The 57,671-nt window shown below is 71.0% G+C and carries 45 protein-coding genes and 2 tRNA genes (1 of these 47 only partly in view); 10 read left to right on the forward strand and 37 right to left on the reverse strand.

Annotated features, from left to right (window positions below; translation table 11 throughout):
• Positions 1–152 precede the first annotated feature (152 nt).
• On the reverse strand, positions 153–1,289 hold the full coding sequence (gene dnaJ / locus ACFZBT_RS01010; RefSeq protein WP_382493548.1) for a molecular chaperone DnaJ: 1,137 nt from the start codon (positions 1,287–1,289) through the stop codon (positions 153–155).
• Complete coding sequence (hrcA, locus tag ACFZBT_RS01015; RefSeq protein ID WP_215121475.1) at positions 1,289–2,305, reverse strand: heat-inducible transcriptional repressor HrcA; 1,017 nt, start codon at positions 2,303–2,305, stop codon at positions 1,289–1,291. Before hrcA ends, dnaJ begins: the two co-directional genes overlap by 1 nt.
• 171 nt (positions 2,306–2,476) lie before the next feature.
• On the opposite strand from hrcA, the gene ACFZBT_RS01020 reads away from it, so the two are divergent.
• Together ACFZBT_RS01020 and ACFZBT_RS01025 are read left to right on the forward strand one after the other, a co-directional pair.
• Positions 2,477–3,208, forward strand: coding sequence for an MBL fold metallo-hydrolase (locus ACFZBT_RS01020; RefSeq protein WP_391097465.1), 732 nt, complete (start codon positions 2,477–2,479; stop codon positions 3,206–3,208).
• 31 nt (positions 3,209–3,239) lie between these two features.
• Positions 3,240–4,037 (forward strand): DUF3097 family protein, encoded by a 798-nt coding sequence (locus ACFZBT_RS01025; RefSeq protein ID WP_391097466.1) that lies wholly within the window; start codon positions 3,240–3,242, stop codon positions 4,035–4,037.
• Between the two features lie 201 nt (positions 4,038–4,238).
• Here the strand turns inward: ACFZBT_RS01025 and hemW are convergent, their stop codons facing one another.
• On the reverse strand, positions 4,239–5,471 hold the full coding sequence (hemW, locus tag ACFZBT_RS01030; protein WP_391097467.1) for a radical SAM family heme chaperone HemW: 1,233 nt from the start codon (positions 5,469–5,471) through the stop codon (positions 4,239–4,241).
• Between the two features lie 51 nt (positions 5,472–5,522).
• Positions 5,523–7,754: a SpoIIE family protein phosphatase gene (locus ACFZBT_RS01035; protein WP_391097468.1), complete on the reverse strand. Its 2,232-nt coding sequence runs from the start codon at positions 7,752–7,754 to the stop codon at positions 5,523–5,525.
• Between the two features lie 102 nt (positions 7,755–7,856).
• On the opposite strand from ACFZBT_RS01035, the gene ACFZBT_RS01040 reads away from it, so the two are divergent.
• Together ACFZBT_RS01040 and ACFZBT_RS01045 are read left to right on the forward strand one after the other, a co-directional pair.
• The gene (locus ACFZBT_RS01040; RefSeq protein ID WP_391097469.1) at positions 7,857–11,969 is read left to right on the forward strand and encodes a HAMP domain-containing protein; all 4,113 of its coding nucleotides are present in this window, start codon (positions 7,857–7,859) and stop codon (positions 11,967–11,969) included.
• Positions 11,966–12,421 carry a response regulator gene (locus ACFZBT_RS01045; RefSeq protein WP_391097470.1) on the forward strand — a complete coding sequence of 152 codons (456 nt, stop codon included), beginning with the start codon at positions 11,966–11,968 and terminating at the stop codon, positions 12,419–12,421. Before ACFZBT_RS01040 ends, ACFZBT_RS01045 begins: the two co-directional genes overlap by 4 nt.
• A gap of 65 nt (positions 12,422–12,486) precedes the next feature.
• Here ACFZBT_RS01045 and ACFZBT_RS01050 read toward each other — a convergent pair whose 3' ends face one another.
• Together ACFZBT_RS01050 and lepA are read right to left on the reverse strand one after the other, a co-directional pair.
• Positions 12,487–14,370 (reverse strand): AMP-binding protein, encoded by a 1,884-nt coding sequence (locus tag ACFZBT_RS01050; RefSeq protein WP_391097471.1) that lies wholly within the window; start codon positions 14,368–14,370, stop codon positions 12,487–12,489.
• A gap of 279 nt (positions 14,371–14,649) precedes the next feature.
• Positions 14,650–16,518, reverse strand: a complete 1,869-nt coding sequence (gene lepA, locus ACFZBT_RS01055; RefSeq protein ID WP_391097472.1) for a translation elongation factor 4 — start codon at positions 16,516–16,518, stop codon at positions 14,650–14,652.
• Between the two features lie 230 nt (positions 16,519–16,748).
• Here lepA and rpsT point away from each other — a divergent pair, with 230 nt between their 5' ends.
• Positions 16,749–17,015 carry a 30S ribosomal protein S20 gene (rpsT, locus tag ACFZBT_RS01060; RefSeq protein WP_391097473.1) on the forward strand — a complete coding sequence of 89 codons (267 nt, stop codon included), beginning with the start codon at positions 16,749–16,751 and terminating at the stop codon, positions 17,013–17,015.
• Positions 17,016–17,192: 177 nt separating this feature from the next.
• On the opposite strand, the gene ACFZBT_RS01065 is transcribed toward rpsT, so the two are convergent.
• On the reverse strand, positions 17,193–17,588 hold the full coding sequence (locus ACFZBT_RS01065) for a nuclear transport factor 2 family protein (RefSeq protein WP_391097474.1): 396 nt from the start codon (positions 17,586–17,588) through the stop codon (positions 17,193–17,195).
• Between the two features lie 87 nt (positions 17,589–17,675).
• Here ACFZBT_RS01065 and ACFZBT_RS01070 point away from each other — a divergent pair, with 87 nt between their 5' ends.
• Positions 17,676–18,101 (forward strand): VOC family protein, encoded by a 426-nt coding sequence (locus ACFZBT_RS01070; protein WP_391097475.1) that lies wholly within the window; start codon positions 17,676–17,678, stop codon positions 18,099–18,101.
• Positions 18,102–18,119: 18 nt separating this feature from the next.
• Here ACFZBT_RS01070 and holA read toward each other — a convergent pair whose 3' ends face one another.
• From holA to leuS, 9 genes are all read right to left on the reverse strand, one after another.
• Entirely contained in the window at positions 18,120–19,109 is a 990-nt protein-coding gene (gene holA, locus ACFZBT_RS01075; RefSeq protein WP_391097476.1) for a DNA polymerase III subunit delta, read from the reverse strand.
• 63 nt (positions 19,110–19,172) lie between these two features.
• A complete protein-coding gene (locus ACFZBT_RS01080; protein ID WP_391097477.1) occupies positions 19,173–19,418 on the reverse strand; it encodes a hypothetical protein in 246 nt (81 codons plus the stop codon).
• A 53-nt stretch (positions 19,419–19,471) separates the two neighbouring features.
• Positions 19,472–20,353 (reverse strand): YceI family protein, encoded by an 882-nt coding sequence (locus ACFZBT_RS01085; protein ID WP_391097478.1) that lies wholly within the window; start codon positions 20,351–20,353, stop codon positions 19,472–19,474.
• Positions 20,354–20,611: 258 nt separating this feature from the next.
• A complete protein-coding gene (locus ACFZBT_RS01090; protein WP_391097479.1) occupies positions 20,612–21,451 on the reverse strand; it encodes an arylamine N-acetyltransferase in 840 nt (279 codons plus the stop codon).
• A gap of 4 nt (positions 21,452–21,455) precedes the next feature.
• Positions 21,456–24,095: a ComEC/Rec2 family competence protein gene (locus ACFZBT_RS01095; RefSeq protein WP_391097480.1), complete on the reverse strand. Its 2,640-nt coding sequence runs from the start codon at positions 24,093–24,095 to the stop codon at positions 21,456–21,458.
• A complete protein-coding gene (locus tag ACFZBT_RS01100; protein WP_391097481.1) occupies positions 24,092–25,273 on the reverse strand; it encodes a helix-hairpin-helix domain-containing protein in 1,182 nt (393 codons plus the stop codon). The genes ACFZBT_RS01095 and ACFZBT_RS01100 overlap by 4 nt, the downstream gene beginning before the upstream one ends.
• A 132-nt stretch (positions 25,274–25,405) precedes the next feature.
• Positions 25,406–26,251 (reverse strand): DegV family protein, encoded by an 846-nt coding sequence (locus ACFZBT_RS01105; protein ID WP_391097482.1) that lies wholly within the window; start codon positions 26,249–26,251, stop codon positions 25,406–25,408.
• A gap of 72 nt (positions 26,252–26,323) precedes the next feature.
• Positions 26,324–27,058 (reverse strand): hypothetical protein, encoded by a 735-nt coding sequence (locus tag ACFZBT_RS01110; protein ID WP_391097483.1) that lies wholly within the window; start codon positions 27,056–27,058, stop codon positions 26,324–26,326.
• Between the two features lie 161 nt (positions 27,059–27,219).
• The gene (gene leuS, locus ACFZBT_RS01115; protein ID WP_391097484.1) at positions 27,220–30,099 is read right to left on the reverse strand and encodes a leucine--tRNA ligase; all 2,880 of its coding nucleotides are present in this window, start codon (positions 30,097–30,099) and stop codon (positions 27,220–27,222) included.
• Positions 30,100–30,564: 465 nt separating this feature from the next.
• On the opposite strand from leuS, the gene ACFZBT_RS01120 reads away from it, so the two are divergent.
• Positions 30,565–31,830 (forward strand): cytochrome b/b6 domain-containing protein, encoded by a 1,266-nt coding sequence (locus tag ACFZBT_RS01120; RefSeq protein WP_391097485.1) that lies wholly within the window; start codon positions 30,565–30,567, stop codon positions 31,828–31,830.
• Positions 31,827–33,443: an NADH-quinone oxidoreductase subunit NuoF family protein gene (locus tag ACFZBT_RS01125; protein ID WP_189723533.1), complete on the forward strand. Its 1,617-nt coding sequence runs from the start codon at positions 31,827–31,829 to the stop codon at positions 33,441–33,443. The genes ACFZBT_RS01120 and ACFZBT_RS01125 overlap by 4 nt, the downstream gene beginning before the upstream one ends.
• A 111-nt stretch (positions 33,444–33,554) precedes the next feature.
• Here the strand turns inward: ACFZBT_RS01125 and ACFZBT_RS01130 are convergent.
• The 10 genes from ACFZBT_RS01130 to ACFZBT_RS01175 all read right to left on the reverse strand — a co-directional run bounded on the left by ACFZBT_RS01130 (position 33,555) and on the right by ACFZBT_RS01175 (position 38,772).
• Positions 33,555–33,627: transfer RNA gene (locus ACFZBT_RS01130), tRNA-Ala, on the reverse strand.
• 109 nt (positions 33,628–33,736) lie between these two features.
• Positions 33,737–33,970, reverse strand: coding sequence for a hypothetical protein (locus ACFZBT_RS01135; protein ID WP_006136074.1), 234 nt, complete (start codon positions 33,968–33,970; stop codon positions 33,737–33,739).
• Between the two features lie 3 nt (positions 33,971–33,973).
• Complete coding sequence (locus tag ACFZBT_RS01140; RefSeq protein WP_382493611.1) at positions 33,974–34,147, reverse strand: hypothetical protein; 174 nt, start codon at positions 34,145–34,147, stop codon at positions 33,974–33,976.
• A gap of 200 nt (positions 34,148–34,347) precedes the next feature.
• Positions 34,348–34,420: transfer RNA gene (locus ACFZBT_RS01145), tRNA-Ala, on the reverse strand.
• Between the two features lie 74 nt (positions 34,421–34,494).
• Positions 34,495–35,166: a histidine phosphatase family protein gene (locus ACFZBT_RS01150; protein WP_391097860.1), complete on the reverse strand. Its 672-nt coding sequence runs from the start codon at positions 35,164–35,166 to the stop codon at positions 34,495–34,497.
• Positions 35,157–35,603 (reverse strand): ribosome silencing factor, encoded by a 447-nt coding sequence (gene rsfS, locus ACFZBT_RS01155; protein ID WP_391097486.1) that lies wholly within the window; start codon positions 35,601–35,603, stop codon positions 35,157–35,159. The genes ACFZBT_RS01150 and rsfS overlap by 10 nt, the downstream gene beginning before the upstream one ends.
• Before the next feature lie 112 nt (positions 35,604–35,715).
• Complete coding sequence (locus ACFZBT_RS01160) at positions 35,716–37,419, reverse strand: LytR C-terminal domain-containing protein (RefSeq protein WP_391097487.1); 1,704 nt, start codon at positions 37,417–37,419, stop codon at positions 35,716–35,718.
• A 16-nt stretch (positions 37,420–37,435) separates the two neighbouring features.
• Positions 37,436–38,200: a nicotinate-nucleotide adenylyltransferase gene (gene nadD, locus ACFZBT_RS01165; protein ID WP_391097488.1), complete on the reverse strand. Its 765-nt coding sequence runs from the start codon at positions 38,198–38,200 to the stop codon at positions 37,436–37,438.
• Between the two features lie 84 nt (positions 38,201–38,284).
• A complete protein-coding gene (locus ACFZBT_RS01170; protein WP_175432503.1) occupies positions 38,285–38,449 on the reverse strand; it encodes a hypothetical protein in 165 nt (54 codons plus the stop codon).
• A 164-nt stretch (positions 38,450–38,613) separates the two neighbouring features.
• Complete coding sequence (locus ACFZBT_RS01175) at positions 38,614–38,772, reverse strand: hypothetical protein (protein WP_391097489.1); 159 nt, start codon at positions 38,770–38,772, stop codon at positions 38,614–38,616.
• Between the two features lie 123 nt (positions 38,773–38,895).
• Between ACFZBT_RS01175 and ACFZBT_RS01180 the strand changes: the two genes are divergently transcribed.
• Positions 38,896–40,017 carry a M48 family metalloprotease gene (locus ACFZBT_RS01180; protein ID WP_391097490.1) on the forward strand — a complete coding sequence of 374 codons (1,122 nt, stop codon included), beginning with the start codon at positions 38,896–38,898 and terminating at the stop codon, positions 40,015–40,017.
• Between the two features lie 16 nt (positions 40,018–40,033).
• On the opposite strand, the gene ACFZBT_RS01185 is transcribed toward ACFZBT_RS01180, so the two are convergent.
• The 5 genes from ACFZBT_RS01185 to proB all read right to left on the reverse strand — a co-directional run bounded on the left by ACFZBT_RS01185 (position 40,034) and on the right by proB (position 45,021).
• Entirely contained in the window at positions 40,034–41,104 is a 1,071-nt protein-coding gene (locus tag ACFZBT_RS01185; RefSeq protein ID WP_391097491.1) for a hypothetical protein, read from the reverse strand.
• A gap of 89 nt (positions 41,105–41,193) precedes the next feature.
• Positions 41,194–41,796 (reverse strand): hypothetical protein, encoded by a 603-nt coding sequence (locus ACFZBT_RS01190; RefSeq protein WP_391097492.1) that lies wholly within the window; start codon positions 41,794–41,796, stop codon positions 41,194–41,196.
• Positions 41,797–41,927: 131 nt separating this feature from the next.
• The gene (locus ACFZBT_RS01195) at positions 41,928–43,214 is read right to left on the reverse strand and encodes a glutamate-5-semialdehyde dehydrogenase (protein ID WP_391097493.1); all 1,287 of its coding nucleotides are present in this window, start codon (positions 43,212–43,214) and stop codon (positions 41,928–41,930) included.
• 107 nt (positions 43,215–43,321) lie between these two features.
• Positions 43,322–43,780: a hypothetical protein gene (locus ACFZBT_RS01200; protein WP_391097861.1), complete on the reverse strand. Its 459-nt coding sequence runs from the start codon at positions 43,778–43,780 to the stop codon at positions 43,322–43,324.
• Between the two features lie 134 nt (positions 43,781–43,914).
• Complete coding sequence (proB, locus tag ACFZBT_RS01205; protein WP_391097862.1) at positions 43,915–45,021, reverse strand: glutamate 5-kinase; 1,107 nt, start codon at positions 45,019–45,021, stop codon at positions 43,915–43,917.
• A 318-nt stretch (positions 45,022–45,339) separates the two neighbouring features.
• Between proB and ACFZBT_RS01210 the strand changes: the two genes are divergently transcribed.
• Entirely contained in the window at positions 45,340–47,376 is a 2,037-nt protein-coding gene (locus ACFZBT_RS01210; RefSeq protein ID WP_391097863.1) for a hypothetical protein, read from the forward strand.
• A gap of 82 nt (positions 47,377–47,458) precedes the next feature.
• On the opposite strand, the gene ACFZBT_RS01215 is transcribed toward ACFZBT_RS01210, so the two are convergent.
• The 6 genes from ACFZBT_RS01215 to obgE all read right to left on the reverse strand — a co-directional run.
• Entirely contained in the window at positions 47,459–48,667 is a 1,209-nt protein-coding gene (locus tag ACFZBT_RS01215; protein ID WP_391097494.1) for a glycosyltransferase, read from the reverse strand.
• Between the two features lie 204 nt (positions 48,668–48,871).
• The gene (locus tag ACFZBT_RS01220; RefSeq protein WP_391097864.1) at positions 48,872–50,974 is read right to left on the reverse strand and encodes a hypothetical protein; all 2,103 of its coding nucleotides are present in this window, start codon (positions 50,972–50,974) and stop codon (positions 48,872–48,874) included.
• A 202-nt stretch (positions 50,975–51,176) separates the two neighbouring features.
• Entirely contained in the window at positions 51,177–52,673 is a 1,497-nt protein-coding gene (locus ACFZBT_RS01225) for a D-ribitol-5-phosphate cytidylyltransferase (protein WP_391097495.1), read from the reverse strand.
• 410 nt (positions 52,674–53,083) lie between these two features.
• On the reverse strand, positions 53,084–54,631 hold the full coding sequence (locus ACFZBT_RS01230; RefSeq protein WP_391097496.1) for an alkaline phosphatase D family protein: 1,548 nt from the start codon (positions 54,629–54,631) through the stop codon (positions 53,084–53,086).
• Positions 54,632–54,799: 168 nt separating this feature from the next.
• Positions 54,800–56,368 (reverse strand): VCBS repeat-containing protein, encoded by a 1,569-nt coding sequence (locus tag ACFZBT_RS01235; protein WP_391097497.1) that lies wholly within the window; start codon positions 56,366–56,368, stop codon positions 54,800–54,802.
• Between the two features lie 76 nt (positions 56,369–56,444).
• Positions 56,445–57,671, reverse strand: partial view of a GTPase ObgE gene (gene obgE / locus ACFZBT_RS01240; protein ID WP_391097498.1) — the 3' portion only. 210 nt of this gene lie beyond the right edge of the window; 1,227 of the gene's 1,437 nt are visible here — the last part of the coding sequence; its start codon lies beyond the right edge, outside the window — the gene reads right to left on this strand; its stop codon occupies positions 56,445–56,447.

Consider the following 57,671-nt stretch of genomic DNA (forward strand, 5'->3'; position numbering starts at 1 on the left):
CGACCCCCGGACCCCCAGCAGCAGCCGGACCACCCAGGTCAGCGCCCGTTGAACGCGTCCTTCAACCGCGAGAACAACCCCTGCTGCCCCGGCTGACTCTGCCTGCCCGGGGGGCGACCCCCGGACCCCCAGCAGCAGCCGGACCACCCAGGTCAGCGCCCGTTGAACGCGTCCTTCAACCGCGAGAACAACCCCTGCTGCCCCGGCTGGAACTGCCCCGTGGGCCGCTCCTCGCCCCGCAGCTTGGCCAGCTCGCGCAGCAGTCGCTCCTGCTCGGGGTCGAGCTTCGTCGGGGTCTGGACCTCGACGTGGACGATGAGGTCGCCGCGTCCGCCGCCCCGCAGGTGCGTGATGCCCCGGCCGTGCAGCGGGATCGACTGGCCGGACTGGGTGCCCGGGCGGATGTCGACCTCCTCCATGCCGTCCAGCGTCTCCAGCGGCACCTTCGTGCCGAGGCACGCCGCGGTCATCGGGATGGTGACCGTGCAGTGCAGGTCGTCGCCGCGCCGCTGGAACGTGGAGTGCGGGAGTTCGTGGATCTCGACGTAGAGGTCACCGGCGGGACCGCCACCCGGCCCGACCTCGCCCTCACCGGCGAGCTGGATGCGCGTGCCGTTGTCGACACCCGCGGGGATCTTCACGGTCAGGGTCCGCCGAGAGCGGACGCGGCCGTCACCGGCGCACTCCGGGCACGGCGTCGGCACCACGGTCCCGAAGCCCTGGCACTGCGGGCAGGGCCGGGAGGTCATGACCTGGCCGAGGAACGACCGGGTGACCTGCGACACCTCGCCGCGGCCGCGGCACATGTCACACGTCTGCGCGCTGGTCCCCGGCGCGGCACCCTCGCCGCTGCAGGTGTTGCAGACGACGGCCGTGTCGACCTGGATGTCCTTGGTCGTACCGAAGGCGGCCTCGTCGAGCTCGACCTCGATCCGGATCATGGCGTCCTGGCCGCGGCGGGTGCGCGAGCGCGGACCGCGCTGCGACGCCGTGCCGAAGAACGCGTCCATGATGTCGGAGAAGTTCCCGAAGCCACCGGCTCCGAAGCCGCCCGCGCCGCCGCCCGCGGCCTGCGAGAGCGGGTCGCCGCCGAGGTCGTAGACCTGCTTCTTCTGCGGGTCCGACAACACCTCGTAAGCGGCGTTGATCTCCTTGAACCGCTCCTGGGTCTTCGGATCGGGGTTGACGTCCGGGTGCAGCTCGCGTGCGAGCCGCCGGAAGGCCTTCTTGATCTCTTCCTGCGACGCGTCGCGGCGCACGCCGAGTACGGCGTAGTAGTCCGTGGCCACTACGACTCCGCCAGGATCTGTCCGACGTACCGTGCCACTGCGCGTACCGCTCCCATCGTTCCCGGGTAGTCCATGCGGGTCGGTCCGACCACGCCGAGCTTGGCGACTGCCTCGCCGCCCGAACCGTAGCCGACCGACACGACGGACGTGGAGTTGAGTCCTTCGTGGGCGTTCTCATGACCGATACGTACGGTCACGCCCGGATCCTTGGCCTCGCCGAGCAGCTTGAGGAGCACGACCTGCTCCTCGAGTGCCTCCAGCACCGGCCGGATCACCAGGGGAAAGTCATGCCCGAAGCGAGTGAGATTGGCGGTGCCGCCGATCATCAGCCGCTCCTCGTTCTCCTCGACGAGCGTCTCCAGAAGCGTGGAGAGCACCATGGAAACCGTACCCCGGTCCTCGTGCTCGAACGCCTCCGGCAGATCCTCCACCAAACTCGGCACATCCGCGAAACGGCGGTTCGCGACACGGCTGTTGAGCCGTGCGCGCAGATCCGCGAGCGAGGCCTCGCCGAAGGGCGCCACGCAGTCGACCACCCGCTGCTCGACCCGCCCGGTGTCCGTGATCAGGACGAGCATCAGACGCGCGGGCGCGAGGGAGAGCAACTCCACATGCCGCACGGTCGACCGGGTCAGCGACGGGTACTGCACGACGGCCACCTGGCGCGTGAGCTGCGCGAGGAGCCGTACCGTACGCGCCACGACGTCGTCGAGGTCGACGGCACCCTCGAGGAAGTTCTGGATCGCGCGCCGCTCGGGCGCGGTCATCGGCTTGACGCCGGCCAGCTTGTCCACGAACAGCCGGTAGCCCTTGTCGGTGGGGATGCGCCCGGCACTGGTGTGCGGCTGGGCGATGTATCCCTCGTCCTCGAGGGCCGCCATGTCGTTGCGGACGGTGGCCGGGGAGACGCCGAGGCTGTGCCGCTCGGTGAGGGCCTTGGAGCCGACGGGCTCCTCGGTGCCGACGTAGTCCTGGACGATGGCGCGGAGCACCTGAAGCCTGCGTTCACTGAGCATCGCGCACACCTCCAGAAGTCTTCCGCTCGCTGCCCTGCCGGTCGTGGCCTGGCACTCTGCGCGTGCGAGTGCCAGCGTTCCCCGGCCCAGTGTACGGCGGTGGGGTGCGCCGCGGGCAAGGCTGGTCATCGCTGTCGTGCTCGCGACGGGTGTCACCGCTAGCGTCGCCGTATGACGGTGACTTGGGAAGAGCTCGGATGGGAGCGGGTGGCCGCCGGGGTGGGGCGGTGCCGGCTTCCGGTGTGGGACTGCACGGCGGGGCTGGTCGCCGGTGAGGGTGCGGTCCTCATGATCGACGCGGGGTCGAGCTTGGCCGAGGGCGCGCGGTTGCGCACGCAGGCGCAGTCGCTCACGGGTCACCGTGTGACGCATCTCGCGCTGACCCACCCCCACTTCGACCATGTCTTCGGCGCGGCGGCGTTCCCGGAGGCGGAGGTGTTCGGCGCGGTGGGCGTGGACGCGGTCCTCACGCGCGTGCGGGACCGCGAGGAGCTGCGCGCGGACGCGGTACGCAACGGCCTGGCGGAGCCTGTCGCGCGGGAGTCGGCGGACCGGCTGGTCCCGCCCCGCCATCTGGTCTCCGGCGAGTGGACGCTCGACCTGGGCGGCGGACGCCAGGTGCTGCTGGCGAACGTGGGCCCGGGGCACACCGCGCACGACCTGGCGGTGCTGGTGCCGGGTGATCCGGAGGTGGTGTTCTGCGGCGACCTGGTCGAGGAGTCCGGCGAGCCCCAGGCGGGCCCCGACGCCGTGCCGTCGCACTGGCCGGCCGCGCTGGACCGGCTGCTCGACCTGGGCGGCGAGGACGCGCTGTACGTGCCCGGTCACGGAGCGGTGGTGGACGCGGCGTTCGTCCGGGCCCAGCGGGACGCGCTGGCGGCGCGTTTCGGCGTGTCGCGGTGATCGCCGTACGCCTTCTCCTATCGTCATTCGAATGCGCCAGTACTCCGCCGACCTGACCCCGCCGTGGAAGAAGCCGAAGCCGGTGCCCGAGGTCCCGGCGGAGCCGGACCTCGTGGTCGAGGAGGCGGGTACGGGATTCTGCGGTGCGGTGATCCGCTGCGAGGCGGGCACGGTGACGCTGGAGGACCGCTTCGGCAAGCACCGCGTGTTCCCCATGGAGCCGCGCGGCTTCCTGCTGGAGGGCAGGGTGGTGACGCTGGTCCGCCCGCCGTCCGGCCCCGCCCGCCCCACGCGCACCGCCTCCGGTTCGGTGGCCGTCCCGGGCGCACGCGCGCGTGTCGCCCGCGCCGGCCGCATCTACGTCGAGGGCCGGCACGACGCCGAGCTGGTCGAGAAGGTGTGGGGTGACGACCTGCGCATCGAGGGCGTGGTCGTGGAGTACCTGGAGGGCGTCGACGACCTGCCCGCGATCGTCTCCGACTTCGCCCCCGGCCCGGACGCGCGCTTGGGCGTCCTCGTGGACCACCTCGTGCCGGGCTCGAAGGAGTGGCGTATCGCGCAGTCGGTGACGAGCGAGCACGCCCTGGTGGTGGGCCACCCGTACATCGACATCTGGGAAGCGGTGAAGCCGGCGTCCCTGGGCATCGGCTCCTGGCCCCGCATCCCCCACGGCCAGGACTGGAAGACGGGCGTATGCCGCTCCCTGGGCTGGCCGCCCAACACGGGCGCGGCCTGGCAGCGAATCCTCTCGGGGGTCCGCTCCTACAAGGACCTGGAGCCAGAGCTGCTGGGCAGAGTGGAAGAACTGATCGACTTCGTAACCGCGTAGCTACATAGCTGCGGGCATGCGCACCGCCCTGGCTGCGGGCATGCGTGCCTCCCCCAGTGCCTAAAGGGCCTGGGAGGTGCCCCCAGGGCGGCACGGGTGGGCGGTGGGGGTCCCCCCGCTCGAGCGAAGCCGAGAGTGGGGGAGGCACCCCGCCACGCCGGGCTGCGCGACGCCCCGCCCCGAGCCCCCACGCCCAGCACCTCAGTCCACCAGATCCCGCACCACCCCATCCGCCAGCAACCGCCCCCGCAGCGTGAGCACGGCCCGTCCTTCGTCGTACGGGCCCTTCTCCAGGAGCCCGTCCGCCAGCGCCGCCCGCGAGGCGGCCATCCCCTCCGCCCTGAGCAACGACAGCGGCACGCCCTCCCTGAGCCGCAGCTCCAGCAGAATCCGCTCGACCCGCCGATCCTCTTCGCTCAGCAGTTCCCGCCCGGCCCCGGGCGACCGCCCCGCCGCCAGCGCACCCACGTATGCCCCCGGATGCTTGACGTTCCACCACCGAACGCCCCCCACATGGCTGTGCGCCCCCGGCCCGGCCCCCCACCAGTCGGCCCCCCGCCAGTACAGCTCGTTGTGCAGACACCGCCCGGCCGCCGAGGTCGCCCAGTTCGACACCTCGTACCACTCGAAGCCCGCGCCCGAGAGAACCTCGTCCGCGATCAGATACCGGTCGGCATGTACGTCATCGTCGGTCATCGGCACCTCGCCCCGGCGAATACGCCGCGCGAGCTGCGTACCCTCCTCGACGATCAACGCGTACGCACTGACGTGATCCGGGCCGGCCTCCAGCACCGCGTCCAGCGACGCCCGCCAGTCGTCGTCGCTCTCCCCCGGCGTGCCGTAGATCAGGTCCAGGTTCACATGGTCGAACCCAGCCGCCCGGGCCTCCGCCACACACGCCTCCGGCCGCCCCGGCGTGTGCGTACGGTCCAGCACCTTCAGCACATGCTGCCGCGCACTCTGCATACCGAACGAGACCCGGTTGAAGCCGCCCTCGCGCAGCGCGGCCAGATACGCCGGATCCACCGACTCCGGATTCGCCTCCGTCGTGACCTCGGCATCCGGCGCCAGCCCGAACTCGTCACGGATCGCGCCCAGCATCCGTACGAGATCACCGGCGGCCAGCAGCGTGGGCGTCCCCCCGCCCACGAACACCGTGCGAACGGGCCGCGGATCATCACCCAGCACCTTGCGCGCCAGGCGGACCTCCTCGACCAGCGTCTCGGCGTAGTTGTCACGGGAGGCCAGCACACCGCCCGTGCCGCGCAGCTCGGTCGCCGTGTAGGTGTTGAAATCGCAGTAGCCGCAGCGGGTCGCGCAGTACGGGACGTGCAGATAGAACCCGAGCGGACGGCCGGCGGCCCCGGCGAGCGCGGAGGCGGGCAGCGCGCCGTCGTCGGGGACGGGCTCGCCGTCGGGAAGTGCGGAAGGCATGCCTTCCATTGTCCAGCACCCGCGGCGACTCCCCCTCCGCACTCCGTCCGCTTACTCCGCCTGCAGCACCAGCAGCGCGAGATCGTCGGCCGGCGGCCTCGCCCCGAACTCGTGCACCAGCCGCTTGATCCGCTCGGCTATCAGCTCGGCGTCCAGTCCCGCGCACCCGGCCAGCGCCGCCGCGAGCCCGTCCTCGTCGTCGAACTGGCGGGAGCCGGAGCGGCGCTCGGTCACGCCGTCGGTGACGCACAGCAGCGTGTCGCCGGGCCGCAGCTCGAAGGTGTCGCTGGTGTACGCGGCGTCCTCGACGACGCCCAGGAGGGTCCCCGGCCGCGCTGTCGTGTGGACCTCGCCGCCCGCGCCGAGCAGCAGCGGGAGGGGGTGCCCGGCGGAGGCGACGGTGCAGCGGACGCCGCCGTCGAAGGGGACCAGTTCGCCGTAGAGCAGGGACAGGAAGCGTGTCTGGGGGCCGTCGCCGGGCGGGGTCGGCCGGGCGCCCGCGGCCACCAGTGCCCGGGCCGCGGCGTCGGCGGCCTCCGTGGCGTCGTCGAGCAGCAGCTGGTTGAGGCGGTCGAGGACGTCGGCGACCCGGTAGCCCTCGCGGGCCAGCAGCCGCAGCCAGGGCCGGGCCAGGCCGATCACGACGGCCGCCTCGGGCCCCTTGCCCTGGACGTCGCCCACGGCGAAGCACCAGCGGCCGTCACCTGCCGGGAACAGGTCGTAGAAGTCGCCGCTGGGCCCGCCCTTGTCGTACGGCTCGTAGACGAGCGCGCTGCGCACCCCGGGGATCTCGGCGACGGCGCCGGGCAGCAGGCCGCGCTGGAGGACGGCGCTGATGGTGGCCTGGCGGGCGTACTGGCGGGCGGCGCCGATGGCGAGGGCGACGCGGCGGCTGAGGTCCTCCACGAGGCCGGTGATCTCGTCGGGGAAGCCGGCGGCCCCGGACCTGCCGATGACCAGGGTGCCCAGCGGGCGTCCCCCGGCGACCAGCCGGTACGCGAGCGCCGACCCCGGCTCGCCGGGCGCGTCACCGAGCGCCTCGCCCGGCCAGGGGTAGTCGACGGGCCCGGACCCGGGCGGGTCGGACGAGTGCGGCGGGTCCTTCTCCAGGGCCCGGCGCAGCTCCTCGATGCGGTTCTCGCTGCCGTGCCAGACCCGGGCCAGGCGCGCCCCGCCCGCTCCGGCGCCGCCGCTCCAGCCGCCGCCGGTGGCCTCGTCCTCCAGCCACACCGCGCACCAGTCGGCCAGCCGCGGCACGATCAGCTGCCCGGCGAGGGCGGCGACCAGGTCCTCGTCGAGCTGCCCGGCGAGCAGGTCGGAGGCCTCGGCGAGGAAGGAGAGGGCGCCACGGCCCAGCCAGGCACCGTCGCGTCCGTCGCCGCCGCCCTCGTGACGGTCCCGCCAGTCCCGTACGTCGTTCCAGTCACGCCAGTCCCGTAAGCCGTGGGAGTCCTGCGGGTCGTGCCGGTCACGCCACCGCCGCCCGGACTGCCCCGGCTCGCCCGGATCCCCCGGCTCCTCGGTCTCCCACCCCTCGCGCGGCTCCGGCGCCAGGATCTCCGCCACGCGCAGCCCGCGCGCCAGCGCCTGCTCCTCGGCGTACGCCTCGATCTGCTCGCCCGCCGCGCACCCCCCGGCGGGCAGCCGCGCCCAGACGGTCTTCCGGCCCGTGCGGTACGTGATGCCCCAGGCCTCGGAGAGCGCGCCGACGAGCCGCAGGCCGCGCCCGTACTCGGGGATGTCGTGCGGGGTTTCCGGTTCGCCGCCGCGCGGGGCGCGTGAGGGGTGGTGGTCGCAGACCTCGACGACGAGCGCGACCGTCTCCCCGTCGTCACCGTCGCCGTCGTCGCCGCCGTGGGCGTTTTCCAACCGGCACTCCAGCTCGACGTCCGTGCCGGCGTGCACGACGGCGTTGGTGACGAGTTCGCTGACCACGAGCGTGGCGTCGTCGGCGAGGCGGTCGGTGAGGTGCCCGGTGCCGGGCAGGCCGAGCCGGGTCCAGTCGGCGAGCGCCGAGCGCACGAGGGCGCGTGCGGTGCCCGGCGCGAGTGAGCTGCCGGACAGGGTCGCGTGCGCCCGCGCGCGCTCCTGTGCGGGCGCCTCGGATATGGGTGCGGGCGCCGCGCAGGCCGACGCGCACGCGTCGGGCGTGAGCGTCTCGGCGGTCGGTGCCGACTCCTCGGAAACGGGCTCGTCCTCAACGGACACAGGCGTCTCCGAGGCGTGTGCAGGTGCCTGCGAGGCACGGAAGGCGGTCTCCCGTTGCGTCGGAATGGCCCCCATGGACAGCTCCCCGGGCAGTTCGTACGAATACGCCACAGTCGATGCCGACAGGGTGACAGACTGACCACGCCCATAAGCGCCGAGTTACCGAAGTGGGCCGCCATGAGTGAGAACAGTGCTACTCCTGTGGTCGAAGATGGGTACGAAGAGGGTCAGATTCGCACATCCGATCTGCGTCCACTGCTCGCCGCGATGACCGCCGCACGTGACGGCGACTTCACCAAGGTGCCGGAATCCGGCCACGGGATGGTGGCCGAACTCACCGCGGTCTTCAACCAGATCATGGACCGCAGCATCCACTTCACCACCGAGACACGGCGCGTGCGACGGGAACTGGTGCGGCACGGCCGGCTCGACGAGCGCCTCTCGGCGAGTCCCGGCCAGGGTCTGTGGACGTCCCGCGTCAATGACGTGAACCAGTTGCTCGACGCCCTGGTCGCCCCGGCGGCGAACGCCACGCGCGTGTTGGACGCGGTGGCCGGAGGCGATCTGACCCAGCGGGTCGATCTGCACGACGGGACCCGGCAGTTACGCGGCGACCTGCGCCGCCTCGGCCGGGCCGTGAACACGATGGTGGACCAGCTGTCCCTGTTCACGGGCGAGGTGACGCGGGTCGCGCGCGAGGTCGGCACCGAAGGCCGGCTCGGCGGCCGGGCCAATGTCCGAGGCCTGTCGGGCAGTTGGCGGGACGTCACCGAGGCCGTCAACACCATGGCCTCCCGGCTGACGGCTCAGGTGCGGGACATCGCGGCCGTGACGACAGCGGTGGCCCGGGGCGACCTGACCCGCACGGTCACGGTGGAGGCGACCGGCGAGCTGCTGGAGCTGAAGCTGACCGTGAACACGATGGTCGACCAGCTCTCCGCCTTCGCCGACGAGGTGACGAGGGTCGCGCGCGAGGTCGGCACCGAGGGCCAGTTGGGCGGCCGGGCGCAGGTGCGGGGCGTGTCGGGGGTCTGGAAGGACCTCACCGACAACGTCAACTTCATGGCGTCGAACCTGACCTCCCAGGTCCGCAACATCGCCCAGGTGACGACGGCCGTGGCCGACGGCGACCTGTCCCAGAAGATCACGGTCGCCGCGCAGGGCGAGATCCTGGAGCTCAAGTCGACCATCAACACGATGGTGGACCAGCTCTCCGCGTTCGCCGACGAGGTCACCCGCGTCGCCCGCGAGGTCGGCACCGAGGGCAATCTCGGCGGCCGGGCTCAGGTCAGGGGCGTCTCCGGCGTCTGGAAGGACCTCACCGACAACGTCAACTTCATGGCGGACAACCTCACCTCCCAGGTGCGGAACATCGCCCTCGTCTCCACCGCCGTCGCCCAGGGCGACCTCGGCAAGAAAATCACGGTGGAGGCCAAGGGCGAGATCCTGGAGCTCAAGTCCACGATCAACACGATGGTGGACCAGCTCTCCGCGTTCGCCGACGAGGTCACCCGCGTCGCCCGCGAGGTCGGCACCGAAGGCAACCTCGGCGGCCAGGCCCAGGTCAGGGGCGTCTCCGGCGTCTGGAAGGACCTCACCGACAACGTCAACTTCATGGCGCTGAACCTGACCTCCCAGGTCCGCAACATCGCCCAGGTCACCACCGCCGTCGCCAACGGCGACCTGTCGAAGAAGATCACGGTCGACGCCCGCGGCGAGATCCTGGAGCTGAAGGACACCGTCAACACGATGGTGGAGCAGCTGCGCGCCTTCGCCGACGAGGTGACCCGCGTGGCCCGCGAGGTCGGCACCGACGGCCGGCTCGGCGGCCGGGCCCAGGTGCTGGGCGTCTCCGGCGTCTGGCGGGACCTGACGGACAACGTCAACTACATGGCCGACAACCTCACCTCCCAGGTGCGCAATATCGCCCAGGTGGCGACGGCCGTGGCGCAGGGCGATCTGTCCCGGAAGATCGACGTGGACGCGCGCGGCGAGATCCTGGAGCTGAAGACCACGATCAACACGATGGTCGACACGCTGTCCTCCTTCGCCTCCGAGGTCACCCGTGTGGCCCGCGAGGTCGGCAGCGAGGGCCAGCTGGGCGGCCAGGCGCGGGTCGAGGGCGTCTACGGCACCTGGAAACGCCTGACGACGAACGTCAACGAGCTCGCGCTCAACCTCACCACCCAGGTCCGCGCGATCGCCGAGGTCGCCTCCGCGGTGGCCCAGGGCGACATGTCCCGCTCGATCACGGTCGAGACCCGCGGCGAGGTCGCCGAGCTGAAGGACAACATCAACCTGATGGTGGCCAACCTCCGTGAGACGACCCGCGCGAAGGACTGGCTGGAGTCCAATCTGGCCCGCCTGGCCGCTCTGATGCAGGGCCACCGCGACCTGATGGAGGTCGCCGACCTGATACTCCGGGAGCTGACCCCGCTGGTGAACGCCCAGTACGGCGCGTTCTACCTGGCGGACCCGGAGCAGGACGGGGCGACGGTTCCCACCAAGGGGCTCGCCTTCATCGCCGGCTACGGCGCCGCCCAGGACGCCACCGTCGAGACCGGCGGCCTGCCCGTGCACGGCCTGGTCGCGCAGGCGGCCCGGGAGAAGAAGCGGATTTTGGTGGAGGGCGCCCCGCCCGACTACATCAAGATCAACAGCGGGCTGGGCGAAGCCGCCCCCACCACGATCGTCATCATCCCGATCCTCTTCGAGGACAAGCTCCTCGGTGTCATCGAGCTCGCCTCGTTCTCCCGCTTCTCCGATGTGCACCTGGCGTTCTTCGACCAGTTCGTCAACACCATCGGCGTCGCCATCAACACCATCATCGCCAACTCCCGCACGGAGTCCCTGCTCGGCGAGTCCCAGCGCCTCGCCATGCAGCTCCAGGAGCGCTCGGACGAACTCCAGAAGCAGCAGGGCGAACTCCAGCGCTCGAACGCCGAACTGGAGGAGAAGGCCGCCCTGCTGGCCACGTCCTCCCAGTACAAGTCCGAGTTCCTGGCCAACATGTCGCACGAGCTGCGCACACCGCTCAACTCCCTGCTGATCCTGGCCCGGCTGCTCTCCGACAACCCCGACGGCCGTCTCTCCGACCAGGAGGTGCAGTTCGCGACGACGATCCACCGCTCGGGCTCGGACCTCCTGCAACTGATCAACGACATCCTGGACCTGTCGAAGATCGAGGCGGGCCGGATGGACGTACGGCCCAAGCGGCTGCCGCTCGTCAAGCTGCTCGACTACGTCCACGCCACGTTCCGCCCCCTCACCATCGACCGGGGGCTCGCCTTCGAGGTCGCCGTCGGCGAGGGCGTGCCGCGCGAGATGTACTCGGACGAGCAGCGGCTGCAGCAGATCCTGCGCAATCTCCTGTCCAACGCGATCAAGTTCACCGCGTCGGGCAAGGTCGAGCTGCGGGTCGACCGGGTGCAGGACGCCGAGCTCCACCATGTCCGGGACACCGACGACGTCATCGCCTTCACCGTGTCCGACACGGGCATCGGCATAGCGCCGGAGAAACTCCCGGTGATCTTCGAGGCATTCCAGCAGGCCGACGGCACCACCAACCGCAAGTACGGCGGCACCGGCCTCGGCCTGTCGATCAGCCGGGAGATCGCGGGTCTGCTCGGCGGCCGGATCATCGCCGAGAGCGAGCCCGGCAAGGGCTCCAGGTTCACCCTGTACGTCCCGGTCGTCAGCCCCGGACACACGGCGCCGGGTCCGGCACCGCTCCCGGAGGAGCGCGCGGCGCCGCCCTTGCCCCTCCAGCCGGCCGCGGCGCCCTTCCCGGCCGCGCACGACACGGACGACGCCTGGCCCGCGCCGACGAAGCTGGAGGCGTGGACGTCCGGCAGGCCGGGCCGGATCCTGGCCGGGCGCCGGGTGCTGATCGTCGACGACGACATCCGCAACGTGTTCGCCCTCACCCATGTCCTGGGCCGGGTCGGCATGACCGTGCTGTACGCGGAGAACGGCCGCGAGGGCATCGAGACCCTGGAGCGCAGCTCGGACGTCGAACTGGTCCTGATGGACATCATGATGCCGGAGATGGACGGCTACGAGACCATCTCCGCCATGCGCCGCGCACCCCGCTGGACGGGCCTGCCGATCGTGGCGCTGACCGCCAAGGCGATGCCGGGCGACCGGGAGAAGTCCATCGCCCGCGGCGCCAACGACTACGTGCCCAAACCGGTGGACATCGACCGGCTGCTGACGGTCGTGTGCGAACTGCTGGCACCGGAGCAGGCAGAGGGCGCAGAGGACCCGGCGGAGGAGACGCGACCGTCATGAGCACGGACCACGCCGGAATCCTCCTGGTCGACGACATGGAGGACAACCTGACCGCCCTGGAGGCCGTCCTCGCCTCCCTCAACGAGCCGCTGGTGCGCGCCCGTTCGGGCGAGGAGGCGATGAAGGCCCTGCTGCGGCAGCCCATCGCCCTCGTCCTGCTCGACATCCGCATGCCCGGCATGGACGGCTTCGAGACAGCCGCCCACATCAAACGCCTCGACCAGACCCGAGACGTCCCGATCATCTTCCTGACGGGCGCCGACGACGACTCGGGCTACGCCTTCCGCGGCTACGCGACCGGCGCCGCCGACTACCTGACCAAGCCCTTCGACCCCTGGGTCCTCAGAGCGAAGGTCAGCGTCTTCCTGGACCTCTACCGCAAGGGCAGAGAGGTGGAACGCCTGCGAAAGGAGATCCAGGACCTGAAACGCCGAGTGGATAGAGGTACTTAGGGGCGCGGGGAACTGCGCGAACAACCCCAGCGGACCCGAGGTCGCCACACCACCCCCGCCACTCCCTACGCCTCGCGAGAGCCCTCGTACATCTCCTCGATCAGATGCTTGTACTCCCGCTCCACCACCGGCCGCTTCAGCTTCAGACTCGGCGTGATCTCACCGTGCTCCACATCGAGATCCCGGGGCAGCAACCGGAACTTCTTGATGGTCTGCCACTTCTGAAGCCCCTCGTTGAGCTGCTTCACATACCCGTCGACCATCTCCACCGTCGCGGGCGCGGCCACGATCTCGGCGTACGACTTCCCCCCGAGACCGTTCTCCTTCGCCCACTCCACGATGGCCAACTCGTCGAGCGCGATCAGCGCCGTGCAGAAGTTCCGGTCGGCCCCGTGCACCAGGATGTTGGACACGTACGGGCACACCGCCTTGAACTGCCCCTCGACCTCCGCCGGCGCGATGTACTTGCCGCCCGAGGTCTTGATGAGGTCCTTCTTGCGATCGGTGATCCGCAGGTACCCGTCGGCAGACAGCTCCCCGATGTCCCCGGTGTGGAACCACCCGTCCGACTCCAGCACCTCGGCGGTCTTCTCGGGCAGCCCGTGGTAGCCCTCCATGATGCCGGGGCCGCGCAGCAGGATCTCCCCGTCGTCGGCGATCCGGACCTCCGTACCGGGCAGCGGCTTGCCGACCGTGCCGGTGCGGTAGGCCTCTCCGGGGTTCACGAACGAGGCAGCCGAGGACTCGGTGAGGCCGTAGCCCTCGAGGATGTGGATGCCGGCGCCGGAGAAGAAGTAGCCGATCTCAGGCGCGAGGGCGGCCGACCCGGAGACACAGGCGCGCAGGTTGCCGCCGAAGGCCTCACGGATCTTGGCGAACACCAGCGCGTCGGCGACCTTGTGCTTCGCGCCCAGCCCGAACGGCACCGACATGGTTCCGGTGCGCCGGAAGTTGTCCTGCGCGACCTTGGCGTACTCGCGAGAGACCTCGGCCGCCCACTGGAAGATCTTGTACTTGGCCCCGCCGCCCGCACGGGCCTTCGCGGCGACGCCGTTGTAGACCTTCTCGAAGATGCGCGGGACGGCCGCCATGTACGTCGGCTGCACGACCGGGAGATTCTCGATGATCTTGTCGACGCGGCCGTCCACGGCGGTGACGTGCCCGACCTCGATCTGGCCGGAGGTGAGCACCTTGCCGAAGACATGCGCGAGGGGCAGCCACAGGTACTGCACGTCCTCGCTGCTGACCAGGCCGGTCGCGGCGATCGCCTTCGCCATGTACGACCAGTTGTCGTGCGGCAGACGCACGCCCTTGGGGCGGCCGGTGGTGCCGGAGGTGTAGATGAGGGTGGCGAGCTGGTCCTTGGTGATCGCGCCGACCCGTTCCTTGATCAGGTCGGGGTCCTTCTCCAGGCGGGCCGCGCCGCGCTTCTCCAGCTCGTCGAGGGTGAGGATCCAGTCGGCGCTCTCCTCGGCCGCCAGACCCGCCGGGTCGACGACCACGACATGGGTCAGCTCGGGCAGCTCGGCGCGCTTCTCCTTCGCCTTGGCCAGCTGGTCCACGTTCTCCGCGATGAGGACCCGGCTCTCGGAGTCCGACAGGATGTAGGCGGACTCCTCGGCGTTGGTCTGCGGGTACACCGTGGTGGTCGCGGCGCCGGCGCACATGATGCCGAGGTCGGCGAGGATCCACTCGATCCGGGTGCTCGAGGCGAGCGCGACGCGCTGCTCGGCCCGCACACCCAGCTCGATGAGTCCCGCCGCGATGGCGTAGACGCGCTCGGCGGCCTGGGCCCAGCTCAGCGACTTCCACTCGTCCGGTCCCTGACCGGAGGACGATGGGACCGGATACCGATAGGCCTCGGCGTCCGGCGTGGCCGCCACGCGCTCCAGGAACAGGCCCGCCACCGACGGCGGACGGTTCTCGATCAGGGTCTGTGTGTCGCTCACGACATCCTCCGGGGCCCGCGTCAGGCGGCTGGCTCAGGTGCGGCTGGTTGGTACTCGCGCGTCGCTGTTCACATGCGTTGATTGTTCACATGCCTTGTTTAACTCGCGAGTAACTATCGAGCAGGGATCAGAGTAAAGGCCGACCGGTCCCCGCGTAAGGGCCCGCGGCCTGTCTCTTCGTACAGACAGCTACCCCACATACGCGCAGGGCCCGCCGCGCTCTCGCACGGCGGGCCCCTGTTCTACCCGGTTTGCGGTGTAACCCACGGTAAGCCGTGACTACTTCTTGCCCTTGCCCGACCCCGCGCTGTCATCGCTGGACAGGACCGCGATGAAGGCCTCCTGCGGAACCTCTACGGAACCCACCATCTTCATCCGCTTCTTGCCCTCCTTCTGCTTCTCCAGCAGCTTCCGCTTACGGGAGATGTCACCGCCGTAGCACTTGGCCAGGACGTCCTTGCGGATGGCGCGGATGGTCTCGCGGGCGATCACCCGGGAGCCGATGGCGGCCTGGACGGGCACCTCGAAGGCCTGGCGCGGGATGAGCTCGCGCAGCTTGGCGACGAGCCGTACGCCGTACGCGTACGCCTGGTCCTTGTGGGTGATCGCCGAGAAGGCGTCCACCTTGTCGCCGTGCAGCAGGATGTCGACCTTGACCAGGCTGGAGGTCTGCTCGCCGGTGGGCTCGTAGTCGAGCGAGGCGTACCCGCGGGTCTTGGACTTCAGCTGGTCGAAGAAGTCGAAGACGATCTCGGCGAGCGGCAGGGTGTAGCGGATCTCGACCCGGTCCTCGGAGAGGTAGTCCATGCCGAGCAGCGTGCCGCGCCGGGTCTGGCACAGCTCCATGATCGAGCCGATGAACTCGCTGGGCGCCAGGATGGTGGCCCGCACCACCGGCTCGTAGACCTCCGAGATCTTGCCCTCGGGGAACTCGCTCGGGTTGGTGACCGTGTGCTCGGTGCCGTCCTCCATGAGGACGCGGTAGACCACGTTCGGGGCGGTGGCGATCAGGTCGAGCCCGAACTCGCGCTCCAGCCGCTCGCGGATGACGTCCAGGTGCAGCAGGCCGAGGAAGCCGACGCGGAATCCGAAGCCGAGAGCGGCGGAGGTCTCCGGCTCGTAGACCAGCGCGGCGTCGTTGAGCTGGAGCTTGTCGAGCGCCTCACGCAGATCGGGATAGTCCGAGCCGTCCAGCGGATACAGCCCGGAGAAGACCATGGGCTTGGGGTCCTTGTAGCCGCCGAGCGCCTCCTCGGCCCCCTTCTGCTGGCTGGTGACGGTGTCACCGACCTTGGACTGGCGGACGTCCTTCACGCCGGTGATCAGGTAGCCCACCTCGCCGACACCGAGGCCGTCGGCCGCCTTCATCTCCGGCGAGTTCGTGCCGATCTCCAGCAGCTCGTGCGTGGCGCCGGTGGACATCATCCGGATCCGCTCGCGCTTGTTGAGCTGGCCGTCGATGACACGGACGTACGTCACGACACCGCGGTAGGAGTCGTAGACGGAGTCGAAGATCATGGCGCGCGCGGGCGCGTCCTTGACCCCGACCGGCGCCGGGACCTCCCTGACGACCCGGTCGAGCAGCGCCTCGACGCCCATGCCCGTCTTGGCGGACACCTTGAGCACGTCGTCCGGGTCACAGCCGATGAGGTTGGCCAGCTCCTCGGAGAACTTCTCGGGCTGCGCGGCCGGCAGGTCGATCTTGTTGAGGACGGGGATGATCTTGAGGTCGTTCTCCATCGCCAGGTAGAGGTTGGCGAGAGTCTGGGCCTCGATGCCCTGGGCGGCGTCGACCAGGAGGATGGTGCCCTCGCAGGCGGCGAGCGACCGCGAGACCTCGTAGGTGAAGTCGACGTGCCCCGGGGTGTCGATCATGTTGAGGATGTGCGTGTTGCCGGGCTCCTCGGTGGGAGCCCACGGCAGACGCACCGCCTGGGACTTGATCGTGATGCCGCGCTCACGCTCGATGTCCATGCGGTCGAGGTACTGAGCGCGCATCTGCCGCTGTTCGACCACTCCGGTCAGCTGGAGCATCCGGTCGGCGAGCGTGGACTTGCCGTGGTCGATGTGCGCGATGATGCAGAAGTTGCGGATCAGAGCCGGGTCGGTACGGCTCGGTTCGGGCACATGGCTAGGGATCGCGGGCACGCAGGGTCCTGATTCTTGAGGCGTCCGCAGTGTCTGCGGTCTCGGGTCGGATCGATACGTAGCCTCCATGGTCCCACGGAAGGGGACCATGGACGGGTTTGGGCCGTGGATGGGCCCGCTGGTACCGTGGGGGGCTGTGCCTCATGCCCTCTCAGCAGGAGGCACTACCTCAAGAAATCATCGGTACGGGTCCCGCGCGGCCCCGTGCCAGAACCTGAAAAGGCTCATTCGTGGCGAACATCAAGTCCCAGATCAAGCGGATCAAGACCAACGAGAAGGCGCGGCTGCGCAACAAGGCCGTCAAGTCCTCCCTCAAGACCGCGATCCGCAAGGCCCGTGAGGCTGCTGCCGCGGGTGACGTCGAGAAGGCCAACGAGTACCAGCGCGTCGCCGCGCGTCAGCTCGACAAGGCCGTTTCGAAGGGCGTCATCCACAAGAACCAGGCCGCCAACAAGAAGTCGGCGCTGGCTCAGCGCGTTGCCGCGCTCAAGGGCTGACATCTGATGTGACGCCGGAGGGAAATCGAGCGGGCCCTCTCTCATCCGCTCCCTTCCGGCACCCCTGGGATCCGCGCGCGGCCTGCGTTCGCCACGCGGGCGCGGATCCAGCAGCTTGGTCCGAAGGCCGGGTGCCTCTCCTGTTCCCCATGGGAGGGCACCCGGCCTTGGGCCTGTTCAGGACCAGAACGCGTTGTTCTTGTCGATGTCCTCGACGCATTCGTCGAGGTCGGTGACCTTGTCGCCGACGATCCGGAAGATGATGCAGCCGGTGTCGTCGAGGTGCTTGCCGTTGCGCTCGGCCGTGAAGCGGGTCATCCCGACGGCATGGCCACGGCCGTCGACGCAGATGCCGATCATCTCGGCGTTCATCGTCCCCTTGGTCTCCATGCCGAGCCGCTCGTACATCTCGATGATCGCGTTCACTCCCTTGAAATCACCCGACAACGGGTGATCTCCGGGTACGTGGTGTGTGGCGTCCGACGCGATCATCCCGCGCAAGGCGTCCATGTCACCGCGGGAGAAGGCTTCGAATCCCTTGCGGACGAGCGCTGCGTGCGGGTGTTCAGCCATGCCCCTCGCCGCCTCTCTGTGTCTTGGCGATGTACGGCTGACACTCCCGATTCTCCCTCCGGCCGTCACTCGCGGCACAGTGGAGGGATGAACGGTGACAACAGGGACGTGCTGGCCCGGGCCCGCGTGGCGACCCGGCTTCCCGCCCAGGACCTGGATCGGGCGCGGCGCTTCTACGCCGAGAAGCTCGGCCTGGAGCCCGCCGACGAACGGCCCGGAGGGCTGCTCTACCGGTGCGGCGGCGGGGAGTTCGTACTGTTCCGGTCGACGGGCGCCTCACCCGGCACCTTCACCCAGATGGCGTTGGAGGTCGACGACATCGACACCGCCGTGGCGGAGCTGAAGCGGCGCGGGGTGGTGTTCGAGGAGGTCGACCTGCCCGGCTTGCGCACGCGGGACGGGATCGCAGAGATCGAGGGGAACTACCCGAGCAAGGGCGCCCGGGGTGAACGCGGAGGCTGGTTCCGCGACAGCGAGGGGAACATGCTGGGCATCGGCGAGCCCGTCCGCTGAGGCGCGGAGCCTACGCCCCTACCCTCGTCCCCTGGACCGGGCCGCCCGGGCGATGGCGACGACCGCCTTCTCCAGGGCGTAGGCCGGGTCGTCCCCGCCGCCCTTCACTCCGGCGTCCGCCTCGGCCACCGCCCGCAGCGCCACCGACACGCCGTCCGGGGTCCACCCGCGCATCTGCTGCCTGACCCGGTCGATCTTCCACGGCGGCATCCCCAGCTCGCGCGCGAGATCAGCCGGACGGCCTCCGCGCGCCGAGGACAGCTTCCCGATCGCGCGGACGCCCTGCGCCAGCGCGCTGGTGATCATCACCGGCGCCACCCCGGTCGCCAGTGACCAGCGCAGCGCCTCCAGCGCCTCCGCCGCCCGCCCCTCGACCGCCCGGTCGGCGACCGTGAAGCTCGACGCCTCGGCCCGGCCCGTGTAGTACCGCCCGACGACCGCCTCGTCGATCGTCCCCTCGACATCCGCGACGAGCTGCGAGACCGCCGACGCCAGCTCCCGCAGATCGCTCCCGATCGCGTCGACGAGCGCCTGGCACGCCTCCGGAGTGGCGGACCTCCCCGTCCCCCGGAACTCGCCCCGTACGAACGCCAGCCGGTCCGCCGGCTTCGTCATCTTCGGGCAGGCCACCTCGCGCGCCCCGGCCTTGCGCGCCGCGTCGAGCAGCCCCTTGCCCTTGGCCCCTCCCGCGTGCAGCAGCACGAGGGTGATCTCCTCGGCGGGCGACCCGAGATAGGCCTTGACGTCCTTGACCGTGTCGGCCGAGAGATCCTGCGCGTTGCGCACGACCACGACCTTGCGCTCCGCGAAGAGCGACGGACTCGTCAGCTCGGCGAGCGTGCCGGGCTGCAACTGGTCCGGGGTCAGGTCCCGTACGTCCGTGTCGGCGTCGGCGGCCTTCGCGGCGGCCACCACCTCCTGCACGGCACGGTCCAGCAGCAGGTCCTCCTGGCCCACGGCGAGCGTCACCGGGGCGAGAGGGTCGTCATTCGCAGTCTTCCTGGCCATCGCGACAAGCATCCCACGCGGCACTGACAACGGGTCCGGACGGACCGGGGCGTACGCGGGGCGCTACGGCTCTTCCCGCCAGCCGTCCCACTCCCCGGCGAACCGGTCCAGCTCCCCGGCGTCCAGCCGCCCGTCCTCGTCCCTCAGAACGACCAGCCACTGCGCGTCCTCGGCATCGTCCTCACCGGCCAGCGCGTCCCGCACCAGCTGCGGCTCCTCGACGACCCCGAACCTCTCCCCGAGCGCCTCGACCACCTCTTCCGCGGCATCACGGTCGGGCAGCACCAGCACATGTCGCACATCACTCACGCCGGACATTGTCCGACACCGCCTCGCGGCCCGGTCCGCCGGATCCGCCCGGCTCAGCCCTTGCGGACGACCTGCACATCGAGGTCGATCCTGATGCTCGGCCCGACCACCGCGATGCCCCGGGCCAGCATCGTCTGCCAGCTCACGGTGAAGTCGTCCCGGTGCAGCTCGGTCGTGGCCCGGCAGGCCGCCCGCACCTCGCCCTCCATGCCGTTGCCCAGCCCCAGGTACTCGGTGTCCAGCGTCACCGTCCGCGTGACGCCGTGCAGCGACAGCGCCCCCGTCACGGCCCACCGGTTCGCGCCCTTGTGCACGAACCGGTCGCTGTAGAACTCAAGAGTCGGGAACTTCGCGACGTCCAGGAAGTCCGCCGACCGCAGATGGTCGTCCCGCATCTTCACGTTGGTGTCGATGGACGCCGCGTCGATCACCACATGCATCGCCGACCGCTCCAGCGGCTCGGTGACCCGTATGACACCCGCGAACGACTTGAACTGCCCGTGGATCCGGGCCAGTCCGATGTGCCGCGCGGTGAAGGCGAGCGAGGAGTGCGCCGACTCGATCTCCCAGTCGCCGGGCTCGGGCAGCTCCGGCGGCTGAGCCACCTGCAGTGTCACGTCCCCGAGCGACGCGAGTGTGTTCTCGGCGACCTGCGTCGTCGCCCGGTACGGCGTGTATCCCTCCGCCGACACCGCGAGCCGGTACTCCCCCGCGGGCACCGTCGTCACGAACGACCCGAACGGATCCGCGCCCCCGCTGACCACCGCACGCCCCATGGCGTCCGTGACCGCGAACTCAGCGTGTCTGACCGGCTCGTTGACCGGATCGAGCACCCGGCAGCTCAGCACCCCCGCACTCGGCGGCGTCGGCACCGCCGCCAGAGGACTCGTCCGGTGCTCCCGGTTGGTTCGGCTTCCCAGCCAGCGGCCGATCATCTGGACACCTCGTGCGACTCGAAGTCAGCGGTTTGATCACTGTTTACCGAGGATGCATTCGACCACCGATGAGGCTTTCGAGGCAACACGCGACCACATCACGGGAATCCAGCACATGTGATGGCACTACTCCCGAGTAGCGCCGACTGGAACCATGTGGCCCATGTGTGGACGGTGTGCGCCTTCTGAACCGAATGAGCCTTCCTGGCGGGTCAGGAACAGCCCACGCGGCGAGTCCGGAACGGCCGCGGGTCCGGATCAGCCTTCCCGTCCGGTGCCCCGGACCTCCGGCACCGCGCCGAGCTCGATCCCGAACCGCTCCCGGTACACCCCGAGCACCTCCTCGTCCGTCTCCAGCGCCCGCTCCTCCCGTGTCCCGTCGGCCGCCGTCACCGTGAACTTGCGTCCGCTGAGCGTGATTCTCCCGCCGTCCTCCGTGACCCGCGAACAGACCAGCGACCGCGTGAAGTGCGACACCGGCGACGTGCTGTGCCACCACGCCCCGGCCACGAAGTCACCGAGCGCTCGCGGCCGCACCTCCAGGCGGTACTGCGGCCTGCCGTCACGGATCACCCGCAGGTCCGCCGCCTCCACCGTGTCGTGTCCACCGCGCACCCCGGCCGCGTCCGGCCCCGCCTCCACGATCCGGAACGTGCCCCCCGGGTCCTCCTGTTCTCCCCGTTCCCGGAACGCCAGCGGAAGGTGGCTGTGCGCCCCGAACCCGACGTCGGCCAGCCAGTCGCCCCCGTCCACCGTCCGCACCCGCAGCGCGAGATGGTCGTACGGGATCCCGAGCCGCTCCTCGTCCCCGTACACCCGCCCCGCGAGCAGCGCCACCTCGTACCCCAGCGCGCCGAGCAACGCCCCGAAGGATCCGTTGAGTTCGTAGCAGAACCCGCCCCGCCCGGCGCCCACCACCTTGTCCAGCAGCCGCTTCTCCTCCAGCACGATCTCCTCGCCGAGATGGATGGAGAGGTTCTCGAACGGCACGGTCTGCAGATGCCGCAGGTGCAACTCGCGCAGCGCGTCGACCGTGGGCCACGCCGGGGGCTCGACCCCGAGGCGGCGGAGATAGGCATCAACCTGTGCTGAATTCATACCCTCAGTCTCGCGCCACCCTCAGCGCTCCGCCCTCTCCTACGACCGCCAGTGCGCCGTCCCGGTCCGTCCGCAGCACCGTCGCACCCCCGGCGCGGAGCGCCGCCACCGTGCCGGGCGCCGGATGCCCGTAGGTGTTGTCGGCACCGCAGCTGATCAGGGCCAGCCGCGGTGCGGCCCGGCGTATGAGTCCGGGATCCTGGTAGGCCGAGCCGTGGTGCGCGACTTTCAGCACGTCCACGCCCTGCAGCGCCTCGGCCGCCGACGACCTGGCCAGCGCTCGCTGGGCCGGGGGTTCGAGGTCCCCGAGGAGGAGCAGCCGCAGCCCCGCCGTCCGGACCAGCATGGCCACACTGGCGTCGTTCGGCCCCTCCGGCACCGGGTGGGCCGGGAGCACCTGCGGAAGCGAACCCGGTGGCGAGGCCGCCGACGGCGGTGGCGGGCTCGGTGGCGGCCACACCACCTGCCAGGACAGCCCGCCCGCGCGGCGCCGCTCCCCGGCGGCGGCGCTCGTCACGGGCACCCGCCGGGCCGCCGCCTGTCTCCGTACGAACGCGGCCTGGTCCGCGGGCTCCTCGAAGCCGGTCGTCTCGATCGCACCCACGGCCCTACCGCGCAGCACCCCGGGCAGCCCTGCCACATGATCGGCGTGGAAGTGGGTGAGCACGACCAGCGGGATGGTGGTGATGCCGAGGGCGCGCAGGCAGTGGTCGACGAGCTGCGGATCGGGCCCCGCGTCCACCACCACTCCGGCGCCCTCACCCGCCGCGAGCACCATGGCGTCCCCCTGCCCCACGTCGCACATCACCAGCCGCCAGCCCGGCGGCGGCCAGCCCGTGATCACCCGGGTCAGCGGCGGCGGCTGCACCACCGCCAGCGCCAGCAGCAGCCCGCAGACCCCGCACCACCACGGATGCCCGAGCAGCCGCCGCCCCACGAGGAGCACGCCCAGGGTCACGGCCGCGAGCAGCGCCGCGCCCGCCCAGCTGCCCGGCCAGTCCACGCCCGCCCCCGGCAACGCCGCCCCCGTCCGGGCGATCTCCGCGATCCATTCGGCGGGCCAATGCGCGCCCCACGCCAGGGCCTTGGCCAGGGGCATCCCCACCGGTGCCGTGGCCAGTGCCGCGAAGCCCAGCACGGTGGCGGGCGCGATCGCGAACTCCGCGAGCAGGTTGCACGGCACCGCGACCAGGCTCACCCGCGCCGACAGCACGGTGACCACGGGTGCGCACAGAGCCTGCGCGGCGGCTGCGGCGGCCAGTGCCTCGGCGAGCCTGGGCGGGACCCCGCGTCGCCGCAGACCGGCGCTCCACCGGGGCGCGAGCGTGAGCAGCGCCCCGGTGGCCACGACGGACAGCAGGAAGCCGTAACTCCTCGCCAGCCAAGGGTCGTACAGCACCAGCAGCAGGACCGCCGTCGCCAGCGCCGGGATCAGTGACCTCCGGCGGCCGGTCGCCAGGGCGAGCAGGGCGACGGCTCCGCAGGCCGCGGCCCGCACCACGCTCGGATCCGGTCTGCACACCACGACGAACCCGAGGGAGAGCGCACCCCCGAGCACCGCAGTCCCCCGCAGGGAGATACCGAGGCGCGGCGCGATCCCCCGCCGTTCGGCATGCTGTGCCAGGCCCGGCGGCCCGAGCAGCAGGGCGAGCAGAATGGTGAAGTTCGCACCTGACACAGCCAGCGTATGGGTGAGGTCGGTTTCCTTGAAGGCCTCCTCCAGTTCCGGGGTGATCCGCGAAGTGTCCCCGACCACCAGCCCCGGCAGCAGGGCCCGGGCATCCGCCGGCAGCCCGCCGGTCGCCTCACGCAGCCCGGCACGCAACCGCCCGGCGAGCCGCTGAGCGCCCGAGGGCTCTCCCACCACCTCCGGTACGCCCTGGCCCCGGACCCGCAGCACGGCCGCGACCCGGTCACCGCCCGTCATCGCCGGTGCCAGCCGTGCGCTGACGCGCAGCCGCGTCGACGGCAGCAGCCCGAGCCACGGCGACCGCACCCGCTCACCGGCCGCCGACCGCGGCGGCGCGCCCCCGGCACCCCCGGCACCCCGGTGGGCCGACCTCACGTCGACGATCATCAGCACCGGCGTCCGCGTCACCGCCGCCCTGCCGCCCGCCTCGTGGACCCGTCGCACCTCCGCATCGATCAGCACGGCGGTGGGAGCCACGTGATCACCCCGGACCTTGGGCCGGGTCAGCCGCGGGTCGGAGGTGAGCTCGACCTCGGCGGTCACCGTCGCGTACTCCCGTGCCAGGCCGGGCACGGGCCCCCGGCGCAGATCCGCCCCGTGCAGCCCGGCCGAGGCGGCGGCAGCGGCGACGCAGAGCAGCACAGCGGCGGCAGACAGGCGGGGCCATGACGCCGATCCGGTTCTCCGGGCCAGCGGCAGCAGCCCGACGGCGAGCAGACAGCCGGCCACGATGCCCGCGGCCCACCCCGGCGATGCGTCCAGCACCAGCGCCGCCGTGCCCCAGGCCGCGAGGGCGGGTGGCACGAGCCGTAGGTCGGTGGGGCCTTCCTGCCGAGGACGGGCGGTGCCGAGCCGCTTCCCGGACGAGGCGTGCACGGACGACCGGGCCTGCTCGGGCGCGGCCCCGCAAGCGCCCTCGTCCCGCCGCACCGGCGGGTCAGGGGCCGTCCTCATGGCCGTACGAGATCGCGCAGGTCGGCGAAGCGGCGGTCGCCGATGCCGTTCACCTCGCGCAGTTCGTCCACGGAACGGAAACCGCCGTGCCGCGTGCGGTAGTCGATGATGTGCTGGGCCAGCACCGGGCCCACGCCCGGCAGGGTGTCGAGCTGGTCGGCGGTGGCCGTGTTGAGGGAGACCGGAGCCGCCGGCATCGCGCCACCCGCCGCCGCACCGGCCGGGGGGCCTCCGACTGCCGTGCCGCCCGCGCCGGTCCCCGCCCCGGGTCCCGTGCCGGGAGCCGGTCCCCCGACGACCACCTGTTCGCCGTCCACGAGGAAGCGGGCCCTGTTGAGTCCGTCGGTGTTCGTCCCGGGCTTCACGCCGCCCGCCGCGCGCAGGGCGTCCGCGACGCGCGAACCGCTCGGCAGCCGATGGATTCCGGGTTCACGGACCTTGCCGCCGACGTCCACGACGATCTCGGGCGACCCCGAGGCACCTGTCGCCTCCGCCGCCCCGGCGGGAACGCCCGGCCCCCGCTCCTCCTCGGTCTGCCCGACCTGCCCCCGCTCCTCGTAGGGCGCCACCGCTCGCACCACCTCGGGCGGCCGCACGGACTGGGTCCGGCCGGTCCAGAAGTGCTGCACGGCGAACGCCGCGGCCACGACGAGCACCGCGCTCAGAGCGAGCACACTCCGCCGCTCCAGACCGCACCTGGCCTGCAACCACAGCGGCATACGCTCCCGCAGCGCCAGCCCGGCCCGCTCCCGCCAGGCCCCTTCCGGGACGCGAGCGGTCCCGCTGTCCGACTCGGCGGGGAGGGCGTCGGGTTCCGGGCCGGGCTCCACGACGGCTTCGTTCCGATCCCGCCCCTGCCGAGCGCGGTCCCCGTCGGCGGCCTCCGCAACAGCCCAGGAAGGCTGCCGCCGTGCCGACGGCCGCTGCCCCGACTCCCGCCGCTTCCCTCCCCGTTCAGCAGGCCCGACCCGCCCCCCGGCCCCGGCCCGTTCGCCAGGCTCTCCGAACAGCACCCCCGCCCGCCGACGCAGCTCCTCAGCCGAGGCGTGCCGGTGCCTGGCCCGGCCACGGGCGACAGGCGGGCGGCGGGGACGGTGCCGGACGCGGCCGTCGGACGTGGGCCCCCGGCCCGGGCCGCTGGTCACAGTCGCTGAACGTGAACGTGATCGAAGTGCCATGCGACGAGGATCGGCCACCTCGGCCCAGGCGCGATGATCTTGGTCCCATTCCGGGGACAACCCCCCGGCTGTGGACAACTCCGCCACTCACACGGGTGATCGGAGCCGACGGCCGGAGCCCCACAGCAACGTTCACCGCGGCGAAACCACAACTCCCAGCAGCCCGGGCCCCGTATGCGCCCCGATCACCGCTCCGACCTCGCTGACATGCAGATCGGCCAGCCCGGTCAACCGCGTCCGCAACCGGTCGGCGAGCGCCGATGCCCGGTCCGGGGCGGCGAGATGATGGACGGCCGCGTCGACCTGCCCGCTGCCCGCCCGCTCGGCCGCGATCTCCTCCAGGCGGGCGATCGCCTTGGAAGCGGTTCGCACCTTCTCCAGTGGTTCGATGCGGCCGTCGGACAGTTGCAGCAGCGGCTTCACCGCGAGGGCCGAACCCAGCAGTGCCTGCGCGGCACCGATACGGCCGCCGCGGCGCAGGTAGTCGAGGGTGTCGACGTAGAAGTAGGCGGACGTGCCCGCGGCCCGCTTCTCCGCGGCCATGACCGCCTCGTCCACCGTGCCGCCCGACTCCGCGGCCTCCGCCGCCGAGAGCGCGCAGAAGCCGAGCGCCATCGCGATCATGCCGGTGTCCACCACCCGCACGGGCACCGGCGCCTGCCGGGCGGCCACGACGGCCGCGTCGTAGGTACCGGAGAGTTCGGCGGAGAGGTGGAGGGAGACGATGCCGGTGGCGCCGGACTCGGCGACCTTGCGGTAGGTCTCCTCGAAGACTGCGGGGCTGGGCCGCGAGGTCGTCACGGGGCGCCGCTTCTGCAAAGCCTGGGCGAGCGCACGGGTCGAGATCTCGGTGCCCTCTTCGAGCGCCCGGTCACCGAGGACCACCGTCAGGGGTACCGCTGTGATGCCGTGGCGCTCCATCGTCCGGGCCGGCAGGTAGGCCGTTGAATCGGTGACGATCGCGACATGGCGGGACATGAGCTGGAGGTTACCTGCCGTAGTGCCCGTGTGGCAGCCCGGCCCCGGTGCCCCGTGGCGCGAGTGGCCGGATCAAGTGGTGCTCTCGGGGCGGGTCTTCTTCTGCCAGGAGTAGGTGGGGCGCGGTCCCGGCGGGGTGATGGCGGGCCTTGCCGGCTCCTGCTCGGGGCTCGGCTGCGGCGCTTCCGGCCAGGTCTGGCCGGCTGTGGTGGCATCGGGGGCGGGCGCTTCGGGCCACGGCTGCGAGGCCGGCTCGGGCTCCGGCGTCGTCCAGTGCCGCAGCGCCCCGGCCTCGACGTCGATCTGGGCGCTGAGCGTGTCCAGGTCGTCCTCGGCGAAGCGGCGGGCCCGGTCGCGGGCCGCCCAGCGCAGTGCGTCCGCGGACTGCGTGACGCGTGCGGTGCGCTCGCGCAGCCCGGGCAGCCGCTGGATCAGCGCGCCACGGTCCGGCTCGGCCTCCAGGCGCTTCAGCTCGTCGTCCAGCTCATGGCCGTGCGCGCTGAGCCGTTGGAAGAGGCCGATGGACTCCTTCAGGGACTCGTCCTCGGCGGCGGCCGCGTTCAGCGCGTCCTGGGTGGCGCGCATCGAGGTGCGCAGTTTCAACCGGAGCTGGGCGATTTCGCCCGCGGCGCCGGGCTGGGCGAAGGACTTGGCCCGCAGGGTGTGGTCCTCGACGGTGCGGCGGGCCTGGGTGAGGCCGCGGTCCACGCCACGCTTGGCGGCACCGACCACCTTCACGGTCGCGTAGACGCCGAGCCCGAGAAACAGCACGAAGAGCAGGGCGAATACTGCGATCACTGCGTCCACCGGCTCCTCCTCCAGACATCGCGGCACAGCTCACGCCGCTCTTCAACGGTAAACGCAACAGGCAGGTCCGGAGTTCCGGAAGAACCCCGAACCTGCCCGTAGAAGAACCCCGAACCTCCCCGTAGGGGAGCACCCCGATGGAAGGCCGTCGGACCCCGCGCCTACGCCGGGACGATGTTCACCAGCTTCGGTGCCCGCACGATCACCTTCCGGATCCCGGCCCCGCCCAGCGCGGCGACGACCTTCTCGTCCGCCAGCGCGACCTTCTCCAGCTCGTCGTCGGAGATGGCCGGCGAGACCTCCAGCCGGGCCTTGACCTTGCCCTTGATCTGCACGACGCACGTCACGGTCTCGTCGACCACGTACTGCGGGTCGGCCACCGGGAAGTCGTGGTGGACCACCGAGTCCGTGTGCCCCAGCCGGCGCCACAGTTCCTCGGCGACGTGCGGGGCCAGCGGCGCGATCATCAGCACCAGGGCCTCGGCGACCGGGCGCGAGACGGCGCCGCCCGCCTTGGTCAGGTGGTTGTTCAGCTCGGTGACCTTGGCGATGGCGGTGTTGAACCGCATGCCCTCCAGGTCACCGCGCACCCCGTCGATCGCCTTGTGCAGGGCGCGCAGCGTGTCCTCGTCGGGCTCGGCGTCGACGACCGTCACCTCACCGGTCGTCTCGTCGACGACGTTTCGCCACAGCCGCTGCAGCAGCCGGAACTGGCCCACCACCGCGCGCGTGTCCCACGGCCGGGAGACGTCCAGCGGGCCCATCGCCATCTCGTACAGGCGCAGCGTGTCGGCGCCGTACTCGGCGCAGATCTCGTCCGGAGTGACGGCGTTCTTCAGGGACTTGCCCATCTTGCCCAGCAGCCGGGAGACCTTCTCGCCCTGGTAGAAGTAGGCGCCGTCGCGCTCCTCCACCTCGGCGGCCGGCACCGCGATGCCACGGCTGTCACGGTAGACGTAGGCCTGGATCATGCCCTGGTTGAACAGCTTGTGGAACGGCTCGGCCGAGGAGACGTGCCCCAGGTCGTACAGCACCTTGGACCAGAAACGCGCGTACAGCAGGTGCAGCACGGCGTGCTCGGCGCCGCCGACGTACAGGTCGACACCGCCGTGCGGCTGCCCCTCGCGCGGCCCCATCCAGTACTGCTCGATCTCGGGGTCGACCAGCTTCTCGCTGTTGTGCGGGTCCAGGTAGCGCAGCTCGTACCAGCAGGAACCGGCCCAGTTGGGCATGGTGTTGGTCTCGCGGCGGAACTTGCGCGGGCCGCGGCCGTCACCCAGGTCCAGCGTGACGTTGACCCAGTCCTCGTTGCGGGACAGCGGCGTCTCGGGCTGGGTGTCGGCGTCGTCCGGGTCGAACGTGCGGGGCGAGTAGTCCTCGACCTCGGGCAGCTCCAGGGGCAGCATCGACTCGGGCAGCGCGTGGGCGATGCCGTCCTCGTCGTAGGCGATCGGGAAGGGCTCGCCCCAGTAGCGCTGGCGGCTGAACAGCCAGTCGCGCAGCCGGAAGTTGACGGTGCCCTCGCCGGTGCCGGAGCGCTCCAGCCACTCGGTGATGCGCGCCTTGGCCTCGGCGACGCCCAGGCCGTCCAGGGAGACTCCCGCACCGGAGGAGTTGATGATCTTCGCGTCGTAGGACGTGAAGGCGTCCTCCCACGTCGAGGTGTCCGTGCCCCGTCCGTCCGTCGGCTCGACGATGCAGTGGATCGGCAGCTCGAAGGCGCGTGCGAACTCGAAGTCGCGCTGGTCGCCGGCCGGGACGGCCATGATCGCGCCGGTGCCGTAGCCCATCAGCACGTAGTCGGCGATGAAGACCGGGACCTGCTCGCCGTTGACCGGATTGGTGGCGTAGGCGCCGATGAAGACGCCGGTCTTGTCCTTGGCCTCGGCCTGCCGCTCCACGTCGGACTTCGAGGCGGCCTGTGCGCGGTAGGCGCTGACGGCCTCACCGGGGGTCGCGTGGCCGCCGGTCCACACCTCGTGGGTGCCCTCCGGCCAGGCGGCCGGGGTGAACTTCTCGACCAGCGGGTGTTCGGGGGCCAGCACCATGTAGGTGGCGCCGAACAGGGTGTCGGGGCGGGTGGTGAAGACGGTGATGTTCTCGCCGTCGATGGGGAAGTCGACGCGGGCGCCCTCGGAGCGGCCGATCCAGTTGCGCTGCTGCAGCTTGATGGCCTCGGGCCAGTCCAGCTCCTCCAAGTCCTCCAGCAGCCGGTCGGCGTAGGCGGTGATGCGCATGTTCCACTGGCGCAGCTTGGCCTTGAAGACCGGGAAGTTGCCGCGCTCGGAGCGGCCCTCGGCGGTGACCTCCTCGTTGGCCAGCACGGTGCCCAGCCCGGGGCACCAGTTGACCGGCGCGTCGGAGGCGTAGGCCAGCCGGAACTCGCCCAGGACGTCGGCCTGCTCGGCGGCGCTCAGCTCGCTCCACGCGCGCGTGTGTCCCGGAACGGGCCGCTCACCGGAGGCGAACTGCTCGATCAGCTCGGCGATCGGGCGGGCCCGCCCGGCGTCGTGGTCGTACCAGGAGTTGAAGATCTGCAGGAAGATCCACTGGGTCCACTTGTAGTAGTCCGGGTCGATCGTGGCGAACGACCGGCGCTTGTCGTGGCCCAGGCCCAGCCGGCGCAGCTGGGACTTCATGTTCTCCATGTTGGCTTCGGTGGACACGCGCGGGTGCGTGCCGGTCTGCACCGCGTACTGCTCGGCGGGCAGGCCGAAGGCGTCGAAGCCCAGGGTGTGCAGGACGTTGTGGCCGGTCATCCGCTGGAAGCGGGCGAACACGTCCGTGGCGATGTAACCCAGGGGGTGGCCGACGTGCAGGCCCGCGCCGGAGGGGTACGGGAACATGTCCATGATGAACTTCTTGGGCTTGGCGACGGTCTCCGGATCGCCCGCCAGGTCACCCTTGGGGTTGGGCGCGCCGTAGGTGTTGTCGGCGTCCCAGAAGTCCTGCCAGCGTGCCTCGATGTCGGCTGCCATGGCGGCCGTGTAGCGGTGCGGCGCCGCCACCTCGGCGGCGGCAGCGGGGTTCGTCTCGCTCATGATCCTCAAAGCTCCATCGATCGTCTCTGCCTGCGGCTGTGGGTTCGAGAAACGAAAAATCCCCTCGCACAGGAGGGGACGCCGCGCCGATTCCGGCCACTCGACTCGTCCGGTGGCCGGGACTGATCAGCGCGGCCCGCTAAGCAGAAGGCGTACGGCACGCATGGCGTTAGGGTACCGCAGGCCCCCAGCGCGCCGCGACGCGCTTCCGGAGGGCCGCTCGGTGCCCGAAAAGCTGAACCAGGGTCAAAGGTTACTTCGCGTAATAGTCACTAAGGGACATCACAACATCCATATTGTCCTTTGATAACAACGCAATAACTCAAACCTCGTACCCATCGGTATGGCTCCGCTTAGAGTGCGGCAGCGGGACCGCTTTCCCGAACCGCTCGGAGTTGCCCCCATGAACCCTCATCGCAGTAACACCTCGCCACCCCCGGTCACCGGGACGCGGGGAGGCCGGCCGTGAACCCCTACGACTCCACGGCGGACGACTCGTTCGCCGAGTTCCTCAACTTCGGCGCCGGCGTGCTGTCCCTCGTGTGCCTGACCTGTTCGGTGATCTGGGGACTCGTCGCCCAGGACCGGGTCCTGCTCGACACCCGCAGGCGCATCCTGGCGCAGGCCGTGCACCGGACCACGGCGGTCGCCTCGATCGTCTTCCTGCTGATCCACATCGGGGTGAAGCTGGCGCTGGGCCACACCTCGTGGGTCGCCGCGGTGATCCCCTTCGGGCTGCTCCTGACCGGGGACGAGGTCGGCTTGGGCAGGTCGGTCCTCATCGGCCTCGGCACCGTGGCCAGCATGCTCATGATCTTCGTGGGCGTCACCGGCGCACTGCGCAACCGCTTCGCGTCCCCCGCCCCCGTCGCCGCCCGCTGGCGGGCCATGCACATGCTGGCCTACCCGGCCTGGTGCGCAGCCCTGGTGCACGGGCTCTACGCGGGTCGCGCGGCCAAGCCGATCTTCGTCATCCTGTACGGCCTGTCCCTGGTCGGGGTGGCCGCCGCCCTCGCCCTGCGCGCCGCCCCGCGCCCGGTCAAGCGCAAGATCGCCGACAAGTTCGCCGACCTCATAGGCCCCGGGGAGTCCTCGGCCCGCAGGGACCTGGAGGAGAGCCGCGCCCGGGCGACCGGCGGCTCCACGCTGCCCGGCTACGAGAGCCGAGACGCGCCCCGGAGGCCCGCGGCGTCCCCTTCGGGGTCGCTGTACGAGACCGCCGAGCGCCCCGCGGCCAGGGAGCCCGCGGGCGGATTCGCGGCCGCCTACCGGGCCGTCTCGGGCCCGCCGACGGGTCAGCAGGCCTTCGCGCCGGGGCCGAGCACCCGCACGGAGCTGCCGCTGGACATGCAGCCCACCCAGAACATGCCGCTCGTCGACGGCCCCTCCAGCACCTCGGGCAACTGGCCGATCCCGTCCCCGCCCCCGGTCGGCGAGGCCCCGCCGTCGGCGTACGACCCCCTCCAGGACACGGGCTTCAACATCCCGCCCTACGACCCCCTGCAGGACACCGGACAAAATATTCCGGCCTATGGCAATCCAGGCGCCGCCGGCTATGGATCGAGTGACGTGTACGACACGGGTGAGTCGAACGCCGCCTTCGACACGTACTACCCGAACGACACGTACAACAGCGGTCCCGCCACTGAAACAACGCCCGGTACGTCCTACGACTTCGACGCACCGGGATCGGGCGAACCTTGGAACACGCCCTCCGGAGGCTTTAAGTGAACGAGGCTCTGCCCGACGTACCCGAAGTCCGCGTGGTCGGGCTTCCTCAGCTCACGTCGGGCTTCGACCTTGTCGATCGGCTCGATCTGCCCATGCACCTCAAGGTGCACGGGCCGCTCGAGCCGATGGGCGGCGAGCAGCTCGCTCAACTCGCCGAACGCATCAATCTGAAGGGCCGCGGCGGCGCGGGCTTCCCCTTCCACAAGAAGCTGCGCTCGGTCGCCGAATCGGCGATCAAGCGCGGCATCCGGCCGGTCGTCGTCGTGAACGGAAGCGAGGACGAGCCGGCCTGCCGCAAGGACACGGTGCTGATCAACCGTGCCCCGCACCTGATCCTGGACGGCGCGCTGCTGTGCGCGGAAGCTCTGGGTGCCCGCACGCTCGTGGTGGGGGTCACCCGTGAGTCGACACAGCGCTCCATGGAGGCGGCACTCGCCGAACGCGGCCTGAACAACGGCCGCCGGTCGGCACTGCGCGCCCGGGTGCAGCGCAATCCGGTCCGTATGGTCACCGGCGCCGCCGCGTCGCTGATCCGTTCGATCGACGGCGGCCCGGCCGTCCCGCCGGGCCGCAAGGTCAGCGCCTCGCAGAACGGCGTCGGCGGCGCCCCCACACTGCTGTCCAACGCCGAGACCTTCGCCCAGCTGGCCATCGCCGCCCGCATCGGCCCGGAGCGCTACGGCAACACCGGCCTGTACGACGAGCCGGGCACCGTCATGCTCACGGTCTCCGGGGCGGTGGCCCGCCCCATGGTGATCGAGGTCCCGACGGGCGTGCCGCTGCGCTACGTCCTGCAGCTCGCCGGGGCGCCGCCGGTGCCGCAGGGCGTGCTCACCGGCGGCTACCACGGGAAGTGGATCGACGCGGCGACGGTCAACGAGGCGATCGTCTCCCGCAACTCGCTGGACGCGGTGGGCGGCGCGCTCGGCGCCGGAGCGATCCTGCCGATCACTCAGGACACCTGTCCGCTGGGCGAGTCGCTGCGGGTCGCCCAGTGGCTGGCCGAGGAGAGCGCGGGCCAGTGCGGGCCCTGCTACCTCGGCCTGCCGGCCGCCGCACGCGGTCTGGAGGACATCCTCAACGGCGGCGGCCCCGCCGCCCTGGAGGCGGTCAAGCAGGTCGCCAAGAACGTGAAGCGGCGCGGCGCGTGCTCGCACCCGGACGGCTCCGCGATGTTCCTCGAGTCGACCATCAAGGCGTTCACGGACGACCTGGCCGCCCATGTCCTCGGCAACGGCTGCGGCAGGCCCGTGGAGGGCGTCCTGCCGCTCTTCGAGGGCGGCAGGGCCCCGACGGGCATCCCGGGCGGCGGCGAGTCCGAGGAGAACGGCCCCAGCCGCCAGAAGATCTACGTCGACTGGACGCTGTGCCGGGGCCACGGCCTGTGCGCGGACATCCTCCCCGAGGTGTTCCAGCTGGGCGCCGACGGCTTCCCCACCGTGGCGCAGGCCCAGGTACCGCGCTACGCCGAGGCGAAGGCTCTACGCGCGGTGCGCCGCTGCCCGGCGCTGGCGCTGCGCCTGGAGGAGGACACGCGCTCCCAGGGAGCGCCGTCGTCCCGCAACCTCCCGGTCCTCTCCCAGGGCCGCGGACGGCGCGCTCTCGGCCGCTGAGCAGACGTACGGCGGGCTTCCCTCCGGGGAGCCCGCCGTATTCATACGCACAACCACAGACAACAAAGAAGGCGGGCCATCCGATCGGATGGCCCGCCTTCTCATCTCTTGTGGAGCTAAGGAGATTTGAACTCCTGACCCCCTGCATGCCATGCAGGTGCTCTACCAACTGAGCTATAGCCCCGTGTTGCGTTTCCGCCGGGTTTCCCTGGCGGCGACGCCAACTTTACTGGCCCATCGGGCCCAACACCAAATCGGTTTCACCTTGCCCGGAATGACCGTTTCGTCGCGCCTCATGCCGTGACGAACGAATAGAACCGCTTGAGCGTGCAGTGCTCCTCCAGAAGCCGGCCGTAGATCGGCTCGCCCTCCAACTCGCGGTACGTCTCGATCGGGTCGCCTTTTATGATCAGCGCCCGCGCGCACTCCTCGCACCAGTACTGGTAGTCGGGATTGATCGGTTCCATGTCACGGACGATCGGCGTCCCGCTGCCGCACCAGTCGCACTTCCGCCTGTGTGCACCCATCGATCAGCTCCAGCTGTGGCCGCAGGCCGTGCACACGTAGGAGATCCCGCCGTTGTCGCCGAGCATCTGGGCCACATGCCCGGAACCGCAGGAGGGGCAGCTGAGGCGGGTGGACATCTGCCGTGTCAACGCTGCTCCGAGGAGGTGGTCGACCTCCTCGAGGATGCTCGCAGGCATCGCTTCTCCTCCCGTCGGGCCGCGCTCCCTTCCGGCCGTTTGATTCTGCCACGGCCGGACCAATACGGTCAGCGACGCCTCAGCACCAGTCCGGACACGGCAGGCGTCGTGACCGTAGAGGTATACGCCTCAGCGGGCCCGAGTGACTCAACCCGGGGCACGAAAAATCCCGCCCCCATGACGGGAACGGGATCTTGACGTGGAGCTAAGGAGATTTGAACTCCTGACCCCCTGCATGCCATGCAGGTGCTCTACCAACTGAGCTATAGCCCCTCGTGTTCCTTCCCCGCTGGCGGGGCGAACAAGAAGAACTTTAGCCTGCGACCTGCCGGAAAGTGAAATCCGGGTCAGTCGTCGTCACCGAGCACCGGTTCCGGCAGGGTGCCGGCGTTGTGCTCCAGCAGGCGCCAGCCGCGAGCACCTTCGCCCAGGACGGACCAGCAGCAGTTGGAGAGCCCGCCGAGGCTCTCCCAGTCGCGGGGGTCCAGGCCGAGGAGGCGGCCGATGGTGGTGCGGATCGTGCCGCCGTGGCTGACCACGACGAGCGTGCCGTCCTCGGGGAGCTTCTCGGCGTTCCGCAGCACCACGGGAGCGGCGCGGTCGGCGACCTCGGTCTCCAGTTCTCCTCCGCCTCGGCGCACCGGCTCACCGCGCTTCCAGGCGGCGTACTCGTCGCCGTAGCGGCTGATGATCTCCTCGTGCGTCAGGCCCTGCCAGACGCCCGCGTAGGTCTCGCGCAGGGCCTCGTCGTGGGTGACGTCGAGGCCGGTGTGCGCGGCGAGCTCGGCGGCCGTGTTCGCGGCCCGCTTCAGGTCGGAGGCGACGATGGTGTCCGGCTTCAGGGCGACCAGCAGCCGGGCGGCGCGGCGGGCCTGGGCGACGCCGGTCTCGGTGAGCTCGACGTCCGTGGTGCCCTGGAAGCGGCGCTCCGTGTTCCACGACGTCTGGCCGTGCCGCCAGAGGATGACGCGGCGGCCCCGGCCCGGCCGGCCGGCCTCGGTGGAGGAGCTCACCGCCAGTCTCCGTCCAGCTCCGCAGCCTCCTCCGCCGCCTGCAGCTTGGCGTGCTCCTCGGCCTTGCCGCGGGTGGCCTTGGCGTCCTCGGGCAGCTCGAGCTCGGGGCAGTCCTTCCACAGCCGCTCCAGGGCGTAGAAGACACGCTCCTCGCTGTGCTGGACGTGGACGACGATGTCGACGTAGTCGAGCAGGACCCAGCGGGCCTCGCGGTCGCCCTCGCGGCGCACCGGCTTGGCGCCCAGTTCCTTCTGGAGCCGTTCCTCGATCTCGTCGACGATCGACTTGACCTGACGGTCGTTGGGAGCCGAGGCCAGCAGGAAGGCGTCCGTGATGGACAGCACGTCACTGACGTCGTAGGCGACGATGTCGTGCGCCAGCTTGTCGGCGGCCGCCTGGGCGGCGGTGATGATGAGCTCGTGAGAGCGGTCGGTCGCGGTCACTACAAGGCTTTCGATCGGCGGACACTTGCCACCAAGGGTCTCACGTACCGCCGTGGGCCCCCCACGTGATTCCGGGGATCACGTGGGGGTCGGACTCCTGCCCCCGGCCGGGCTACGGCTTGTAGTCCTGGCCGAGGACCACGGCGACGTCGGCGTTCGCGGAGATCTTGCCCTTGCCGACGGAGCCCGCGGGCAGGCCCAGGGTCTTGGCGACCTCGGCGGCGTTCGCCTTGTCGCCGGCGTCCGCGTAGACGACCTCGGACGCGGCCTGGGCGGCACCGGCCGTGCCGCCCTCCAGGAAGGTGAAGCCGCCGTTGAGGAGCACGACGCGGGCCTTCTCCGTGTTGTCCTTCACACCGGTGGCGTTCTGGACGGAGACGCTGACGGCGGCGTCCTTGTCCGGGCTCTTGGCGGTGCCGCCGAGGACGTTCCTGACCACACCCGCGCTCGCCTGGGCGCTGAGCGTGCCGTCTGCCTGGACCGGCAGCAGGTCCGTCCTGAAGTCGCCGCCCTTGGCGAGGTCGGAGAGCCCGGCGAGGAAGGAGCCGAGGTCCTTGTCGGTCAGCGACGGGTCCAGGATCTGGGCCAGGGTCTGGATCGTGGTCGTCGCGGCCCCCGGGTCGGAGGACACCTTGCGCAGGACGCCCTGCATGACCTGCCCGAAGCGCTCCAGCTGGGCGTTCTGGGCCTCGCCTGGGGCGCGGTAGGTGGCGTAGGCGACGGCCATCTTGCCGCTGAGGGTCTGGTCCTTGCCCTTGTTGACCAGGGGGGCCGTGCCCTTCTTCTTGGCGGCGGGGTCGGGTACGTCGGTGTCGGTGTCGACGTCGACGTTGCCGACGAGGTCGACGAGGTTCTGCAGGTAGGGGGTGTCCAGGCGCCAGGTGCCCTGGATGTCGGTGCCGAGGGCCGAGTCGAGCGCGGTGCGGGTGCCGTCGGAGCCGTCGTCCTCGACCGACTTGGCGAGGGTCGTCGTGGTGCCGTCGTCGCTGGTCAGGGCCAGGGAGTTGGGCACGAGGACGGAGGTGCCCCGCTTGGTGGTGGTGTTGTCGACGAGGAGGGCCGTGGAGGTGCCGCCGCCCTTGGTGTCGTGCAGGTGGACGACGATCACGTCGCGCTTCTGGGCGCCCGCCGCCGTCGCGCTGCCCGTCGTGGAGTCGTCGGAGGACAGGCCGGGCAGCTTCCCCGCGTACCCGAGGTAGCCGACGCCGCAGGCCGCGGCGAGCGCGAGGACGACGACCAGGGCGACGATCCGGCTGCGGGCGCGGCGCTTGGCCTCCTCGCGGCGCTCGGTGCGGTTCTCGGTGAACTTCAGCCAGTCGATGACGTCTTCGGAGTTGGCGTCGGGTTCCTCGACGAAGGCGAACTGCTCGGTGTGGTACTCCGGTTCCGGCCGGCCGGGGGCTTCCTCGTCGGCCGGGCCCGCCTGCTGCGGGATGTGCGCGGTCTGTTCGGCGAGTCGGGGCTGCCGGTCCGTGCCGGCGCCGGCCGCGTTCTGGCCGTAGGGGTCCTGGGACGCGGGGCCGCCCTGGTGGGTACCGGTGGCGTACGGGTCGTAGGAGCCGTAGGAGGAGGGGCCGGGCTGCTGGTGGCCGGTCCCGTAGTCGTACGACGGGGGCTGCTGCCCGGCCGTCGCGTACGGGTCGTAGCCGTAGCCCTGCTGCTGTCCCTGCTGTCCCGGCTGTGCGTACGGGTCGTAGGTCTGGGTCTGCTGGGCCGGGACCTGGCGGTAGACAGGCTGGCCGTACTCGTCGTAGCCGACGAGCTCGTACTGGTCGGCGCCGTATCCCGCGGCCCCCGCGTCGTATCGGTCGTTCACCGGTGCCCCTCTCGGCTCACTCGCCGCGGTACAGCTCGCGCTTGTCGATATAGCGCACGACTCCGTCCGGCACCAGATACCAGATCGGGTCGCCCTTGGCGACTCTCGCACGGCAGTCGGTGGAGGAGATGGCCAGGGCGGGGACCTCGACGAGGGAGACGCCGCCTTCCGGGAGTCCGGGGTCGTTCAGGTGGTGGCCCGGGCGGGTGACCCCGATGAAGTGCGCGAGGGAGATCAGCTCCTCGCTGTCCCGCCAGGTGAGGATCTGGGCGAGCGCGTCGGCGCCCGTGATGAAGAAGAGGTCCGTGTCCGGGTTGAGCGCGCGCAGGTCACGCAGGGTGTCCACGGTGTAGGTGGCACCGCCGCGGTCGATGTCGATGCGGCTCACGGAGAACTGCGGGTTCTCGGCGGTCGCGATGACCGTCATCAGATAACGGTCCTCGGCCGGGGAGACGCTGCGGTGGCTCTTCTGCCAGGGCTGGCCGGTCGGGACGAAGACCACCTCGTCGAGGTGGAAGGCCGCGGCGACCTCGCTGGCCGCGACCAGGTGCCCGTGGTGGATCGGGTCGAAGGTGCCGCCCATGACACCGAGGCGGCGCTTGCCCGGCCGCGACGGGCCGTTCCCTGGGCCGTCGGCGCCGCCTGGCTCCGATGCCGCATGACGGGGCTCCGTGGCGGCACGGCGGGGCTCCGAGTGTCGCTCGGTGCCGCTCGCCGTGTCCTGTGCCGGGTCGTGCGGCGTCTCGTCCGCCGGACCGGTAGGCATGTCCTGCTCTCCCATGCGTGCAGACCCTACCGGCCCTGCCTGAGGGGTCCTGCCGCCCCGTGATCCCCGGGATGCCCGGCGCGGGGCCCCCGGCCTGGCTCAGCGGTCGCGGTTGAAGCGGGTGGTGATCCACAGCAGGAGCAGCAGGATGAAGAGGGCGCCGCCACCGGTGAGGTAGGGGTTGAGGCTCTCGTGGTTTCCACCGTGCTCCTCGCCCTCGGCGGCGAGGGTGACCAACTGGGCAGCGGTGCTGTGGAAGCTCATCTTCGGCAGGACCTATCGCGTGTGGGCGGCATAAAGACGTCGGCTCATCGTAAGCGGGCGTCCCGAGCGCGATCACCCCGACTCCGCATGTTCGTGGCGCGGAGGCGGCGCGTGCCCCTCGCCCGGCCGGTCCCGGGGGCCCGGCGGGGAACCTTCCCGTGGCCTCAGTCGTCCTTCCGTCTGTAGCCACGCAGCAGGAACCACCCGGTCAGCACACAGCCCAGGATCATCACGACGAGGACGATCCGGAGGATCCCCGGTCCTTGCCGCTCGGCGGCGCTCGCGGCCTCGGCGAGCCAGGCGGAGGCGGGGTGGTGCTCCATGACGGTGGTTCCCTTCGCTGTACTGCCCGACCACCGTAACTCCGCCTAGGCTGGGCTCTGCCTCGGGGAAGCAAAAGGCCGCACAAGGGGCCGCAAAGGTCACACAGACGCATGGGGGAAGACATGTCCGACGGCCACGAGCAGAGCGGGCACGAGCACGTGCCCAGCAGGCAGCGCAGGCGCTTCCCCGGAATCTCCTCGCGTACGTACGAGCATCCGGCCGACCGCTCCGCCCTGGTGGCGCTGCGCAAGCTGAGCGGTTTCGACACGGTGTTCAAGGCGCTCAGCGGTCTGCTGCCCGAGCGCAGTCTGAGGCTGCTGTTCCTTTCCGACTCGGTGCGCGTCTCGGACCAGCAGTTCTCCCATCTGAACGTGATGCTGAGGGACGCCTGCTACATCCTGGACCTGGAGAAGGTCCCGCCGATGTACGTGAACCAGGATCCGGTGCCGAACGCGATGTGCATCGGCCTGGACGAGCCGATCATCGTCGTCACGACGGGGCTCGTCGAACTGCTCGACGAGGAGGAGATGCGGGCGGTCGTGGGCCACGAGGTGGGGCACGCGCTGTCCGGCCACTCGGTCTACCGGACGATCCTGCTGTTCCTGACCAGCCTGGCCGTCCGGGTCGCCTGGATCCCCCTGGGCAACCTCGCGATCATGGCGATCGTGACCGGGCTGCGGGAGTGGTTCCGCAAGTCGGAGCTGTCGGCGGACCGGGCGGGGCTGCTGGTCGGGCAGGACCTGACGGCCTCCATGCGGGGTCTGATGAAGATCGCGGGCGGTAACCACCTGCACGAGATGAACGTGGACGCGTTCCTCGCACAGGCCGAGGAGTACGAGGCCGGGGGCGACCTGCGGGACTCCGTGCTGAAGATCCTGAACGTGCTGCCCCGCTCCCACCCCTTCACCACCGTGCGGGCGGCCGAGCTGAAGAAGTGGGCCGAGTCGCGGGACTACCAGCGGATCATGGACGGCCACTACCCGCGGCGCGACGAGGACAAGGACACCTCGGTCAGGGACTCCTGGCGGGACTCGGCGAACCACTACACGACCCATGTGAAGAGCTCCAAGGACCCGCTGATGAAGCTGGTCACGGACCTGGCCGACGGCGCCGGTGACCTGGGCGACCGCGTCCGCCGGGGCTTCGGCGGATTCACGAGCTCTGCCCCGAAGCCGCCCCAGGGCCCGGACACACCGGATGCGGACTCTCCGGGGGACGACGGGCCGCCGCGCGAAAACGGCTGAGGGCCTGAGACCCTGCTCACACCTTCGGCTGCGCGCTCGTCGCCAGGGACCCGCACAGGGCCGTCGCACTGCCCGTGGCATAGGGGTCCGTACCGGCGGGGCCGCCCTCCTTGGCCGTCTGGCCGGCCAGGAGGGGGCGGAGGTGGTTCGTGGAGTCCTCGGCGCAGGAGAGCGGTCCGGCCTGGACGTAGGAGACGACGAGCTGGCCCTGGTGCAGGCGCAGGTCGTCGCGGTCGAAGCGGAAGTGCAGCTCGCGCCGGACGGTGAACAGCGACACCTCGGCCTTGTCGTCGGCCCCGGCCGGCCGCAGCGCGTACACGAACGTGTGGTCGGCGGTGACCTCGAGCGTGGAGGAGTCCGCCTCGGCCGCCTGCAGCGTGCCCTGGACCCGCACCTTGCGGTCGGCCAGCTCCGCGCGGGTGGGGTCGAAGCGGACGAGCCAGCCGGTGGGCGCGTGGCGTCCGTCCGCGGTGGGGCGGGAGAAGCTCTGGTCGAACTGGCCCAGCTGATCGGGGTCGAGCAGGACGCGGACCGCGCGGACCTCGCCGCCCGTGAGCACGTCCGGGTCGAGGGCGGAGCGGACGATGTAGTCCTTGGCGGTGGACAGGGCGGACACGACCTGGCTGTCCGAGAAGTGCGCGGTGCGCCGCGAGGCGGGCAGCGGGACCCCCTCCGCGCCGCTCTTGAACTGTGCGGCGGGGCTGTGCTCGTACAGATAGGCCGGGTCGCCCGTGCCGGGCACCTTGCCCTCGGGGGCGAGCGGGATGACGGTCATCCGCAGGGGCTCGGCGGGCTCCTGGGCGGCGGGGGTCTGGTAGGGGTGCCGTACCCCCATGTAGATCGCGGTGCCGAAGGCGATGGCGATCAGCAGGACCAGGACCAGCGCCTGCCGGGACAGGCCCCGGCGCAGGGGCGGGCGGCGGCGCACGGCGGGCGCGTGGTCGGCGATGCGCTCCTGGGCGGAGAATTCCTGGAGGCGGGCAGCACGGATGAACGATTCGTCGAAGACGACGGATCGATACTCGTCCTCGCCACCTCCGGGAGCCCCTTCGGGCGCCCCCTCAGGTGGGTCTCCAGGCCCGCCCATATCTTCAGGGTAGGTCTCCGGAAGGTCGGGTAAACGCCCGGCTCCATGACAAGTTCTGACAGGTTCTCACCGGGACAGGCGGGTTCCGGTCAGGGGGTGCGCGGGATCACCGAGACGGCGGGACCGGTGTAGTCGGCGGACGCCGAGGGGGTCGCGCCACCGCTCTGTTCCAGCCCGGTCGAGGTGGGCGCCGGCAGGGGCTCCTGACGGTTCGAGGACGCGCCCCGGTAGACCGCCGTGAAGGCCAGCGCGACCATGCCGATGCCCATCACGAGGGCGAGCAGCCAGGCGACGGGGCGGTGCCAGCGGACCTGCTTGCCGTACGGGCCCGTGCCGCCGTAGGGGTCCTCGACGATGTCGGAGTCGTCCAGCTCGTCGAGGTCGGGATCATGGCCGAAATCGCCGTGCCCCTCGGAGCCGTACCCGTCGTCGTAGCGCTCGCCTCTGGTGTGGGCGCGGCGCGCCTCCGCTTCGGAGGCCTCGGCTCTCGCCTGTGCGGCGGCAAGGAGGCGTTCCACGGCGGTCGGCTCGTGCACCACGGCCGCGCGTACGAAGGCCTCGTCGAAGACCACGGAGGCGAACTCTTCGTCCGACACCCCGCGGTCCTGGTCGTCGTCGGGCTCCCAGCCGTCCGGAAACGGCGTGCCCCCCACGTCCTCCGGCACGGATCCAGAGTAGACCTGGGGGGTCAATTTGGGCAGACGGTATGGAAATTCATCCGCCGGTTGAGACGGCGTTCACAGGGCCTCGCACGGCGCGCGCCCGGCCGGTCCGCCCCTGCCGCACACATATGCGCCGCTGCCCGCATTCACCCGGCGGACGCTCAGCGGCGCACGTGCCCGTCCCCGGTCACGATGTACTTCGTGCTGGTCAGCTCCGGCAGGCCCATCGGGCCGCGGGCGTGCAGCTTCTGCGTGGAGATGCCGATCTCCGCGCCGAAGCCGAACTGGCCGCCGTCGGTGAAGCGGGTCGAGGTGTTCACGGCGACGGTGGTCGAGTCGACCAGTTGGGTGAAGCGGCGGGCGGCCTGCTGGGAGGTCGTGACGATGGCCTCGGTGTGGCCGGATGTCCACAGCCGGATGTGCTCGACGGCCTTGTCCAGGGAGTCCACGACGGCCGCGGCGATGTCGTACGACAGGTACTCCGTCTCCCAGTCCTCGGCCGTCGCCTCGACGACGGTCGCCTCGGAGTCCTTGGCGAAGGCCTGCACCCGCTCGTCGGCGTGCACGGTCACCCCGGCTCCGGCGAGGGCCTCCAGGGCGCGGGGCAGGAACTCGGCGGCGATGTCCTGGTGGACCAGAAGGGTCTCGGCGGCGTTGCAGACGCCGACCCGCTGGGCCTTGGAGTTGATCAGGATGTCGACGGCCATGTCGAGGTCGGCGGCGGCGTCGACGTAGACGTGGCAGTTGCCGGTGCCGGTCTCGATGACCGGGACGGTCGACTCCTGCACGACCGTGTTGATCAGGGAGGCGCCGCCGCGCGGAATGAGCACGTCGACCAGGCCGCGGGCGCGCATCAGCTCGCGCACGCTGTCGCGGCTCTCACCGGGGACGAGCTGGATGGCGTCGGCGGGCAGCCCGGCGCCGCCCACGGCGTCGCGCAGGACGCGCACGAGGGCGGTGTTCGACTGGTAGGCGGAGGAGGAGCCGCGCAGCAGGACCGCGTTGCCGGACTTCAGGCAGAGGGCGGCGGCGTCGACGGTGACGTTCGGCCGGCCCTCGTAGATGATCCCGACTACGCCGAGCGGCACGCGGACCTGGCGCAGGTCGATGCCGTTGGGCAGCGTGGAGCCGCGGACGACCTCGCCGACCGGGTCGGGCAGCGCGGCGACGTCGCGCACATCGGATGCGATGGCGCGGACCCGCTCGGGGGTGAGCGTGAGCCGGTCGATCATGCCCTCGCTGATGCCGGCCTCGCGGGCCTTGGCGACGTCCTTGGCGTTGGCCTCGACGATCTCGCTCGTACGGACCTCCAGCGCGTCCGCGATGGCGAGCAGCGCGTCGTCCTTGTCGGCCCGCGGCAGCGGCGCGAGGCTCGCGGCGGCGGCCTTGGCGCGGTAGGCGGCCTCGGTGACCGGGGACATCGAGTCGTACGGCGAAAGCGTGGTCATGAGGGAAGCGTAGTGCGCCGGGCGGATCCGTTCATCGTTCGTTTCACACCCCGAGACATCTCCCGAGACACGCCCTGAGACCCTCCGGAGCCGTTCCCGGGGCCAGGTCAGAACGGGTGGACTCCGACCGGGGACGCCGGTGGCGGTCCGTACCCCTCGGCGACGCGCTGGTGGTAGGTCGCGCGGTCGATGACCTCCAGGCCGACGATCTCCCAGGGCGGCAGGCCGGCGGTCTGCCGGTGCTCGCCCCACAAACGCAGGGCGACGGCGGCCGCGTCGTGCAGGTCGCGGGCCTCCTCCCAGTAGCGGATCTCCGCGTGGTCGACCGCGTAGCGGCTGGTCAGGAGGAAGGGATGGTCGTGGGCGAGCTGCTCCAGTGCGCGCCGGACCTCGGTGAGCGGGGCCTCCCGGCCGGAGACGCTGAGGGTGACGTGCCACAGCCGCGGGATGTCGCCGGGTTCCTCGCCCTGGAACCGGTCCCCGGCCGCCACACTGGTGAGGGCGCGCTCGTCACCGGCCGCACGGGAGCCGGCACCACCACGGGACGCCGTGGCCCCAGGGCGCACTCGTCTCACGACGGCCTCCTTTGCACAGTGGTGCTCCTGCGGAATGTTGCCCTGAGACAAAGTTGAGCAGGCCGCAAGGGATCGCGTGGCGGTTTTGCGGAACGTCCACCACCGGGGGCGGATGTTTCGTCACATTACGGGTGGAGGACTACCAGGTCGTCCCTGTGTACGACCTCGCGTTCGTACGCGGGCCCGAGTTCGCGGGCCAGTTCGCGGGTCGAGCGGCCGATCAGCCGGGGGATCTCCTTGGCGTCGAAGTTGACGAGCCCGCGGGCCACCGCCCGTCCCGTGCCGTCCCGCAGCTCGACCGGCTCACCGGCGCTGAACTCGCCCTCGACGGCGGCGATCCCGGCCGGCAGCAGCGACTTGCGGCGGTCCACGACGGCCTGGACGGCACCGTCGTCCAGGGTCAGCGCGCCCTGCGGGGTGGAGGCGTGCTGGAGCCACAGCAGCCGGTCTGCGGAGCGCTTGCCGGTGGGGTGGAAGTAGGTGCCGGTGTCCTGGCCGGTCAGGGCGTCGGCCGCGTGGATGGCGCTGGTGAGCACGACGGGGACACCGGCGCCGGTCGCGATCCGGGCGGCCTCGACCTTGGTGACCATGCCGCCGGTGCCGACGCCGGCCTTGCCCGCGCTGCCGATCTCGACGTGCGCGAGGTCGGACGGCTCGCGCACCTCGGCGACGCGGGAGGTGCCGGGCTTCGCCGGGTCGCCGTCGTAGACGCCGTCCACGTCGGACAGCAGGACCAGCAGGTCGGCGTGGACGAGGTGGGCGACCAGGGCGGCGAGGCGGTCGTTGTCGCCGAAGCGGATCTCGTCGGTGGCGACGGTGTCGTTCTCGTTGACGATCGGGAAGGCGCCAATCGCGAGGAGCTTGTCGAGGGTGCGCGAGGCGTTGCGGTGGTGGGCGCGGCGGCTCATGTCGTCGGAGGTCAGCAGCACCTGGCCGACGCGGACGCCGTAGCGGGCGAAGGAGGCGGTGTAGCGGGCGACGAGCAGGCCCTGGCCGACGCTGGCGGCGGCCTGCTGCCGGGCGAGGTCCTTGGGACGGCGGCGCAGGCCGAGCGGGGCGAGTCCGGCGGCGATGGCGCCGGAGGAGACCAGGACGATCTCGCGCTCCCCGCCACTGCGGACCTTGGCGAGCACGTCGACCAGCGCGTCGACGCGGTCCGCGTCGAGGCCGCCCGAGGCGGTGGTCAGCGAGGAGGAACCGACCTTGACGACGATTCTGCGGGCCTCGCCCACGGCCTGCCTTGCCCCTGCCACGTCCCCGTCCGCCCCTCGCGTCGATTCGGTCCCTCACCAGGAAATCTACGGGACGGCGAGGCGTGGCGCGGCGCCGGTCCACGTTACGGACGGTGCCGCCCGCGTCACGGGACGGCGGTCGCGCTGTTTCCGTCCCACCCGACGACAGGAATGTGATCTTCCGCTACGGTCCGACGTCACGGCGGGGCGGTGGTGCCCTCTACGGCCCGGCGACACGCGCGTGTCGTCGGGAGGTCGCCGCGCGTTAACCCGGACGGCCGACCTGCGCCGACACCCGACGCTTCTGGAGTGACCGCAGTGCCCGTACCTCTTCCCCGTCCGCCGGCCCTGCTGAAGGGGCTGGTCGCCGTCGTCCTGGCCGCCGCGTTCGCCGCCCAGGCGGTCGCGGCGCTGCTGCCCCACGTGCCGCTGCTGCTCGCCGCGACCGCCGCCTCCCTGGCCACCGAGGGTGCCCTGCTGCGGTGGCAGCGCGGGGTGCTGTCGCTGTTCGCCAAGTCGCACGCGGACATCACCGTGCGGCACGTCCTGCGCGACCTGCTGCTGGTCGTGGGCCTGCTGCGGCTCGGCGAGCAGGACCGGGAGACGGTGTACGCCCCGCTGGTGGCGGGGCTGCTCGCCTTCTATGTGCTGCACTGCGCGATCCAGGCGGTCTCCGTACTGGTGCGCCGCACCCGCACCCTGCCGGTGGTGACCCGGAACATCGACGCCTCGGCGCTGCGGCTGTCCCCGGCCCCGGCCCTGCTGCTGCGCCGCCCCGGCCACCGGCTGCTGGTGTTCGGCCTGCCCGCGACGGCCGGGCTGCTGGCCGCAGCGCCCCGTGACGAGCCGGTGTACGCGGCGGCGGGCATCGGGCTCTCCCTCCTCCTCGCGCTGACCGGCCTCGGCGCGCTGCTGCTCCGGCTGCTGCCGGGCCGCCGCCCGGCCGGTGAGCAGGAGGTGCTCGACTGGTTCGACGCGTGGCTGGCCGAGTACCGGCCGACGGTCGGCCTGTACTTCTCCGGCGGCGCCGCCTCGGCGTACCAGGCGAACATGTGGCTGGAGCCCCTCGCGCGGGTGGACGGCAGGCCGGTCATCGTGCTGCGTGAGCGGTTCATGGTGCAGAAGATCGCGGCGACGGACATCCCCGTCGTCTGCCTGCCGAGGGTGTCGACGCTGATGCGTCTCGAGCACTCCTCACTGCAGGTACTGATCCACCCGTCGAACTCCGGCAAGACCTCTCAGGTGCTGCGCATCCCCACGATCAAGCACACCTTCGTCAACCACGGCGAGAGCGACAAGCTGTCCTCGTGCAACCCGTACGCGAAGGCCTACGACGAGGTGTGGGTGGCCGGGCCCGCCGCACGCGAGCGGTACGCGCTGGCCGAGGTGGGCGTCGAGGACAAGGACGTGGTGGAGACCGGCCGCCCGCAGCTGGACGCCGTACGGCCGTACGCGGGCCCGCCGGCCGGTGCGTGGACGACGGTCCTGTACGCGCCGACCTGGGAGGGCTGGGACGGCAACCCCGGCAACACCTCGGTGATCGCGGCCGGCGAGAACCTGGTGCGGGCGCTGCTCGCCGACCCGGGCGTGCGGCTGCTGTACAAGCCGCATCCGCTGACGGGGTCGGTGGACCCGCGCGCGGGCGCGGCCGATCTGCGGATCCGGGAGCTGATCCGGGCGGCGAACCGGGAGCGGACGGGGGCCCGCCCCGCGGGCGACGCCGGACTCGACCGTCTCACCCGGGAGCTGGACCGCCTCACCACGACCGACTTCCGGTCCGGGGCCGACACGGTGGAGCGCATGCGGGTGCAGTCGGCGCCGGAGCCGGGCCGGGCCGGGGCGGTGGCGCGGGCTACGGCGGCCTGGGAGGAGGCGTACTGGGCCTCGCTGCGGGCGGGCGAGCACCAGATCATCACGGACGCCCGGCCCGAGCTGTACTCCTGCTTCGACGCGGCCGACCTGCTGGTCAGTGATGTGTCCAGCGTGATCAGCGACTTCCTGGCGAGCGGGAAGCCGTACGCGGTGGCGAACACCAGCGGGCTGAGCGAGGACGCGTTCCGTACGGCGTTCCCGACGGTGGCGGCGGCGACGGTGCTGTCACCGGACGCCGGCGGGGTGCCGGCCCTGCTGGAGACGGTCCGGCACCCGGAGAAGGACGAACTGGCCGAGGCACGCGCCGCGTTGAAGCTGCGTCTGCTGGGCCCGGCGCAGCCCTCGTCGCAGGAGCGTTTCAACACGGCCGTACGGGAGCTGTGCGAGACGGCCGGGGAGCACCGGGCGCGGGTGGCGGAACGGCTGGCCGCCGAACTGCCCGGCCAGCGCACCGGGGCGGCGGTCCCGACCGCGCCGCGCTGAGCGGCGGTACGGGCGGGGCTGAGCGACGGTACGGGCGGGACGGAAGCGGGGGCCGCGCGAAAGCCGGCCCCCGCTTCCGTGGTCACGCCGCCGACCGCACCTCACGCGGCGTCAGCACCCGCCGCGCCTTGCGCACCGCCCGGCGTACGAACGTGTGGGCGCCGCCCTCGCGGTAGCCCGGGAAGGCGCGGGCCTCGCGCGGCTCGGCGAGGTACACCCAGTCGGGGACGCCGGCGGCGCGGTCGCGGAAGTGCGGATAAGCCAGGTAGACGCGGCGGCCCTTGCGCTCCAGGAGCGCCGCCGCCTGCTTCTTGGCCTTGACGAACTTCACGACCTCGATGAGCAGCTCGGGCCGCTGCTCGGCGACCAGGTGCAGGCGCAGCCGCTCGTGGACCTTGAGGCGCTGGGCGGCGCCCGCGGTCCAGTGGGCGTCCAGCAGGGGCTTGGCCAGCTCGAACTTGTGCCGGCGGATCTCCTCGCTGTCGGTGAGGTACTTGGGCCCGAACTGCGGGAGCAGTGTGACGAGTAAGGGCCGGAGCATCAGCTGGTCGCGCCGCTCGCCCGCGGGGACGTGCTCGGCGATCAGGTTCATCAGGGCCCGCGCGGAGTCGAACCGCAGCGCGTAACTGCCGCTCTTGGTCACGTGCTTGCCGTCGTCGCGGCCGACCAGGTAGTAGCAGGTGTGGTCGGCGACCACGGAGACGCCGTTCGCCCGCAGGTACGCCTCCATGGTGAACAGCGCGTCCTCGCCGGTGAACAGCGACTCGTCGAACCGCATGCCGTGCCGGTCCAGCAGCTCGCGGCGGAACAGCTTCTGCGCGCTGAGCGTGAACTTGATGTTGGAGGAGAAGACGTCGGTCCGCTCCACCGTCCTGCCCCACATGGACTTCGGCGCCGATCGGTTGACGCCCTCGACCTTGCCGAGGACGACGTCCGTACCCGCGCGGTCGGCCATGGCGACCATCCGCTCCAGGGCCTCGGGGCCCAGCCGGTCGTCGGCGTCGAGGAAGAAGACGTAGCGTCCGGTCGCCTTGGACAGGCCGACGTTGCGCGGGCCGCTGGGGCCGCCGGAGTTCTCCTGACGGGTCACCAGGACGCGCATGGGAGCGCGCTCGGCGAACTCCTCCAGGTACTCCCCCGTCCCGTCCGTCGATCCGTCGTCCACCGCGATGACCTCGACGCGCTCTGGATCGATGGTCTGTGCCTCGACGGACGAGAGGCACTCGATCAGATACGGCATCGCTTCGTACGCCCCGATGATCACACTCACATCAGGCTGCGCAACGGCCACGTTTCCCCCTAGTCAATGGGATATTCCCCCCGTATCGCCTCATTCGCTACTTGCAAGACGGGTGATCAGGGCAAGCGGTTGCCTCGCACGCACGTGTTAGTGGGACACGTCACACAATGAATCGACAGGCGGCGGGCATGCGAAAGGGCTCGGCCCCGAGAAGGAGACTTCTCGGGGCCGAGCCCTGATGCAGGCGGGTTCGGGTCAGCCGGCGCCGACACCGTCCGTGTCACCGGCCGCGGGCGTCCGCTGCCCGGGCACGGCGTTCGCCAGCTCGGCGTCGGCCTCGGCGTCGACCTCGGCATCGGCCAGGGCGGCCGCCACCCGTGACTCCTGGCCGACGTTGCGCGTCTCGGCCTTGAGCGCGAGGTTCGCGACGGCGGTGTTGAACTGGGCGAGGGAGGTCGGCTCGTCCGGGCCCAGCAGGTACTGCTTGAGTTCCTTGCGGTCCTCGGCCAGCGGATCGGCGGCCCGGTCGCGGACGGCGCCGAGCAGCTCGCCCAGCTCGGCCGCGCTGTTGGACAGGATCACCGCGGCGCGCACCGCCGTGTTGTTCCGCTTGAACTCCTCGACGCCCACCTCGGCGGAGTCCGTGACCGCGTACGGCTTGCCGCTCGCGATGAAGTCGGAGACCACGCTGGAGATGTCGGAGACCATCGCGTCGGAGACGTTGAAGCAGTCGTACAGCCGCGGGTCGGCGCCGGTGATGACGCGGTGCTCCCAGGCGGGGAAGGAACGCCAGTAGGCGTCGTTCCACTCGGCGCGCAGCCGGGCGACCTCCTCGTGCCGGGCGATGTCGACCTGCCCGTCACGGGTGGCCTCGGCCTCGTCGCGGCGCTCGCCGCCGGAGCCGGACAGCTGCGCGAGCCGGGCCTCGATCCGGGCCAGCTCGGCCTTGGCGTCGGCCTGGACGGCCGTGTCGGCGACGAAGCGCGTGTCGATGGCGCGCTCGGCGGCGGCCTTCTGGACCAGGGCGACGATCCGCCGGTGGGCGGCGCCGGCCTCCTTGCTGACGTTGCCGGTGAACGGGTGCGGCTTGTACAGGACGCGGACCGGCGGGTCGGCCTGCACGAGCTGCTGCACGATGTTCTCGCCGGCCAGGACGACCGAGGTGTTGCCCGGGTTGCCGTCCCAGCCCTCCCAGGTGGGGGCGTACAGCACGGTCGGGATGCGTCCCTCGGGCACGCCCTGCCAGGTCTGGATCGGGGCGAGCTGCGGGCGGCCGACCTCGACGATGTCGTCGTCGCGGACACCGACGTCGGCGATGGCGTAGCGGTCGCGGCCCGCGCGGCCCGCCGTCCACACCTCGTCGTAGACCTTGCTGTACGGGTTGACGCTGGCGAGCTTGTCGCTGTCGCCGTGGCCGATGAAGACGTGCTTGATCGTGGGCACGCGCAGCATGTGGATGTTCTTGCCGACGTTGGCCGCGTAGAGCGCGACCCGCACCGTCGACAGGTCCATGTTCATCAGGTGCACCCCTCCGGGCACGCAGACGACCGGGACCGTGGTGGGCGCCAGATTGTTCAGGATGGCCCGCTCACGCAGGATGATCAGCGGCTTGGAGTCCAGCTTCTCCATGGTGTCCAGCCACATGTTGACCTGGTAGGCGGAGTCCTTCGAACCGGAGAAGTACAGGACCGTCTCCGGCTGGTACTCGCCCAGCCAGTCGTCCACGGCGGCCAGGACCGTCTCGGCCTTCGGCGGGATCTTCCGGCCGCGCACGAACGGCACGAGCGCCAGCACGTACAGCGTGCCGAGGGCCACCGTGATGCCGATACCGACGAAGCCGACGAGGGCGGACTTCACCTGCGCGGCGAGCAGGATGCCGGCGACCGCGAAGAGGTCGATGTGGAGCATCTTCTCGGCGGAGCGGTGCAGCAGCTTGCGCGGCGGGGCGTCCGGGATGCGGATGCGCGACTTGAGGTCGACGTTGCGGGTGGCGACCGGCATGCGGCGGCGGTTGCGGATCAGCTGGACCAGCGCGCCGTGCGGGGCCTGCAGACCGTAGAAGGCGATGAAGCAGGCGATCGCCCCGTAGTAGATCAGGTTGTCCGCGAGGGACAGCCGGGCCAGCAGCAGGACGAGGAGCAGCTGCCGGATCAGGAAGCGGATCGACAGGCCGGCCCGCACCTTGCTGAGGCGGTTGATCAGATAGCTGCCCTTGCGGTGCAGATAGTGGTCCGCCAGGTACGTCACTGCGGCCGCTGCCGCGAAGGCGGGGACGCTCGGGACGAGCGCGGCCAGCATGAGGGCGGGGTAGCCCGCCATCATGAGGACCGCCGCGGCCAGCTGGGCCGCACTGCCCACCCGGGCGACGCGAATAGCGGTGGATATCACGGAGAAACCTGCTCTTGGGAGGGGTGTGCCGGTCTGGTTCGGAATTGCGGCTGGTCTGTGAATATTCGCGGGACGGTATGGATTCAGGCCCCTGCGAACACTCCTGTCGAAGAACTTCGTGAACAGGAGACCGCAGAGGCCTGAATTACCGGAGTCTATTTGGCGCCAATTATTACACGCCGTCCTGCCGGTCCAGAACCGTGGCGAGCGCCTGCTCGAAGCCGGAGGCCCGGGCCGCGCCGGCCGTCGGGTCCTGCTGGCGGACGTCGATGACGTGGCCGGTCAGCTCGGACAGCAGCACGTCGAGCGAGGTGCGGGCCACGGCCTCGGAGGACAGCAGGGAACCCGAGGGCTCCTGGCCGAAGGCCTTGGTGCGCATGGGGGTGGCGGTGCGCTCGGGGTTGATGCAGTTGACGCGGACGCCGTCGCCGGCCCACTCGTCGGACAGCGCCTGGGTGAGGTTCACCATGGCGGCCTTGGTGGAGGAGTACAGGCTGTACTCGGCGCGGCCGCGGGTGTAGCTGCTGGAGGTGTAGAGCAGGAGCTGGCCGTTGGTCTCGGACAGGTACTTGTACGACGAACGGGCGATCTGGACCGGGGCCAGGTAGTTGACCTTCAGCGCCTCCTCGATGGTGGCGTTGTCGGTCTCGGCGAGCTTGCCTATGCGCAGCACGCCGGCGGTGTTGACCACGTAGTCGATGCGGCCGGTCTCGGCGTACGCCTTGGACAGGGCGTCGTCGACCTCCTCCGGGTTCTCCACGTGGGTGCCGGTGGTGGAGCGGCCGAGGGCGTAGACCTTGGCGCCGTAGGACTCGGCGAGCTCGCCGATGTCCTTGCCGATGCCGTAGGAGCCGCCGAAGACGACCATCGTCTTGCCGGTGAGGAGCTCGCGGTAGGCCTCCTCGGAGACCTGCTCGGGCGCGGCGGTCGAGGCGAGCTGGAAGAGCTTGTCGGCGATGAAGACGTCGACGGGCTGCGTGACCTTCATGTTGTACTCGTCACCCGCGACGACGTGGATCGGCACGTCCGGCAGGTACTTGAGCACGACGGAGCAGTCGTCGGTGGCCTGGAAGTTGGGGTCGTTCGAGGCGACCTCGTAGGCCCGCTTGATCGTGGACAGCTTGAAGGCCTGCGGGGTCTGGCCGCGGCGCAGCCGGGAGCGGTCCGGGATCTCGGTGATGAACTCGCCGTCCTCGCCGTGCGTGCGCGTGACGATGATGGTGTCCGCGGACGGGATGGCCACGTCGACGGCCTGGAAGCGCTCCAGCGCGACGACGCAGTCGTCGATGACGCGCTGCGACAGCAGGGGGCGCACGGCGTCGTGGAAGAGGACGTTGGCGTCCTCGCCCTCGGCCAGGCCCTCGCCCAGCGCGGCGATGGCGCGCTCGGTGGTCTCGTTCCGCGTGGAGCCGCCCTCGATGATCTTCGAGACCTTCTTGAATCCGGCCTTCGCCACGATCTTCTCGACGTCGGGCACGTAGCCCTGCGCCATCAGCACGATGACGTCGTCGATCGAGTCGGCGTTCTCGAAGGTGGTCAGCGTGTGCTCGATGACTGCCTTGCCGGCGATCTTCAGCAGCTGCTTGGGGATCGACAGACCAACGCGCTGACCGGTACCACCAGCCAGGATCACTGCGGTGGTACGGGGCTTGGCTATGTGCTGGGACACAGGTGACCTACCTCGGGGCGACAGGGAACTTGGAAATGGTCCCACTTGTGGTTACCGCAGTGCAAGGTGAGCGACCTTCGCCACATATGTGCGCGCAACCTGTCATTCACCTTGGGGTGCCGGTGATTGGTGAGACGACTCCGTGAAGCCTTCACGAGTTCCTCGGACGGTGTCTGGTGCACGGTACGCGTCTTGGCGGTGTGGTGCGGCATCCGATCACCGTGGCAGTCGTCACGGTGATCGCCCGAGGACCGGTCTTCACTGTCCCCTGCAATACCGCTTGCCCAGCCGTCCATTGCCGCGGAATTCGCGGTAAAGATTCCGCAGCGTTTCGGTATCGGTCGGGGTAAGGGAAGAGCCTGGGACTCCGATGAGTCCCAGGCTCCCGTCAGTCCGGCGGTCGAAGACTGTCAGACCACCTCGACGCCCGGCCGGCCCGCCTCGACCCGCAGCCTCGCCAGTGTGCTCGGTACCGAGGTCGGCTGCCGTACGGTGTCGACCACCCTCACCTGCGCGTCGATGCCGTCACGGCGGACGTCGAAGAGGTGGTAGCCGCGGTGCGCGTCGAGCAGCTTCCAGTGCGGGTTGTCCGGACGCCGCGGGTCCCACTCCTTGCGGAAGGCCTCCTGGTCCTGGTCGCCGTTGCTGGAGATGGAGGTGCCGACGAACTCGGCGCCGACGACCGCGGAGTCCGGGTCGGCGTAGTCCTCCTTGAGGTCGCTGATCATCGTCAGATGCCGGTCGCCGGAGAGCACCACGGGGTTGCGGACCTGCTTGAACTCCTGGGAGAACTGGTTGCGTTCGGCCTGGTAGCCGTCCCAGGCGTCGTAGAACCAGAGCTTGCCCTCGCCGACCTTGAGGTCCGTCTCAGCCATCATGATCTGGGAGGCGATGAGGTTCCAGCGGGCGGGCGAGTTCTTGAGCCCGTCCAGCAGCCACCGTTTCTGCTGCGCGCCCAGCATGGTCAGCGACGGGTCCTGGGCCCCGGCCTGGCTGGTGGCCTGGTCGCTGCGGTACTGCCGGGTGTCCAGGACGTTGAGCCGGGCCAGGCGGCCGAACTCCAGGCGGCGGTGCATCCGGATGTGCGGTCCGTCGGGGACGGCGGTGGCGCGGACCGGCATGTGCTCGTAGAACGCCTGGTAGGCCGCGGTCAGCCGGGCCACGAACGCGTCGTGCGGCTGCTTGTCGGGGTCCTGCGGGATCTCGCCCGCGAAGTCGTTGTCCACCTCGTGGTCGTCGAAGCTCACCACGAAGGGCGCGTTCGCGTGCATCGCCGCGAGGTCCGGGTCGGTGCGGTACTGGGCGTACCGGTTGCGGTACTGGACGAGGCTGAAGGGCTCACCGGTGCCCTCGTGCCGTCGTACGCCCGTCGCCGAGGGCGTGGACTCGTAGATGTAGTCGCCGACGAAGACCACGACGTCGGGGTCCTGATCAAGCATGTCCGCGTATGGCGTGAAATAGCCGTGCTGCCAGTTCTGGCAGGACGCGAGGGCCATGCGCAGGGAGCCACCGGAGCTGTGGGGGTGGGGCGCGGTGCGGGTGCGGCCGGTGGGCGAGAGCTGCCCGCTGGTGCGGAAGCGGTAGTAGTACGCACGGTCCGCGCGGAGCCCGCGTACGTCCACGTGAACGCTGTGCCCGTACTCGGGCCGGGCCTGGGCGGTGCCGCGTCGGACGAGCTTTCTGAACCGGTGGTCCTCCGCGAGCTGCCACTCGACCGGCACCACCCGGTCGGGCATGCCCCCGCCGTTCAGCGGGTCGGGGGCGAGCCTGGTCCACAGCACGATGCCGTCGGGCAGCGGGTCACCTGAGGAGACGCCGAGGCTGAACACACCGTCGGGCAGCGGCGTCTCGGCCGCGCGGGCGGCGGCCGGAAGCCACAGCTGGGCGGAGGCGGCGGCGCCTAGCACCGCGGCGCCTGCGGTCAGAAAGCGGCGTCGGTCGGGCGATCCTGCTGTCATCGGCTGACTCCCTTACCTCGCTGGCCACTTGGACACTGGGAAGCTTCACGCTCGCGGGCGACCCGCCCGCTGAACGTCGGGGTTCACGTACATGACAACTAAGCAGACAAAAAGAGACTCGCCGCCAGCATCGGAACAAGCCGTTGCTGGGGCGAGTCTGACAGGTGATCAGCCGGAGAAGCCGGTGCCGAGCCGGGCGTCTGTGGCGGTGGTGCCGAGGAGGGTGTTTCCGAAGGTCGTGGTGCCGTTCGGGCTCACGACGGTGGTCGGTCCGGACCGGAAGTACCAGACGGACCCGGCGTTGCCGTTCTCCCCCGGCGCGCCGGCGGCCACGTCGGCCAGGCCGTCGCCGTTCGCGTCGGCGAGGTGGACGGCCTTGCCGAAGGTGTCGCCCTTCTCGGCGGCACCCGGCACGTTGGGCGTGTCCTGCGTGACCACCTGGGCGCCGGTGCCGGTGAGCCCCTTCGCGGTGCCGCGCAGGACGACGACCGCGCCCGCGTCGGCCACACCGCCCAGGTTCTCCCCGGGCAGCCCGGTCGCCACGTCCGGGTAGCCGTCGCCGTTGACGTCGGCGACCCGGACATCGGTCCCGAAGCCGTCGCCCGCCTCGGCGCTGCCGGGCACGCCGGGGCTGTCCTGGTTGAGGTGCGCGGCCCTGGTGCCGTCCGGCCCGTTCGAGGTGCCCGGGATCCAGGTCACCCGGCCGCCCTTGGCGGCGGGAGTGTCGAGGTCGCTGTCGTACCCGGTGACGGCCCGGCCGACCACGATGTCGTCGACGCCGTCCTGGTCGACGTCCCCGATGTCGAGGTTCTCACCGCCCTGGATCCGGTAGCCGTCGGCGCCTTCCACGGTGGTGTACGGCTTCAGTCCCTGCCGGGAGCCCGGCCAGTACACGACCCGGCGGGCGTCCCACTCGTCGCCGTCGTTCTGGGTGGCGGCGACGTCCGTGACACCGTCGCCGTCGACGTCGCCGGTGGCCAGGTCGAGGATCCGGCTGTCGAACTCGTCCTTCACGACCTGCTCGCCGTGGGCCGTGGAGCCGTCCCGGGAGAACGGGCCCTTCAGGACCCGCAGATCGTGCTGGTTCTGCACGGTCACCAGGTCCTCGGCACCGTCGCCGTCGACGTCCCCGAGGACCAGACCCGCCTGATTGTTGATCCCGTCGTACTCCTTGCCCGTGGCCACTACCGCACCACCGGACAGGCCCTTGGGACCGCCCCACAGGACCTCGACCAGCCCGGATTCGGCACCGCCGTCGGCCGTGTCCTCGCCGCCGACGCCCACGACCAGGTCCGCGTATCCGTCGCGGTCGAGGTCGGCGGTGTCGAGCGCGCCGCCGAACTCGTCGTCCGTCTCGGCGCTGCCGGGCACACCGGCCGTGTTCTGGCTGAACACCTGCCGCTTGGTGGTGTTCAGCCCGTTCGCCGTGCCGTAGATGACGGCGACGTAGCCGGCGCCCTTCTTGCCGCCGACGGTCGCGGTCGGGGCGGCCACGGCGAGATCCGCGTAGCCGTCGCCGTTGAAGTCGTCGTGGGGCTTCGTCGCGGCGGACTCGGCGGCGCCTGCCTCGGTGGCGGCGTGCGCGGCCACCGGGACGGTGACGGCGGCAACGACGGCGATCGCCGCCGCTACTCCGAGACCGCGGCCGATCCCGCGCTTGCTCGTGGACTGGGGCACGTACGTCAACTCCGTTGATCGCATGGGCAGGTGCTGCGCGGCGAGGAACAAGATCCTCATCCGCTCTGCCCTCTACGACACCCCGGAGAACGACTTGGTTGCATCAAAGTCGGTCGCGAATTTGCGCTTTGTTAACTCAGAACGGCTCGAAGTCGTCGAACTCCTGCTGCGCCTCGTCCCTCTCGGCCTGCCGGTCCCTACGGCGCTGCGCCGCCGGGCGCTCCCCCTCGAACCGGTGGTCCTCGCCCCGTCGGCCCAGCATCTCCGCCCCGGCCGTCAGGGACGGCTCCCAGTCGAAGACGACCGCGTTGTCCTCGGGTCCGATGGCGACGCCGTCGCCGCCCCGGGCACCCGCCTTCACCAGCGACTCTTCGACACCGAGCCGGTTGAGCCGGTCCGCCAGGTAGCCGACCGCCTCGTCGTTGTTGAAGTCGGTCTGCCGCACCCACCGCTCGGGCTTCTCGCCGCGCACCCGGAACAGGCCGTCGGCCTCGCGGGTCACGGTGAAGCCCGTGTCGTCCACGGCCTTCGGCCGGATCACGATCCGGGTGGCCTCTTCCTTCGGCTTCGCCGCCCGGGACGTGGCCACGAGCTCCGCGAGTGCGAAGGACAGCTCCTTCAGCCCCAGATGCGCCACGGCCGACACCTCGAACACGCGGTACCCGCGCGCCTCCAGATCGGGCCGCACCATCTCGGCCAGGTCCTTGCCGTCCGGTACGTCGGTCTTGTTCAGGACGACGATCCGCGGGCGGTTGTCCAACCCGCCGTACTGCCGCAGCTCCTCCTCGATGATGTCGAGGTCGGAGGCCGGGTCGCGGTCCGACTCCAGCGTGGCGGTGTCCAGGACGTGCACGAGCACGCTGCACCGCTCCACGTGGCGCAGGAACTCCAGGCCCAGGCCCTTGCCCTGGCTGGCGCCGGGGATCAGCCCGGGCACGTCGGCGATCGTGTACACGGTCGAACCGGCCGTGACGACACCGAGGTTCGGGACGAGCGTGGTGAAGGGGTAGTCGGCGATCTTCGGCTTGGCGGCGCTCAGCACCGAGATCAGGGACGACTTGCCGGCGCTCGGGTACCCGACGAGCGCCACGTCGGCGACCGTCTTCAGCTCCAGGACGACGTCCCGCAGGTCCCCCGGCTCGCCGAGCAGCGCGAAGCCGGGCGCCTTGCGCCGCGCGGAGGCCAGCGCCGCGTTGCCGAGCCCGCCCCGGCCGCCCTGCGCGGCGACGAAGGACGTGCCCTGTCCGACCATGTCGGCGAGGACGTTGCCCGCCTTGTCCAGCACCACCGTGCCGTCCGGCACCGCCAGCACCAGGTCCTGGCCGTCCTTGCCGGAGCGGTTGCCGCCCTCGCCGGGCTTGCC

It is taken from the genome of Streptomyces sp. NPDC008137, from assembly GCF_042957035.1.
Lineage (GTDB): Bacteria > Actinomycetota > Actinomycetes > Streptomycetales > Streptomycetaceae > Streptomyces.

Bases quoted from the DNA above. Each gene is read 5' to 3' on its own strand.
- hrcA (WP_215121475.1), bottom strand. From the start codon at position 2,305: ATGCTCAGTGAACGCAGGCTTCAGGTGCTCCGCGCCATCGTCCAGGAC.
- ACFZBT_RS01020 (WP_391097465.1), top strand. From the start codon at position 2,477: ATGACGGTGACTTGGGAAGAGCTCGGATGGGAGCGGGTGGCCGCCGGG.
- ACFZBT_RS01025 (WP_391097466.1), top strand. From the start codon at position 3,240: ATGCGCCAGTACTCCGCCGACCTGACCCCGCCGTGGAAGAAGCCGAAG.
- hemW (WP_391097467.1), bottom strand. From the start codon at position 5,471: ATGCCTTCCGCACTTCCCGACGGCGAGCCCGTCCCCGACGACGGCGCG.
- ACFZBT_RS01035 (WP_391097468.1), bottom strand. From the start codon at position 7,754: ATGGGGGCCATTCCGACGCAACGGGAGACCGCCTTCCGTGCCTCGCAG.
- ACFZBT_RS01040 (WP_391097469.1), top strand. From the start codon at position 7,857: ATGAGTGAGAACAGTGCTACTCCTGTGGTCGAAGATGGGTACGAAGAG.
- ACFZBT_RS01045 (WP_391097470.1), top strand. From the start codon at position 11,966: ATGAGCACGGACCACGCCGGAATCCTCCTGGTCGACGACATGGAGGAC.
- ACFZBT_RS01065 (WP_391097474.1), bottom strand. From the start codon at position 17,588: ATGGCTGAACACCCGCACGCAGCGCTCGTCCGCAAGGGATTCGAAGCC.
- ACFZBT_RS01070 (WP_391097475.1), top strand. From the start codon at position 17,676: ATGAACGGTGACAACAGGGACGTGCTGGCCCGGGCCCGCGTGGCGACC.
- holA (WP_391097476.1), bottom strand. From the start codon at position 19,109: ATGGCCAGGAAGACTGCGAATGACGACCCTCTCGCCCCGGTGACGCTC.
- ACFZBT_RS01085 (WP_391097478.1), bottom strand. From the start codon at position 20,353: ATGATCGGCCGCTGGCTGGGAAGCCGAACCAACCGGGAGCACCGGACG.
- ACFZBT_RS01090 (WP_391097479.1), bottom strand. From the start codon at position 21,451: ATGAATTCAGCACAGGTTGATGCCTATCTCCGCCGCCTCGGGGTCGAG.
- ACFZBT_RS01095 (WP_391097480.1), bottom strand. From the start codon at position 24,095: ATGAGGACGGCCCCTGACCCGCCGGTGCGGCGGGACGAGGGCGCTTGC.
- ACFZBT_RS01100 (WP_391097481.1), bottom strand. From the start codon at position 25,273: ATGGCACTTCGATCACGTTCACGTTCAGCGACTGTGACCAGCGGCCCG.
- ACFZBT_RS01105 (WP_391097482.1), bottom strand. From the start codon at position 26,251: ATGTCCCGCCATGTCGCGATCGTCACCGATTCAACGGCCTACCTGCCG.
- leuS (WP_391097484.1), bottom strand. From the start codon at position 30,099: ATGAGCGAGACGAACCCCGCTGCCGCCGCCGAGGTGGCGGCGCCGCAC.
- ACFZBT_RS01135 (WP_006136074.1), bottom strand. From the start codon at position 33,970: ATGGGTGCACACAGGCGGAAGTGCGACTGGTGCGGCAGCGGGACGCCG.
- ACFZBT_RS01140 (WP_382493611.1), bottom strand. From the start codon at position 34,147: ATGCCTGCGAGCATCCTCGAGGAGGTCGACCACCTCCTCGGAGCAGCG.
- nadD (WP_391097488.1), bottom strand. From the start codon at position 38,200: ATGGGAGAGCAGGACATGCCTACCGGTCCGGCGGACGAGACGCCGCAC.
- ACFZBT_RS01170 (WP_175432503.1), bottom strand. From the start codon at position 38,449: ATGAGCTTCCACAGCACCGCTGCCCAGTTGGTCACCCTCGCCGCCGAG.
- ACFZBT_RS01175 (WP_391097489.1), bottom strand. From the start codon at position 38,772: ATGGAGCACCACCCCGCCTCCGCCTGGCTCGCCGAGGCCGCGAGCGCC.
- ACFZBT_RS01180 (WP_391097490.1), top strand. From the start codon at position 38,896: ATGTCCGACGGCCACGAGCAGAGCGGGCACGAGCACGTGCCCAGCAGG.
- ACFZBT_RS01185 (WP_391097491.1), bottom strand. From the start codon at position 41,104: ATGGGCGGGCCTGGAGACCCACCTGAGGGGGCGCCCGAAGGGGCTCCC.
- ACFZBT_RS01195 (WP_391097493.1), bottom strand. From the start codon at position 43,214: ATGACCACGCTTTCGCCGTACGACTCGATGTCCCCGGTCACCGAGGCC.
- ACFZBT_RS01230 (WP_391097496.1), bottom strand. From the start codon at position 54,631: ATGACAGCAGGATCGCCCGACCGACGCCGCTTTCTGACCGCAGGCGCC.
- ACFZBT_RS01235 (WP_391097497.1), bottom strand. From the start codon at position 56,368: ATGAGGATCTTGTTCCTCGCCGCGCAGCACCTGCCCATGCGATCAACG.